This window comes from Flavobacterium tiangeerense, from assembly GCF_007830355.1.
Taxonomy (GTDB): domain Bacteria; phylum Bacteroidota; class Bacteroidia; order Flavobacteriales; family Flavobacteriaceae; genus Flavobacterium; species Flavobacterium tiangeerense.
Genome location: NZ_VLKO01000007.1, coordinates 230,685 through 273,411, shown reverse-complemented (window position 1 = coordinate 273,411; position 42,727 = coordinate 230,685). Strand labels below are relative to the sequence as shown.

The 42,727-nt window shown below is 34.4% G+C and carries 32 protein-coding genes (1 of these 32 running past the window's edge); 12 read left to right on the top strand and 20 right to left on the bottom strand.

The window, feature by feature from the left end; all coding sequences use genetic code 11:
* Positions 1-372, top strand: a 372-nt coding sequence (locus IQ05_RS09985) for a transposase (protein ID WP_208653362.1), incomplete at its 5' end; no start/stop codon positions are given.
* A gap of 91 nt (positions 373-463) precedes the next feature.
* Here the strand turns inward: IQ05_RS09985 and IQ05_RS09980 are convergent.
* The 7 genes from IQ05_RS09980 to IQ05_RS09950 all read right to left on the bottom strand — a co-directional run bounded on the left by IQ05_RS09980 (position 464) and on the right by IQ05_RS09950 (position 8,808).
* Positions 464-1,378 carry a hypothetical protein gene (locus IQ05_RS09980; RefSeq protein WP_144892526.1) on the bottom strand — a complete coding sequence of 305 codons (915 nt, stop codon included), beginning with the start codon at positions 1,376-1,378 and terminating at the stop codon, positions 464-466.
* A 259-nt stretch (positions 1,379-1,637) separates the two neighbouring features.
* Positions 1,638-2,132: a hypothetical protein gene (locus tag IQ05_RS09975; protein ID WP_144892524.1), complete on the bottom strand. Its 495-nt coding sequence runs from the start codon at positions 2,130-2,132 to the stop codon at positions 1,638-1,640.
* Positions 2,133-2,631: 499 nt separating this feature from the next.
* The gene (gene secA, locus IQ05_RS09970; RefSeq protein ID WP_144892522.1) at positions 2,632-5,973 is read right to left on the bottom strand and encodes a preprotein translocase subunit SecA; all 3,342 of its coding nucleotides are present in this window, start codon (positions 5,971-5,973) and stop codon (positions 2,632-2,634) included.
* Between the two features lie 85 nt (positions 5,974-6,058).
* A complete protein-coding gene (locus IQ05_RS09965; protein WP_007138072.1) occupies positions 6,059-6,280 on the bottom strand; it encodes a DUF2795 domain-containing protein in 222 nt (73 codons plus the stop codon).
* A 169-nt stretch (positions 6,281-6,449) separates the two neighbouring features.
* On the bottom strand, positions 6,450-7,019 hold the full coding sequence (locus tag IQ05_RS09960; RefSeq protein WP_086454012.1) for a cob(I)yrinic acid a,c-diamide adenosyltransferase: 570 nt from the start codon (positions 7,017-7,019) through the stop codon (positions 6,450-6,452).
* Between the two features lie 33 nt (positions 7,020-7,052).
* Positions 7,053-7,910 (bottom strand): ATP-grasp domain-containing protein, encoded by an 858-nt coding sequence (locus IQ05_RS09955; RefSeq protein WP_144892520.1) that lies wholly within the window; start codon positions 7,908-7,910, stop codon positions 7,053-7,055.
* A gap of 211 nt (positions 7,911-8,121) precedes the next feature.
* The gene (locus IQ05_RS09950; protein WP_144892518.1) at positions 8,122-8,808 is read right to left on the bottom strand and encodes an ABC transporter ATP-binding protein; all 687 of its coding nucleotides are present in this window, start codon (positions 8,806-8,808) and stop codon (positions 8,122-8,124) included.
* A gap of 376 nt (positions 8,809-9,184) precedes the next feature.
* Between IQ05_RS09950 and IQ05_RS09945 the strand changes: the two genes are divergently transcribed.
* Positions 9,185-9,856 carry a DUF6565 domain-containing protein gene (locus IQ05_RS09945; protein ID WP_144892515.1) on the top strand — a complete coding sequence of 224 codons (672 nt, stop codon included), beginning with the start codon at positions 9,185-9,187 and terminating at the stop codon, positions 9,854-9,856.
* A 58-nt stretch (positions 9,857-9,914) separates the two neighbouring features.
* Here the strand turns inward: IQ05_RS09945 and IQ05_RS09940 are convergent, their stop codons facing one another.
* Complete coding sequence (locus IQ05_RS09940) at positions 9,915-10,694, bottom strand: O-methyltransferase (RefSeq protein ID WP_144892513.1); 780 nt, start codon at positions 10,692-10,694, stop codon at positions 9,915-9,917.
* A gap of 273 nt (positions 10,695-10,967) precedes the next feature.
* On the opposite strand from IQ05_RS09940, the gene IQ05_RS09935 reads away from it, so the two are divergent.
* Together IQ05_RS09935 and IQ05_RS09930 are read left to right on the top strand one after the other, a co-directional pair.
* A complete protein-coding gene (locus tag IQ05_RS09935; protein ID WP_394345202.1) occupies positions 10,968-12,515 on the top strand; it encodes an SDR family NAD(P)-dependent oxidoreductase in 1,548 nt (515 codons plus the stop codon).
* 143 nt (positions 12,516-12,658) lie between these two features.
* Entirely contained in the window at positions 12,659-15,262 is a 2,604-nt protein-coding gene (locus IQ05_RS09930; RefSeq protein WP_144892511.1) for a T9SS type A sorting domain-containing protein, read from the top strand.
* Between the two features lie 132 nt (positions 15,263-15,394).
* Here IQ05_RS09930 and IQ05_RS09925 read toward each other — a convergent pair whose 3' ends face one another.
* The 4 genes from IQ05_RS09925 to IQ05_RS09910 form a co-directional block, all read right to left on the bottom strand.
* Positions 15,395-17,032: a carboxypeptidase-like regulatory domain-containing protein gene (locus IQ05_RS09925; protein WP_244289558.1), complete on the bottom strand. Its 1,638-nt coding sequence runs from the start codon at positions 17,030-17,032 to the stop codon at positions 15,395-15,397.
* Between the two features lie 334 nt (positions 17,033-17,366).
* A complete protein-coding gene (locus IQ05_RS09920; RefSeq protein WP_144892508.1) occupies positions 17,367-18,479 on the bottom strand; it encodes a pyridoxal phosphate-dependent aminotransferase in 1,113 nt (370 codons plus the stop codon).
* A 340-nt stretch (positions 18,480-18,819) separates the two neighbouring features.
* Positions 18,820-19,452 (bottom strand): hypothetical protein, encoded by a 633-nt coding sequence (locus tag IQ05_RS09915; protein WP_144892506.1) that lies wholly within the window; start codon positions 19,450-19,452, stop codon positions 18,820-18,822.
* A gap of 415 nt (positions 19,453-19,867) precedes the next feature.
* A complete protein-coding gene (locus IQ05_RS09910; protein ID WP_086455173.1) occupies positions 19,868-21,730 on the bottom strand; it encodes an ABC-F family ATP-binding cassette domain-containing protein in 1,863 nt (620 codons plus the stop codon).
* Between the two features lie 362 nt (positions 21,731-22,092).
* On the opposite strand from IQ05_RS09910, the gene IQ05_RS09905 reads away from it, so the two are divergent.
* The 4 genes from IQ05_RS09905 (at position 22,093) to IQ05_RS09890 (ending at position 27,947) form a co-directional block, all read left to right on the top strand.
* Positions 22,093-23,397 (top strand): NAD(P)/FAD-dependent oxidoreductase, encoded by a 1,305-nt coding sequence (locus IQ05_RS09905; protein ID WP_144892503.1) that lies wholly within the window; start codon positions 22,093-22,095, stop codon positions 23,395-23,397.
* A gap of 933 nt (positions 23,398-24,330) precedes the next feature.
* Entirely contained in the window at positions 24,331-25,005 is a 675-nt protein-coding gene (locus tag IQ05_RS09900; RefSeq protein WP_449404242.1) for a T9SS type B sorting domain-containing protein, read from the top strand.
* A gap of 39 nt (positions 25,006-25,044) precedes the next feature.
* Positions 25,045-25,974: a PorP/SprF family type IX secretion system membrane protein gene (locus IQ05_RS09895; protein WP_144892499.1), complete on the top strand. Its 930-nt coding sequence runs from the start codon at positions 25,045-25,047 to the stop codon at positions 25,972-25,974.
* Positions 25,975-26,045: 71 nt separating this feature from the next.
* On the top strand, positions 26,046-27,947 hold the full coding sequence (locus IQ05_RS09890) for an OmpA family protein (protein ID WP_144892497.1): 1,902 nt from the start codon (positions 26,046-26,048) through the stop codon (positions 27,945-27,947).
* 136 nt (positions 27,948-28,083) lie between these two features.
* Here IQ05_RS09890 and IQ05_RS09885 read toward each other — a convergent pair whose 3' ends face one another.
* On the bottom strand, positions 28,084-29,145 hold the full coding sequence (locus IQ05_RS09885; RefSeq protein WP_144892495.1) for a DUF3810 domain-containing protein: 1,062 nt from the start codon (positions 29,143-29,145) through the stop codon (positions 28,084-28,086).
* 104 nt (positions 29,146-29,249) lie between these two features.
* Here IQ05_RS09885 and IQ05_RS09880 point away from each other — a divergent pair, with 104 nt between their 5' ends.
* The gene (locus IQ05_RS09880) at positions 29,250-30,713 is read left to right on the top strand and encodes an aminoacyl-histidine dipeptidase (RefSeq protein ID WP_144892493.1); all 1,464 of its coding nucleotides are present in this window, start codon (positions 29,250-29,252) and stop codon (positions 30,711-30,713) included.
* A gap of 313 nt (positions 30,714-31,026) precedes the next feature.
* Here IQ05_RS09880 and IQ05_RS09870 read toward each other — a convergent pair whose 3' ends face one another.
* The 5 genes from IQ05_RS09870 to IQ05_RS09850 form a co-directional block, all read right to left on the bottom strand.
* On the bottom strand, positions 31,027-31,794 hold the full coding sequence (locus IQ05_RS09870) for a carboxypeptidase-like regulatory domain-containing protein (RefSeq protein WP_144892491.1): 768 nt from the start codon (positions 31,792-31,794) through the stop codon (positions 31,027-31,029).
* A gap of 84 nt (positions 31,795-31,878) precedes the next feature.
* A complete protein-coding gene (locus tag IQ05_RS09865) occupies positions 31,879-33,804 on the bottom strand; it encodes a DEAD/DEAH box helicase (RefSeq protein ID WP_144892489.1) in 1,926 nt (641 codons plus the stop codon).
* 191 nt (positions 33,805-33,995) lie between these two features.
* On the bottom strand, positions 33,996-34,574 hold the full coding sequence (locus IQ05_RS09860; protein ID WP_144892487.1) for a non-canonical purine NTP diphosphatase: 579 nt from the start codon (positions 34,572-34,574) through the stop codon (positions 33,996-33,998).
* A 31-nt stretch (positions 34,575-34,605) separates the two neighbouring features.
* Positions 34,606-36,111 (bottom strand): FMN-binding glutamate synthase family protein, encoded by a 1,506-nt coding sequence (locus tag IQ05_RS09855; protein WP_144892485.1) that lies wholly within the window; start codon positions 36,109-36,111, stop codon positions 34,606-34,608.
* Positions 36,112-36,207: 96 nt separating this feature from the next.
* Positions 36,208-36,972: an NYN domain-containing protein gene (locus IQ05_RS09850; RefSeq protein ID WP_086454205.1), complete on the bottom strand. Its 765-nt coding sequence runs from the start codon at positions 36,970-36,972 to the stop codon at positions 36,208-36,210.
* A 265-nt stretch (positions 36,973-37,237) separates the two neighbouring features.
* Here IQ05_RS09850 and IQ05_RS09845 point away from each other — a divergent pair, with 265 nt between their 5' ends.
* A complete protein-coding gene (locus IQ05_RS09845) occupies positions 37,238-38,500 on the top strand; it encodes an aminotransferase class I/II-fold pyridoxal phosphate-dependent enzyme (RefSeq protein ID WP_144892541.1) in 1,263 nt (420 codons plus the stop codon).
* A gap of 68 nt (positions 38,501-38,568) precedes the next feature.
* On the opposite strand, the gene IQ05_RS09840 is transcribed toward IQ05_RS09845, so the two are convergent.
* Both IQ05_RS09840 and IQ05_RS09835 read right to left on the bottom strand, forming a co-directional pair.
* Positions 38,569-39,687 (bottom strand): GTP cyclohydrolase, encoded by a 1,119-nt coding sequence (locus IQ05_RS09840; protein WP_144892483.1) that lies wholly within the window; start codon positions 39,685-39,687, stop codon positions 38,569-38,571.
* Between the two features lie 22 nt (positions 39,688-39,709).
* Positions 39,710-40,669 (bottom strand): transporter, encoded by a 960-nt coding sequence (locus IQ05_RS09835; protein WP_144892481.1) that lies wholly within the window; start codon positions 40,667-40,669, stop codon positions 39,710-39,712.
* Between the two features lie 133 nt (positions 40,670-40,802).
* Here IQ05_RS09835 and IQ05_RS09830 point away from each other — a divergent pair, with 133 nt between their 5' ends.
* Together IQ05_RS09830 and IQ05_RS09825 are read left to right on the top strand one after the other, a co-directional pair.
* Complete coding sequence (locus IQ05_RS09830) at positions 40,803-41,087, top strand: DUF4834 family protein (protein ID WP_144892479.1); 285 nt, start codon at positions 40,803-40,805, stop codon at positions 41,085-41,087.
* 53 nt (positions 41,088-41,140) lie between these two features.
* Positions 41,141-42,727, top strand: the 5' portion of a protein-coding gene (locus tag IQ05_RS09825) for a YfhO family protein (protein WP_144892477.1). Its footprint extends 834 nt past the window's final position; the window shows 1,587 of its 2,421 coding nt (coding positions 1-1,587); its start codon is at positions 41,141-41,143; the stop codon falls past the right edge of the window.

The following is a 42,727-nucleotide window of genomic DNA, read 5'->3' as shown; positions in this document are numbered from 1 at the left end:
GAACACTACGATCGAATGCACCAAAAACTGACTCAAAACGCACGCTATTCCAAGCAAATGGTGCGAGTGAGAAGTAAAACCGTAGAACCAGTAATAGGAACGTTGGTCAATTTTACCAATATGAAGCGCGTAAACACAAGAGGAATCAAGCAAGCCAACAAACACGTTTTGATGGCAGCGTTAACCTATAATCTTAAGAAATACTTGAAGTTTATCACCAAAAAAACAAAAACAAAGTCCGGAGTTGTAAGTGAAATACAAGCAAAAGTACCAACTTCTCTAAAAACAGCTTTCATTGACTTGAAAACCGACTTTTTAAGGCTTTTTATTTTTACAAACTACAACCTAAAACCAAAAATAAACCTCGCTTAAAAATCCTTAAACGAGGTTGTTTTTTATGCTTATCTTGAAATTTTACTTTTTTAAGAGAGTTGCGCAACAGCTACGTGTGTTAGCGGTAGTTCTAATTGTTCGGTAAGAATTTTTCAATTAGCGAAACATTTAAAGTCGCCACAAATGCATTTGTAAATTGTTCAATTGAAATCAAATGGTTTAAATTTAATTCAATCTTTTCGCCTTCTACGAATGGAAATTCATTTACTTTGTCAATATTTGATATTTCAGCAAGTTCTTTAGGTATAGTAGGACTTCCATGAATTAAACAATTTCTTAAAACTGAAATACTTTTAAGTGTTGTAGCTATATTTTCAACAGTGTATTCTTCTTTATCTTTTGGAACTTTTAATTTTGCCGATGAATAATAGGAAATAAATGTTTTTCCTATTCCATCATAAATTTTATTTCTCTGCCACTTATCGAGTCTTTCGTTCCATGCATTTTCCCATGCATCAGGATTAACATTTCTATCTCTATAAAGTATTCTTAAACTTCGATTATCTTTACCTACTAACATACTTTCTGGATTATAAAACCAATATGTCTTAAATAACTTTAGTATTAATTCTTCAAGTAATGCATACATATCAATTATTGCATATGAAGCTAACATGTTAACTGTGTCCAAATGATTTTGAGAAGCAGTTGGTCCATCCCATGCCATTATATTTACTTTTGTAATATCACCATTAACAAATCTTGCAGAGGTTATAGCAAAAGCTTTCCCTTTAAAATCTTCGCTTTTATATTTTTCATGACCAAGGTTTAAACCATTAATTGCTAATGCCCACCTTATATAAGTACTTTTGATAATATCACCAAATTCACGAAGGTCAATTGTACTTTGTTCAATCCATTTATATTTAGTATTTGCACCACCATCATATATTAAACCACCAAGTTCTTTAAATATTAGATTATCTATCGCAGGCGAGGTCACTTTGTAATTTTCAAAAAATTTTAATTCTCTTTTTAAGGACATTTATGTTATTTGTTGGTTATATAATTGAATTAGATTCTCCGATTCTGCGGGCGAATTACCGCTAACGTCCCTGCGCTACAAGCAGTTTGGGACTAAATCAGCGTTATCTTTCGGATTTGCCAAATCTTCCAAATACAAGACCAATTTCAAATTAAGCCTAATACCCAAATTGCTTGTAGCGTGTGTTATGCCTTCGGTTTTATTTTTCGGCTTCAATTTGCGGTTTCACTTCTACACCGCTTTAAGTCAGAAGTAAATTTTAAAAATTATCTAACATGTTATTTATAAAACTCATAAATCTCTTACCGTTTAATATTGCAGCTAATAAAGCTAATGAAATTCCAATAAACCAAGGATTTGACAATATAGTTTTAAGTCGTGATTTTATTACCGGATTATTGCTTGGAGCTGCCTTTGTTTTTATATTATTAGGACTTTCAAAAAAATTAGAATCTTGATTAAATTGTCCGATTGTTGAATTATTAAAGCTATTCATTATGATTTTATCGCTAGCAGATTCCGCATCTTCAAATGAAGAAAACACTATTCCCTTTTTTGTCAGACGATACGTTTCTTTTGTCGGAGATGTAATAAATTCAAGTTTGTATTTTAAAATTTCAATAACTGTCTTTAACTCGTTTTCGTTATTAACAATTCTGTTGAATTCTGTTTTATACAAACTGTACGAATCACTTTTCTTAAATTCGGAAATTAGGTCAATTATTAAACGTTTTCTTGATTCTGTCAATTCCATATATTATCGTTTCGTTTTCGGTTCGGTTCGGTAAACTGAGGCATAACTTGTATATAGGTCTGACAAAATCAGACATATCGCACCTAAATTGGGTGACTTTATCTGACAAGAGTCAGGTTTTATTTAATTTCAAATATAGAAATAAATAGTTATAAATCATCAAACGGACTTTTAATTTGTTGTGTACTTTTCTGATGTATTTACTTGGATGTGAAAGCCATTTCGATTTTTTGAGGATTAGTTTGCTTTTGGATGATTCTTTTTTCTTTTTGGTTAGTTTTAGGGTATAGCCCTGACAGTAGCGTAAAGCCTATGCGGGTTGAAAACCACTTTTTATGGTGCTGGCAGAGCGACCGCAGGAAGCTCCTGAAAGTGCCTAGAAAAAGGGTTTGAAACCAAATAGCTTGCAGCGTATGGCAGGAATAGCTCCCGAAAAAATAGCATAAAAAAACTCCACTACTTGCGCAGTGGAGTTTTATGAATCTTGAAATAAAAGGTTTTAGTTCACTAATACCCATTGTCCTGAGGCGATTAGGCTTTCAGCTTTTTTGAATTTCATTTCTTGTGTTTGACCGTTGGCCACGTTTTGAATGGTTACGTTGTCATTGCGATTGATTTTTGGCATGTCGCGAGTGATGGTCTCTGTAACTTGACGTTGCTGTGTTTGCATGGCTTCTTGATTTGCACTTTCGCTGCTTACAATTTCATCTTTTGAAGTGGTGTAATCCTCAACGGGAGTTACATCAATAGCTTCTTGAATGCGTTGGTTTTCTTGTGCTGGCAAATCTCCTTTGAACAAGAAAGAAATTACTTCTTTGTTTACATTATCAATCATGGCTCTAAACAAGTTGAAGGCCTCTAGTTTGTAAATTAGCAACGGATCTTTTTGTTCGTGCACGGCTAGTTGAACAGATTGTTTTAGCTCGTCCATTTTGCGCAAGTGTTTTTTCCAAGCTTCGTCTACAATGGCTAGTGTGATGTTTTTCTCAAAATCAGCAACTAGTTGTGTTCCTTGAGAATCGTAAGCCATTTTTAAGTCGGTAACTACATTCAAAGATTTAATTCCATCCGTAAATGGAACTACGATGCGCTCAAACTGGTTGTTTTGATCTTCATAAACGCTTTTGATAATCGGTAATGCTTCACGGGCGCTACGTGCTGTTTTTTCGGTATAATAATCTAATGTTGCTTTGTATACTTTTCCGGTAAGATCCATTGGGTTCATTTTAGCGAACTCACTTTCGGTTACTGGAGACGTGATCAAGAAATAACGTATTAATTCGAACTCAAAGTTCTTGAAATCATTTATTGCTTTGTTTTGCTCAATAATTAACTCGCAGGTGTCATAAAGCATGTTTGCAATATCAAGCTTTAAGCGTTCGCCAAACAAGGCGTGACGACGACGCTTGTAGACTACTTCACGCTGCGCATTCATTACATCATCATATTCTAACAAACGCTTACGTACTCCAAAGTTGTTTTCTTCTACTTTCTTTTGAGCGCGTTCTATAGATTTGGTCATCATAGAGTGCTGAATCACTTCGCCTTCTTGTAATCCCATACGGTCCATTACTTTGGCTACACGTTCAGAACCAAACAAACGCATTAAGTTGTCCTCAAGCGAAACATAAAACTGAGAACTTCCAGGATCACCTTGACGTCCTGCACGACCACGTAATTGACGGTCTACACGACGGGAGTCATGACGCTCTGTACCTACAATGGCAAGTCCGCCAGCAGCTTTAACCTCTGGTGATAATTTGATATCGGTACCACGACCAGCCATGTTTGTAGCAATGGTTACTACGCCTGGTTTTCCAGCTTCCTCCACAATTTGTGCTTCTTGTTTGTGCATTTTGGCATTCAACACATTGTGTGCTACGCCACGCATTTTCAACATTCGGCTTAGTAATTCTGAAATTTCAACCGATGTTGTTCCAATAAGAACTGGTCTTCCGGCTTTAGACAATTCGGTTACATCTTCAATAACAGCGTTGAATTTTTCACGAGTTGTTTTGTAGATGAAATCTTCTTTGTCTTTTCTTGAAATGCCTCTGTTAGTAGGGATTTCTACTACATCAAGCTTGTATATTTGCCATAACTCACCCGCTTCTGTAACTGCAGTTCCAGTCATTCCGCCTAGCTTGTTGTACATTCTGAAATAGTTTTGCAAAGTAACCGTTGCAAAAGTTTGTGTAGCAGCCTCGATTTTTACATTTTCTTTGGCTTCAATGGCTTGGTGCAATCCGTCAGAATAACGTCGACCGTCCATAATACGACCTGTTTGCTCGTCTACAATCATGATTTTGTTGTCCATGATTACATACTCTACATCTTTTTCGAATAAAGCGTAGGCTTTTAAAAGCTGTGTTAATGTATGGATACGCTCACTTTTGATTCCGAAGTCTTGAAATAATTTTTCTTTTTCTTCGGCTTCAAGGTCTTTCTCTAATTTTTTCTTTTCGATATTGGCAATTTCAGTTCCAATGTCTGGTAGGATAAAAAAGTCAGCATCTGTATCGCCAGATAGGTACTGGATTCCATTATCTGTTAATTCTACTTGATTGTTTTTTTCTTCGATAACAAAGTACAATGCCTCATCAATTTTGTGCATTTCTCTTTTGTTGTCCTGCATGTATTGATTTTCGGTTTTTTGAAGCAGTTGTTTGATACCTTCTTCACTCAAAAATTTAATCAATGCTTTATTCTTAGGCAAACTTCTGTAAGCTCTTAGCAATTGAAATCCACCATCTTTAGTGTTTCCTTCTTTGATTAGTTTTTTAGCTTCAGATAAGAAACCGTTTGCTAATTGACGTTGAAGACTTACTAGGTTTTCAATTTTTGGTTTTAATTCATTGAATTCGTGACGATCTCCTTGTGGAACTGGTCCAGAGATAATTAAAGGAGTTCTAGCATCATCAATTAATACTGAATCGACCTCATCTACAATAGCGTAATTGTGTTTTCTTTGTACAAGGTCATCAGGAGAATGAGCCATGTTATCTCTTAAATAATCAAAACCAAATTCATTATTGGTACCATACGTGATATCTGCATCGTAGGCTTTTTTACGACCTTCAGAGCTTGGTTGGTAGTTGTCAATACACTCCACAGTCATGCCGTGAAACTCAAACAAAGGTGCTTTCCAGGTACTATCTCTTTTTGCAAGATAATCATTTACCGTTACAAGGTGAACTCCGTTTCCAGTCAAGGCATTTAAGTAAAGTGGCAATGTAGCTACTAATGTTTTTCCTTCACCGGTTTGCATTTCGGCAACTTTACCTTCATGTAGTACCATTCCGCCTATTAACTGAACGTCATAGTGAATCATGTCCCAGGTGATTTCTTTACCTGCAGCACTCCAAGAATTAGCCCAAATGGCTTTGTCTCCATCTAAGGTAATGTATGTTTTTGTGGCAGATAGTTCACGGTCTTTTGGGGTTGCTGTTACCTCAATTTGGGTGTTGTCTTTGAAACGTCTTGCTGTTTCTTTTACCACTGCAAAAGCCTCAGGAAGGATTTGCATTAATGTTTTTTCTGAAATTTCGTAAGCTTCTTTTTCAAGGGCATCGATGGCCACGTAAATATCCTCTCTCTTGTCAATATCTACAATGTTTTCAACTTCCAGTTTTAGCGCTGCTATTTTAGCATCTTTGTCAGCTCGTTCTTGTTTGATTTTGTCCTCAAAAAAAAGAGTTCTGCCTCTTAGCTCATCATGAGACAAAGCTTTAAGGGGTTCCTCGAATGTTTTTATTTTAGTGAGATAGGGTTGTAGCGCTTTGACGTCTTTTTGTGACTTGTCGCCCACAAAAACCTTGATAATGCTGTTTATGAAACTCATAATATTTTTATATTTCTAATTGTGTATTTGCGTAAATTTAAACCAAAAAAAAGCCTCTTTTGAGACTTTTTAATTGGTTTGTTTTTTAATATTCATCCTCATTCCAAAGATAATCTTCGTCTGTGGGATAATCTGGCCATATTTCTTCCATTGATTCATATATTTCGCCTTCATCCTCAATAGATTGAAGGTTTTCTACTACTTCTAATGGAGCTCCAGCTCTAATAGCGTAGTCAATAAGTTCATCTTTGTTAGCAGGCCATGGTGCATCACTTAAATAGGATGCTAATTCTAATGTCCAATACATCTGTTGTCGATTTAGTTTTGTGCAAAAATAAATTTTTTACTGAAAAATACAAGTAAAAAACGATTTATTTTTAGTTAAAGTTAAGAACGTTTATTTTTAGTCTTCAGTGATCAGTCTTCAGTGATCAGTATAAAACTGCAAACTGAGACTGCACACTGCTAGCTGAATACTATTTTCTAGGAATCCATTGAACTTCATCCGCTTTTAAGTCGTAGGACAACTTTCGTGCCAACACAAAAAGGTAGTCAGAAAGTCGGTTTAAGTACTTAATTGCGATTTCAACGACGGGTTCGTCATGACTTAAATGTACGGCTAGGCGCTCTGCTCTTCGGCATACACAGCGTGCGATATGACAATATGACACAGTGGTATGACCACCGGGCAATACAAAATGTGTCATTGGCGGTAGCGCTTCTTCCATCGCGTCTATTTCATTTTCTAATAATTCAATGTCGGTTTCAATGATGCCTAAGTTTTGCAAACGCAGTTCCCCGTTTTTCTTTACCTCTTTTTCTGGAGGCGTGGCAAGAATGGCGCCTACCGTAAAAAGGCGGTCTTGAATTTCAATTAAAATATCTTTGTAATGGGCATTCATGTCTTGGTCCCGAATAAGACCAATATGAGAGTTCAACTCGTCAACGGTTCCGTAACTTTCTATGCGAGCATGGTCTTTGGCTACTCGTGTACCGCCAAAAAGGGCTGTAGTGCCTTTATCGCCAGTTTTTGTATATACTTTCATTAATGAGATCTTAGTTTTATAAAAAAAACAAATTTAAGCTATTAATTTTATTAATGCTGCAACAAATTGGTCTAATGAATTAGCACTTAAGTTAAAATACAAATCTGGTTCAATGCATTCTATTTCCATCAAATAAAGTTCGTCTTCAATGACAATTCCATCTACACGAGCGTACAACAAATCCTCTTGAAAAGTATTGACCACTTTTTGTGCTTTTTGGATGAGTTCAGCTGATGGTTCGACCAGCGTATATTTTCCTCCGTAGAGTGATTGGACTCTAAAATCACCAGAAACGGGTTTTTTATTCACAGCATGAGAGAATTTCTTATCAAAAAAAATGAATGATGTTTCACCCAATGTTTGAATTTCTGGCATGAATTCCTGAAGGAGTAATTCTTTATCTGCAGCTATAGATTCATATTGATTGTTTATCGCTTGAATTTGTGTTCTGTCAAACACTTCGGTGAGATAAGATCCTGCCGAAAAAGCGGGTTTTATGACTGCTTTATTCCAGTGATTTGGTATTAGTTTGTTTAAATCCAGCTGTTGGGTTTTGTCAATAAATAGGGTTTTAATGATGGGAATTCCCTTTTGCTCTAGCTCTTTTAAATAAAATTTATGGATGTTATTTTTTACCGTATCAATGTGGTTTAGTGTTTTAACGCCTAATTTTTTGATGTGGTCAAGCCAAAGGGTAAATGCTTGTTCTTTTTCAAAATAGTCCCAGGTATTTCTAAAAACCAAACAGTCAAATTGTGACCAATTGATGCTAGCATCATCCCAAATTGCAGCTACAGCCTGAATGTTATATTTTGCCAGTGCTGGAATTAGTTTTTGATCTTCAGGATTTAAATCAGGAAGTTTTTCGCAGGTAAGTAAAGCGATTTTCATGTATGGAAAAGTTTATACGGTGCTTTAGAAAAGAGATCGAAATTATATTTTTCTACTCTAGAATAGCTCTCGTCGGGGTAGTTTTAATTCGTTTTACTTAGTTGTATTTAAGTTTTTTTTCTAAAAAACAAAGTCATTATAATACTTCAACATTATTTGGTATAGACCTTCTTTTTAATGAATAAAACTGTAAACTGCTACAGAACACTGATTACTTTGAAATATCACTTTCTATGAGGCCGTCACGCAAACGAATGACACGGTGCGCATAAGCAGCAATTTCCTCTTCATGCGTTACTAATATTACGGTGTTTCCTTGTGCGTGAATATCGCCAAAGAGTTTCATGATTTCTACAGAGGTTTTACTATCTAAGTTTCCTGTAGGTTCATCAGCAAGGATAATAGAAGGTTTGTTTACCAATGCTCTAGCAATGGCAACACGCTGTCTTTGACCTCCAGAGAGTTGGTTGGGTTGGTGGTCCATTCTATCTGATAGGTTCACTTGATCTAATACTTCGGTGGCACGCTTGTTTCTTTCTGATTTTGAAAAACCAGCATAAATCATAGGCAAGGCCACATTGTCTAAGGCAGTCGTTCTTGGTAATAGATTAAAGGTTTGAAACACAAAACCTATTTCTTTATTTCTAATTTCTGCCAACTCATCATCGCGCATTTGGCTCACGTCTTTTCCATTAAGAATATAATTTCCAGATGTAGGAGTGTCAAGACAGCCTAATAAATTCATTAAGGTAGATTTACCTGATCCTGAAGGTCCCATTAATGCTACATATTCCCCTTTATTGATCTCTAAATTAATTCCTTTAAGGACATATACGATTTCATTTCCTAGAACAAAGTTTCGCTTAATATCGGTTATCTGTATCAGTGGGTTTGCCATTCTTTAATAAATTTTATTCTTTCGTTTCTTGAAAGATGCTGTTAAGTTATGATATAAAGGTATAAAAGTTTTATTTGAATAATAAGTAGCACTTTTTTTTATTTGTTACACGAATTGACATAGTAATTTGGTTTGATGTTCGTTTTCATAAATTATGAAGTATCAATACGGGAGTCAGTATCCTATTCATAAACATGAAATCCTGAGGTACCGCTGTAATAGCCAATCTTCTATTCCGACTGTTTGTGTAGTATTCTAATGGTTTTAGTCGGTTTTGCACAATTATAGTAATTAGTTGTATAATTTTTTGTTTTAAATTGAAAATGAAAGCTTTGCCTATACATTTGTCACGTATTAACCAATAAAAGATAAAAACATGAAAAATACAAAACTAGTATTAGGACTTGCCTTAATTGCAATAGGATTTACAGCTTGTAAAGATGAAAAAACAGAACAAGCTAAAATTAAAGTAGACAATTACGTAATGTATGTGGATTCATTAAGTAATGTAGCTGCTGAGGACACTAAGGATAACTGGATGGAAATAGAATCTGAGTTTAAATTGAAAAGCGCAGAGGCTGAGGTTGCTCTTGCGGATATGGCAGATGATGCTGAAGCAAAAGCTCGTTTAGAAGCAAGTAGAGCTAAGTACGAAACGATGAGAGCTAATCTTGAAAAAATGAGAGCAGAGGAACTTGCGGTATTGCCTGCAAATCCAAAACAACAAATGCGTAATGCACTTTTTGGAGAAGGAAAAGTAGGTGAGGACATGAGTTTTGTATGGGTTAATAAAAACAATATTTTGAGTGTTTACCAACAATTTGTGGATACTGTTGAAAACAATAAAGATGCTTACACACGTGAGGATTGGGACGAAATTAAATTGATGTATGAAGCACTTGACAGTCGTAAAAACACCGTAGAAAAAGAAGGTCTTACAAGTGATGACAACAGAAAAATTGCAGGTTTGAAATTGAAATTTGCACCAATGTATACCGTTAATCGTATGGGTGCAAAATCAGGGGAAATGAAAAGAGCTAAAGAATAAGGAATAATTAATTCAATGTTGAAAATGACAGTCAGTAATGGCTGTCATTTTTTTTGCTTTATACTCTAATAATAAAATGCTCTTTCGGTTGCTCTCTTCTAAAAAACACCAATCCCCATTGAAAAGTATCAATTGTTACCGTCACTTTTGGATGGTTTTTTATGATTTGCCAAGCCTCTTCCATTTCTGGCGACCAATGAATATCATCGAATATCCAAAGCGTATCATTTGTCACAGTTGGAAGCAAGGCTTCAAAATAATCTAAAGTTGCTTTCTTAGAGTGATTGCCGTCGAAATAAATGAGTTTAAAATCGAAATTCGAAGGTTTAAAGTCACTTAAATAATTACTAAATTCTGAAACGATTGGATTTACATTGTCAAAATGGAATGCTTGAAATTGACTTTTTGCAAGTGCCATTGTATTTGGACAACCTTCCAGCGTTGTGATTTTTGCTTTAAAATTTCCTAAAGAAAGTGCTGAAGTTGCTAATCCTAATGAAGTTCCAATTTCTAGAATAGTATCCGGTTGAAAATAAGCGGTTATACGAAATAATAATTCGGCTCGATTTGAAGAAATACCCGCCGTTTTTGCAATCTTAGTAATCTCTCTTGTATTCGATTTGAATACTTTCGAACCTGCACCAAAATCAGTTACTTCTATCGAATTACTATTTGCTAAAAGCGTGTTTCTGTATTTTCTTAAAACAGCATATTCTGGTTTTAATTTTTTGTCATAAAAACATTTGGTCAGTAAACTAAATACAAATGGAGAATGCACTGCATGCTCATTTTTGGAGTGCCAAAGGAATTGTAAATATGATTTGATTTGAAACAGCATAGTACTTTTCTGTTATATATTGATTCTCAAAGATAAAACGCAAAGGGGCACAGTTTTTTCTAAAATTTTGTGTCTTTTTGCGGTGCTTCACACATCTTTGTGAAAGAACATCGTAGGTGCGAAGATAGTAAGATAATAGTCGAAAGTCAAAATGCAAAACTATCATCTTCGCGCTAAGATTTTCGACGGTATAACCTTAAAATTTTCCGACGTTAAAAAGTCTATATTTGCGGCCTTGGATTTTACACTAAATTGAGATCCTTTTTTATGATAATGATGGAACAAATAAAACATAAAACTGCCATAAGCTCAGAAGAAATTGACCGATGTATCGCTATTTTAGCGCAATTAAATACTGATACCGACCAAATATTTGACATTCCAAAAGAACAACGAACGGCTTTAATTAAAGCTGCAGGTCAATTTTCTCGCCCAGATCGTGATGAGTTTTCCCGACGTAAAAAAGATGGAAAATTAGTAGCCAAACGTAAAAAAGAAAAGCAAGATAGAACCGCAAGGAAAGAGACCGGAATCCGTCATGCTCGAGAAGCCAGTGTGTTTATGGCGCCCAAATTATTGGCGTACAATGATCTCGTAAACAAAGAACAATTGGAACTGGAAACGCCAAGAAATTGTTACGTATGTAAAACGGAGTTTACTAAAATGCACCATTTTTATGATACCATGTGTACGGATTGTGGAGATTTTAATTATGCTAAACGTTTCCAAACCGCCGATGTAAAGGGGCAAGTTGCTGTAATTACTGGTTCTCGCTTAAAAATAGGCTATCACATTACGTTGATGCTTTTACGAGGAGGTGCAACCGTTATCGCTACCACTCGTTTTCCAGTTGATTCGGCTTTGCGTTTTTCTAAGGAAGACGATTTCATGGAGTGGGGACATCGTTTGAAAATTCACGGATTGGATTTACGACATATTCCGAGTGTGGAAATTTTCTGTAATTTCATAGAGCAAAAGTACGAGCGTTTGGATATTTTAATTAATAATGCAGCCCAAACCGTGAGACGTCCTGCAGGATTCTATGCGCATTTAATGGAAAACGAGGAGCGTTCCATCGCCTCTTTACCGCAACAAGCACAAGAATTATTACTGGATCATATCAATTGTTTGGATGAATTGAAAGTGTTGACTACTGGTTTTTCAACTAATGAAAATATGCCCGTAACTTGGCACGGACCAGAACCAGGAATTGGGTTGCGTGCTTCCGCCAAATTATCGCAGATTCCGTATTCGTTTGATAATGCTCTCGTGGCAAATGAAGTTTTTCCGGAAGGAGAACTCGATGCCGATTTACAGCAAGTAGATTTAAGAAAAACCAATAGTTGGCGCTTGCGCTTGGGACAAATAGAAACTACTGAAATGATTGAAGTGCAGTTGGTGAATTCCGTAGCGCCTTTTGTGTTATGTAACCGCCTCTCGGAAGTGATGAAGAAAGACAACACTGGAAAAAAACACATCATCAATGTTTCGGCTATGGAAGGGAAGTTCCATCGCTTTTTCAAGGAAGACAGACATCCGCATACAAACATGGCAAAAGCCGCTTTGAATATGCTGACACACACATCTTCTGGAACTTTGGCAAAAGCCGGAATTTTTATGAATGCAGTAGATACCGGTTGGGTCACCGATGAAGATCCGGCAGAATTAGCCAAAAGAAAACAGGAAGAAGAAGATTTTCAACCACCATTAGATATTGTGGATGGTGCTGCGCGGGTAATGGATCCGTTGTTTGACGGAATCAATACGGGAAAACATTGGTGTGGTAAGTTTTTGAAAGATTACAATCCGATTCCTTGGTAGATAGTGGTTTATGTATTTTTTTTTGAATGGTCTATAGAAATAGACCATTCATCGATAGTTACTCCATCCTATATCTAAATATTTATTTTCCTGTAGCATATTGAATTAATTTTACAATGTTGATTATTTAAAAGGAAATAGATATGATTAAAATTTTACATTGTCAAGGACCAAGAGCATTTTTGTTTTTTTTACTATTTTTAACCACTACATCAGGTGCACAAGACATACCCTTTAATTGTGATTTCAATGCGTATTTGATCCAAAATAATGATGTGTTTGCTATTGATTTGGCTTCGGGAAATTCTATTTCAGTTGCTCAAAATATCACAGCTGGAAATATCAATGGTGCAGGTTATAATGCTAAAGATGGATATATTTGGGGTTATTTAACTTCTCCATCTAAATCTATTGTAAGAATAGGGAAGAATTTCAATACTACTATTTATACCATTCCTGCTTTGCCTGACGGGAGTAGATATGTGGGTGATGTGAGTGCTGAAGGAATTTATTTTTTTAAATCAGGAGGTAGCACGTATTACAAAATAGATTTAGATCCAGCCTCACCATCTTATTTACAGTATTTAGGTTCTTTTGAATTGTCACAAAGTATTAATGTTCACGATTGGGCTTTTAATGCAGCAGATGGAAATTTGTACACCGTTGAACAAGCTACTAATATTCTCTACAGAGTTAATCCATTAAATGGAGTAGTTACTAATCTAGGAGTTGTGCCTGTATTGTTAGGTAATAACTATACTTATGGGGCCGTGTATTTTGATTTAGCAGGTAGTTTTTACGTATCTGCCAATCAAACAGGAACTGTTTATGTGGTTCGTGATGTGAAGGATTTGAATGGTTTAATTGGGATGAACTCAAATTTATTTGCCTTTGGTCCGTCAAGTTCTAGCAATGATGGAGCACGTTGTCCTACAGCGCCTGTTCCTCAAGAAATTTGTGATAATGGGATTGATGATGATGGCGATAATTTAATTGATTGTGATGATCCATCTTGTTCAGGATATGCTACTTGTCCTGTGTTTGAAGCTTCTATCTCAGGAGCTAATGAGGGCGGTCTAGAGAGTAACAATAGATTATCAGAACAAATTAACAAACGAAATTTTAATAGAGTAAAAACAGCGTACAAGTTTGATGTTGCCACAGCAAGAAAAGTAACAAAACCAAGTTTATATTCTAGAAAAGCATCGGGTACAGTACTTAAAGATTTTATTCCATTTGGAATCATTAACGAGCAATCAGTTGTAGAATCTACACCTACAGATTTACTTTCTATTACCAATGCATCCGAAGTATACTCAGTAGATTATATAAAAAACAATAAAACAATTGCTTCTATTTTGGCTTTGAAAACAGATAATGGCGTTTATGAGCATACTAAATTTATTTGTGATCGTTTATTAGGTGCGCAAATTATATCAGTTTCAACTATTGAAATTAACGAGCAGCCTTTTATCAAAACCATCATAAAAAATGCAGATAATAGTATTGAATATGTATTGAGTTTCTCTGCTAAGAAAGTAAATGCAGATGCGAATTATGCGCTAGAAAGTCATTGGAATCTTGATAAATATCAAAAAAATATTAGTTTCTATAATTTTCAAATTTGGACAAACTCAATAGATGATTTGTTCAAAATAGGGCAAGAGGTTGTGAGTTTAATTCAAAAGCAAAAACCAATTTCTGGATATAGTTTGTCTGAGCCACCAACAGTTTTTGTTAAAAAAGGAAGATATGTTAATGGAAACTTAGAATTGCAAATTATAAATACAAATGCTACAAGCACCGTAACTTTTGACGGAGGTTTGAGAAAAACAGAAACTAGTACTGAGCAAAAAATGAACAGTACAATTGATTTGAATAAAAAATATGTAACGGATATTGTGGTGCCAACGGGTAATTTGTTTGACATTGGATTTAGAATAGGAGATGGAGTTGCCACTCCAGATGATTTATTCTTATCTGATGGGCCTTGGGGAATTGACGCTCCAGCTAGTACAACAACTGTTACTAATTATAATGTAGGCGTAAATACACGAGAGTATGATGCTGGAAGTTTTCCTGTAGAGCGCAATATAAGCCTTATAGCTACCACAACAGATTATGTGGCTGCATACAGAGCCCTAACACCAAGGTTTAAAGCAGTAGATTTGTCAACCTACAAAAGTTTACATTTGCGTGGCAAAGGGACAGGTATTCTAGAAATAGTTTTTATTAAAAATAGTATTTCAAACTGGGAACAACAGTACAAAGCAACAATTACTCTTACAGGAGATTTACAGGATTTTGCCATACCATTTACAGCATTTGTTTCTAGTACAGGAAATCCGTTAGTGTTGAATGACATAAAAACAATTGTGTTTAAGATGACTGCTATTGATGGAAAACCAACAGTAAAAGAGATGGATTTACAAACCATTCAATTTTCTAAGAATCTCACATTAGACACAGCAGAATTTGATTTGGCATCACAAGGAACTAAAGTTTCAATATCGCCAAACCCAATAGATGATAATTCAAAACTGCGTTTTACAGCAACGGATGCAGAAAGAGTTGCAATTGAAATTTATAATATAAATGGAAAGTTAGTTTCCACCATTTACCACGATACTCAAGTAGGAAATAATGAAGTTCAGATTGCTAAATCAATGTTGACTTCAGGTATCTATTTTAGTAAAATAATCAGCTCTACTTCAACCTACGAAGTTGTAAAAATAATTGTTAAGTGATTTTGTTAAATAGTTTTTAGTTAATTGTTTTTTTTTTAGTTAGTTAGTAAAATGGCTGTATTGTTGTACAGCCATTTTATTTTTAAAATTATTTTTGTTAGAGCATAATAACAAAAAGTTGCATGATGTAAATTAATCTTTTACTCTGAATCGCTTTAATTCTGCTAATGGTTCTATAGCGTTGTATCCTTTCCATATTTTAGGATCATATGATTTTATAGCTATAAGTTTGAATTCATTTTCAACAACTTTAGTAACATCAATATCTGTTACAAGGGAATGCGATAGATTTAAAAATTCAGTTTTAGTAGTAGCGTTTCCTTCAAATTTTATGTCTAATGATAGAATATCTTTGTCTTCTTTTGTGATTTCAATAAATTTCAAAGGTCGGTTTACATAAAAATAATTGCCATTTTCTTCAGAGGCATAGTGTAGGTAATAGTTCTTTTCATCTGATTTTTTTCGGTACATTAAAATTCCTTTGTTATTATTTTGGGCTACTTTAATACCTAAAAGCCATTTTAAATTTACATTGTTTAGTTTTTCTCCTTCATCAAGTTGGTATTCAGCTCTAAGAACGGCATAGTCAGACTCATTAATATAGAGTTTACCGGTGTATTTAGCTTTGCTTTTTTTTGGTGAAAATGTTAGTACAAATGCATAATCGTTATCTTCAGTAAAAATAGTTCCTTCAAATTTGTAACGGTACAAATCTGGATTATTTATAAAATCATGCTCAGAAGATGTGCCTAAATTATTGTTCTGGATGAATTGAGTTAAATTGTATTTGGTGGTTGTTAAGAGCGTACTTTTATCTGCTGATTTAGATTTTATTTTCTTTTTGTTGAAATCTTTTCTTAAAGAAATGGTATCTCGAGAACCGATGAGTCCACTTTTAATGCGGTAATACTTTGTAGAATCTAAGTGTTTTAGCATTGTTTTGATGCCTATTTGTTTCAACTCTTCTGATGAGGTTGCACTTCCTTCATTTTTGAGAACCGTTGCTTTGAGAACGTTCATTTTATGTGATTCAAATGACTTATTGTCTTTTTTAATAGTATTGGTATACAAATTACATAGCATGTCAGTATACTCTTTTGGAGGTGATGCAATTAAAGTGTTTGTAAAAGATTGAATATCATTGTTTACTTTTTTTAGTGCTTGTTTTGAAAAACCTGTGGATTGGTTTACATCAATTACAATTTCATTAGGATATGTCGCAGTTGATTTTCTCACAAATAACATGTCTCTTGTTGGACTGTTTTTACTACCGTAATTCACAGCTAAGTTAGCTTTTACTGTAGCCATGATTGCATAAGGATTGGGTTTTTCACCATTTACTTGTACATCATTTAATTCAAAAATTGTAGGAGTGAGTGCTATGATATAATCTAGTTTTGATAATTGACTTACTTTAACTTCAAGATTTTTATATCCTAGATAGGTAATGATTAATGTATTGTCATCTTGAAGGGTAGTTTCTGGAAGATTGAAAAAACCTTCAGCATTTGAGATTAAATGTTCTTTTTTGTCAATATTGATTGTGGCGTAGGGGATAACCTCTTTAGTTGTTGCATCAATTATTTTTACTGAAATATTTTGTGACCAAGAATATTGAAAAAACAAAATCGTACTCAATAAGAGCAGGTATGGTATAAATTTAGATTTTTTTTTGATGGGTGCGTTTGTAGATTTTACGTTCATTTGAGTTGATTTACAGATTGATGATTGAAATTGATTGTCAAATGTATACGTTATTTCAATACTCAAGTAGTGTAATTGTGCTAATTTTCTGTTAATGTATTCAAACGAAAAACCCCATCCCAAGTTACGATTATGAACTTGAGGTGGGGTTTGTTGTATTTTTTTGTGAGTATGATTGAAGGCGAAAAGTTGGATATTTGCGTAGTCTGAGGAAGAACTATTTCGTCTCCGAATTGAGGATGCTCCTTGTTGTGGGTAACGAATATAATGTTGCGCTATGCGTGTATTAGATCATTTTTAAATCCGCAACATCAGGTTTTAACTGCTAGTAGATGTGTTTATTATTTTGATAGGTGGTACATAATTCTATTGGCGGAATAATTTGTTAAAATCGTATTTTTTATTGTATAGCTTTAATAAATTTTTTCATTTCGTCCATTTTACCCACTGTAATTCTTGTCCATTTACCTTGCTCTTCATATATTCTTCCTCCTTCAATATTATTATCTTCTAATTGCTTGAAATAATCCTTGTTGTATTTTGCAAGTGAAAAATAGATAAAATTTGTGTTAGAGGAAATGCACTCACAGTTTAATTTTTGGAGTTCGTTAATGGTATATTGTCTTACATTTTCATTTAACGAGTAACAATTTGAAACAAATTTATCATCTTTCAACGAAGCTATAGCAGCAAGTTTTGATAAAACACTAACGCTATTATTTGTATTGGATTGCGAATTTGCCAGATTATCAATTATCGTTTTGTTCGCAATTGCATACCCAATTCGTGCTCCAGCCAAACCATAGATTTTGGAAAATGTTTTGACTATAATAATATTTTTGTGGTCATTTATGAGATTGCTAAGGGATTGCTGTTTAGTAAAGTCCAAATAGGCCTCATCAATTAATACAATTGTATTTTGTGAAATCTTGGTTACACATTCTACTAATGCTTCTCTTTCACAAATTGTTCCTGTTGGGTTATTTGGATTACAAATATAAACAAGTTTAGTATCTTGGTTTACGGCTTCCAACATAGCTTGTAAATTAATTTTCTTATCGGTTGTAAGTGGTACTTTGTTTTTAGTTAAACCTAAAGTATCTAAAGTAACTGTCCAATAATCATAGCTTGGGTCTGCAATTACATAATTACCTTTCTTTACTGACACAAATTTTGCAACCAAATCTAAAATTTCAGTTGAACCAGCACCCAACATTATGTTTTCGTCTTTAACAATATTCTTTTTTGCAAGATCAGAAATTATTTGTACTTCTATATCCCAATTATATCGATTACTAATATTCGAATTATCAACAAATGCTTTCCTTGCTAATGGAGATGGACCATAAGGGTTTTCATTTGAGCGTAAAAAAATTAAATTAGCATCATTCTCAAAACTATCAATTAAATTTTCAGATACAAGGGGAGAAGCAAATGAATTGAAGTTTGTAAGTCCAATACCAGCTATTCCAATTCCAATTTTTTTCAGCCAAAGTCTTCTGTCCGTTTCCATATTTCTTTTTCTTTAATTAGACATTTAAAAAATATTTTGTTACAATCGCAGATTTATAAAATTGCTACCAAAGTTGTTGTATTACAGTGGATTTGTCTCTCCAGCTATAGCGATCAGTCGAAGCAAGTCATCCAAGATACAAAAACACTTTTTCATCAAGTCTAATGCCCAGATCCTTAGTAGCGAATGTAGTTTCCGGGTTTTTCTTTTGAAATAATCATTAAGCCCGAAATTTTTCGCGTTCTGTCGGCAAAATCTAGCTTTCACGGTTCTACTGTCATGTGCAAGTTTCGGTTTTTGGTAATCTAAATAGATGCAAATTTAATTGTTGACTTGCGAATTATAACTCACATTTCAAAAGCTTTTTTTGATGCATGAAACCTGCAATATAGGCATCTGTAAACCCAGTTCCCATTTTTTTTGGTAATCTTGTTTCAAACTCAGCCAAATTACTCATGATGTTTTTACAGTTTGAAAAATGCTTTTTAACAACTTCTATAGCACTTTTTTGAACTTTTATTTTTTTTCTTATCCCACTTTCGCAAAACATACCAGCCTCGACAATAGTGCTAGTATTCTTGTCTACTATCCTATACTGATACCATAAATAGTATTCTGGAGCGTACGAAGGTTGAATAGCAGGTGGATAAAAGGCTAATAACAATATTTTATCGTCAGATTCTGCAACAACTTTGTATAGCATTAAGTCTTTATTTCTTTTTTCACTTTCTTTAAATGGTATGTAAGTTATGTCGCCTGTAACTAATTTTTCTATTTCATCTAATTCAATTCCTTTTTCAAACTGTATACCCTTTATGTCTGAAAAGTAGCAACGTAGTTTTCCAAAAGTAGAATGATGGTAGACTTCATTTCTTATTAGAATTTTAGTCCCGTCTTTTTTTATGACATAGTCATCTTGAGCTGACGCACACATTGAACACAAAAGAATGCTGGCAATAAATAATTTTTTCATTTTTTTATTTTAGTTTTTATAATTTTCTAAGCGTTGCAATTAATGCGATTACACTAATTATTAAGGTAAAAATATTTAGTAAATCAATTTGAGTATTCAAAATGCATAGCATAGAAATTTCTATATGGTCAATTTTTGCGCATTATGCCTAATTTATATTTAGATCTAATGAAATCAATGTAATCTTCTATAATGTGGTATCTTAGTCTGACAAAAATCAAAAAATAAATTTCTCAAAAATATATAAAATAAACTACAAAACACCGATCGGGCTTTTAATTCAATGTAATTTTTCTTACCAGTCAAAAATTGGTTTTATGCAAAAAAAATCCTCAACAAAATCAAAATTTAGTTGAGGATCTAATCCTAAATAGTAATAATGTTCCAAGTTGCAAAATGCAACTGAGTCCTAATTTTATCCTTCCATTTTGGCGCTTAATTCAAACCAACGTTCTTCTTTAAGTTCCATCTTTTGGATGAGGTTTTGCAATTCATTTCCTTTTTTCTCAATATCAGCATCAGTAATTTTTCCATCCGAAAAAAGTTGCTCAATAGCTACTTTTTGAATCTCTAAATCTTTGATTTCTCGTTCTATTTTCTGGAATTCTTTTTGCTCATTAAAAGTTAAATTTCCAGTTGGATTGTTTTGTTTCCAGTCTTTCTTTTCGGCTTTGTTTTCCTCTTTTTGAGCAACATCAGCACTGTCTTCATAGGCTCTAAAATCAGAGTAGTTTCCTGGAAAATCTTCCACAACACCGTTCCCTCTAAAAATGAATAAATGATCCACAATTTTGTCCATAAAGTATCTATCGTGAGAAACCACTAAAAGACATCCTGGATAATCTAGTAAAAAACTCTCTAATACATTAAGTGTTACAATATCCAAATCATTGGTAGGCTCATCCAGAATCAAGAAGTTTGGATTCTGAATCAAAACGGTACACAGATACAAACGTTTCAACTCACCACCGCTCAATCGGTCTACAAAGTCATATTGTTTTTTGGCATCAAATAAGAATCGTTCTAACAACTGTGATGCCGAAATCAATTTTCCTTTCATCAACGGAATAAATTCTCCGTATTCCTTAATGACATCTATAACGCGCTGTCCCGGTTTTGGGTTGATTCCGCTTTGCGTATAGTACCCTACTTTTATGGTTTCACCTACCACTACTTTTCCGCCATCAAGAGGCAAAGTACCGGTCAACAAATTCAAGAAAGTCGACTTTCCTGTTCCGTTTTTACCAATGATACCAATTCGTTCCCCACGTTGAAAATCAAAACTAAAGTTGTCCATAATCACATGGTCCTTGAATTTTTTAGAAATTTTGTGAAGCTCAATGATCTTGCTTCCCATGCGTTCCATGTTAATTTCAAGTTCTACTTTGTTTTCACGGCGTCTGCTTTGTGCTTTTTCCTTGATTTCATAAAAATCATCCTGACGCGATTTTGATTTGGTTGTTCTCGCTTTTGGCTGACGGCGCATCCATTCTAATTCTTTTACAAAAAGATTCTGTGCCTTATCAACACTTGAATTTTCAGAGGCAATGCGTTCCTCTTTTTTCTCTAAATAATACGAGTAATTTCCTTTGTATTGGTATAATTTCCCGTTGTCTAATTCTATGATTTCATTACACACACGCTCTAAGAAAAAACGGTCGTGTGTCACCATGAAAAGGGTAATATTTTCTTTGGCAAAGTAACTTTCGAGCCATTCAATCATTTCTAAATCCAAGTGATTCGTAGGTTCATCAAGAATTAACAAATCAGGACGATTAATCAAAATGATGGCCAGTGATAGACGCTTTTTTTGTCCACCCGAAAGGTTTTTTACTTTAAGCTTGAAATTTTCTAATTTCAATTTAAACAAAATTTGCTTGTATTGTGTTTCAAAATCCCAAGCATTATGCTGATCCATACCATCAAAAGCTTTTTGGTATGCCTCTTCGTCTTCGGGGTTTTCCAATGCTTTTTCGTAGGCTTCAATAACTTTTAAAGTTTCATTATCAGAAGCAAAAATGCTTTCTTCAATTGTCAATTCGTCTTGCAAATTATTGTTTTGGGACAAAAACGCCATTTTGATCCCTTTTCTAAGCACAACTTGGCCAGAATCTGCTTCTTCAAGACCATTGATAATGCTCATAATAGTGGTTTTTCCAGAACCGTTTTTGGCAATGAAAGCTATTTTTTGGTCTTTATTTATCCCGAAAGAAATGTCTTTAAACAAGGTTCTTTCTCCAAATGATTTCGATATGTTTTCTACTGAAAGGTAATTCACAAGTGTATTTTTTTGCAAAAGTACATTTTTAAATGCCCATTTACCAATTGTTTAATGCAATCCTATGGCTTAATGAAGTAATATTCTTTAATTAGATTGGTATTGTTGTCTCCTAAGTTTAGGAAGTGGCTGTTTCAATAGGAATTGTTTTTGAGAATGCTAATTGATCTAAACTTAATTATTGCTTGGTCATACAGTTATATTCTAAAATTAAAATAGTTTGTCGTTATTAAAAACCTTGGTAAAGAAACTCTTTTTGTGGAAAGAAATTTTTGCGAACAATTGTACTTGACAATTTACTAGAGGTTGAGGTACTCTAAAATATCTTTGTATATTTGAAATCAAACAGTCAATACATTACAATGAACATACCACATTCATCCTTACCCAGAGTGGTCATCATAGGTGGCGGATTTGCGGGAATAGCCTTGGCAAAAAAATTAAAGAATAAAAAAGTGCAAGTAGTATTACTGGACAAGCACAATTATCATACGTTTCAGCCCTTACTGTATCAAGTGGCTACTGGCGGATTAGAGGCAGGATCTATTGCTTACCCCATTCGAAAAGTGATTCAGGAATATGATGATTTTTATTTTAGATTGACCAATGTTCAGGAAATTGACACTAAAAATCAAAAAGTAATTGCCGAAATTGGGGAGTTAAACTATGATTATCTGGTTATTGCTACGGGTTCCAAAACGAATTATTTTGGAAATAAAGAAATAGAACGCAACAGTATGGCCATGAAAACCATACCGCAGTCACTCAATATTAGAAGTCTCATCTTAGAGAATTTTGAACAAGCGGTGCTTACTAAAGATGTTTCGGAACAAAACAGTCTCATCAATTTTGTTTTGGTAGGAGGAGGGCCAACAGGAGTAGAGCTTGCTGGTGCTCTTGCCGAAATGAAAAAAGCCATTCTCCAAAAAGATTATCCGGATTTGGATATTGCTAAAATGGAAATAAATTTAATTCAAAGCGGTGATCGAATTTTAAATACCATGAGCGAAGCATCATCGCAAGCTGCTGAGAAATTTCTAACAAGTTTAGGTGTTAAAATTTGGAAAAACGTTCGTGTGACCAATTATGATGGACGTACCATTACAACCAATTCTGATTTGACTTTTGATACCGCTACCGTAATATGGACCGCTGGTGTTCAAGGTGCATTAGTTGCCGGTTTAGATGGAAAATCATTGGTTGAAAAAGTAGCGCGTATAAAAGTCAATGAATACAGTCAGGTTCATGGCTACCAAAATATATTTGCTATTGGCGATATTGCTTCCATGGTATCAGTTGCCTATCCAGAAGGGCATCCCATGATGGCTCAACCTGCTTTGCAGCAAGGTGAAGTATTAGGTACTAATTTAATACAATTACTTAAAAAGGAACCCTTGGAAGCATTTGAATACAATGACAAAGGTTCTATGGCTACCATTGGCAGGAATAAAGCGGTGGTCGATTTGCCTAAATATCATTTTAATGGTGTCTTTGCATGGTTTGTTTGGATGTTTGTCCATTTGTTTTCGCTCATTGGTTTCAAGAACAAAGCCGTTGTATTCCTAAATTGGGTGTACAATTACATTCGTTTTGATCGTGAGGGAAGGCTCATTATTAGACCGTATAAAAAGAAAAGCTTTACTACGTTTACTAGTGACGAGGTGTAGGCTCATTTTTGACTTCAAAATATCTATAATAATTTAAAAATTCAAAAATGGGTTTTTATATCTTGTACTTGTTTGGCTATATTGGTAAGCAAGTCTAGACCTTGTTTTGCGAGATTCTGTAGGCAAATTTTTTTTGAATTCGAATAGAAAAGCTATTCATTAGACTCAAATTTTGTGGCTTCTATTGATGATAATTTAGTAGAATATTTAGCGGACAAATTTAGAAAATTTACTAGTCTGAATACTAGTAATGGCACTAGTTGTTGGGTTGAAGGCAGTGTTTAAAATTATTTATTACCGGTATATCTTGGACTGTCTTTAAAGACGGTCTTTTTTTTGATCAATTTTAATTTCTATTTATTTGTTAAGTAATGATAAAATATAATTCTACAAATTTGGAATCTCTATTGTTTAAAACAATTTCACCTTAGTTTTTTAGATTGTTATTAGCATTTATATTTAAGAATTTGGCTTTCGTATACAGTTTTTTTCATCGAAACTTTTGCGATTTTCATCAATTTGAAATAATATTTTAGTTTAATAAAAGTTTTTATGCTTTTTTTCAAGAATATAGAATTATTTTCATTTGAATAGTTATGCTTCATGTTTATGGTGTTTTTTATAATAATTCTAGTATTTTGAGCTGTATTTTTTATTGATCAGTGTTGATTATCTATTAGAATTGCTTTTAATCTACTTTTTATCATCTGATTAGTTAAATTTTAAAATATATTTTAGTTTTACAGTTTTAAATAAAATCGGTAACAAGATTTTAACGTAAATATAAAATACAAAGAGAAGTAATTGATATCTAGTTATGTTTTTTAGGACATTCGCAGCTTTATTGATGATTGAAATTAAACTCATGATTGTTTTCTATATCAAAAAATTATTATCATTTTTTTATAATTAAAAATTACTCTCAAAATTTGAATATACATTGTTAAAACAGCCGTATTCAATGACGAAAATGGAGATGGTTTTGCACAGGCAGGAGAGACTATTACCTACAGTTTTGCGGTAAGCAATACAGGAAACACGCCATTAAACAATGTAACGGTTACCGATGTTTTACCAGGTTTGATACTATCGGGTAATAGCATACCTTTATTGACAGTAGGAGTGACAAACAATACAGCCTATCAAGGAGTATATCGCTTGAAACAAGCCGACATCAACTTAGGAAGCGTAACCAACCAAGCAACTGCAACAGGAGTTACCCCTCTAGGAGTAGTAGTAAGTGATTTATCGGATGATTCTAGCGCTTTAAGTGATAGACCAACTGTACTTGCTATTCAAGGATGCGTGATCGAAGTGTTTAATGCAGTAGCGCCAAATGGAAATGGAGACAACAAAGTGTTCCTCATTAGAGGACTTGAATGTTACAGCGACAATACGGTAGAGATATACAACCGTTGGGGAGTTTTAGTATTTGAAAGAACAGGATACAACAATGATGATAGAGCCTTTAGAGGCGTTTCAGAAGGAAGAGTAACCATCAAACAATCCGAAGAGTTACCAGAAGGAACGTATTATTACATCTTGAGATATAAGGACAGTGCAGCCACTAGTTTTGAGAAAGCAGGATACTTATATATTAACCGATAATTGATAAATAAAGCTCATAAGTTTAAAAATGGAAGCAATATGAAGACAAAATTAGTAGTAGTAATGGTACTCTTACTCTCGGGTATAGTAAATGCCCAGCAAGATGCTCAGTTTACACAGTACATGTACAATTCGATCAATATAAATCCAGCCTATGCAGGTTCGCGTCAGTCCATGAACATCTTTGCCCTACACCGCACCCAGTGGGTAGGGCTAGATGGGGCACCAGTAACGAATACTGCCTCTATTAATACTCCTATCAATGATACTAAAGTAGGTTTAGGAGTGTCGATCATAAATGATAGGATAGGGCCATCTGATGAGAGCAATCTAGCAGTTGATTTTTCATACTACATCAATACCTCAGAAGACTTCAAACTCTCCTTTGGATTGAAAGCCTCAGCAAATCTTTTGAATGTCAATTTTGATAAATTGAATCAGTATGATCCTAATGATTATAGTTTTGAGAACAACATAGACAATAAGTTTTCACCTAATATTGGAGTGGGTCTTTATTTGTATTCTGATAAAAGCTATATCGGGCTTTCTGTGCCTAATTTACTTGAGACCCAGCATTTTGATAAATATGCAGGAGTAGGAGCCAATTCCTATATTGCACGAGAGCGCGTAAACTATTACTTAACAGCAGGTCACGTATTTGATTTAGATTATAATTTAAAGTTCAAACCCGCCATGATGACTAAGTTGGTTCAAGGTGCGCCCTTACAGGTAGATTTATCGGCTAACTTCTTGTTTAATGACAAGTTTACAGTAGGAGCTGCCTACCGCTGGAGTGCTGCATTGAGTGCCATGGTAGGCTTTCAGGTATCAGATTCTTGGTTTATTGGGTATGCATACGATATGGAAACCACACGATTGGCTAATTACAATTCTGGATCACATGAAATATTTCTTCGTTACGAAATATTCAACAGTTATAATAGAATTACATCACCTAGATTCTTTTAATTTAATATAATGTTATGAAATTAAGCGCCAAACATTTCGGATGCTGTGTATTTTTTTTAGTATCAACAGTAATGGGGTATACACAAAAAAAAGGAGTGGCAACCGCAGATAAAAACTTCGAAAATTATTCTTACGTTGATGCTATAGCTACTTATGAGAAAGTAGCAGATAAAGGGTATAAGGACGAGAAAATGTTTCAAAAGCTAGGAGACTCCTATTTTTTTATTGCTGATTTGATCAAGGCAGAGAAGTGGTACACTGCACTTTTTGATATGAATCCCACTCAAGAGCCAGAGTACTATTACAGATATTCTCAATCATTAAAAGCCGTAGGGAATTATGCTAAGGCCGATAAAATGTTAGAGCAATTCATAGCAAAATCAGCCACAGACCAGCGCGGGAAACTCTTTGCGAGTCAGCGCGATTACTTAAATGACATCAAGGAAAACTCAGGAAAATATGAAATTTTTGATGCCGGTATCAACTCCCCTTATTCTGATTACGGTAGTGCTTATTACAACAATACCTTACTTTTTGCCTCAGCACGAGATACAGGTGGAGTAGCAAAGAAAGTGTTCAAGTGGAACAATGAATCTTTTACCAACTTGTACAGTTCCCAGATCAGTACAGATGGTAGTGCGGGCAAGCCAGAGGTATTCAATAAAAACATCAACAGTAGATTTCATGAGTCAACTCCCGTTTTTACCAAAGATGGCCAAACGATGTACTTCACGCGTAATAATTATCTCAACGGGAAAAAGCAAAAAGACAGCAGACGAGTTATATTATTAAAACTTTACAAGGCCACAAACGAAAACGGAAAATGGGTCAATGTACAAGAGCTACCTTTTAATAGTAACGAATATAGTGTAGCGCATCCAGCGCTGAGTGTAGATGAGAAAACCTTGTATTTTGCATCAGACATGCCCGGTACCAAGGGATTATCAGATCTTTTTAAAGTAAGCATCAATGCTAATGATACTTACGGGACACCAGAGAATCTAGGATTGCCTATTAACACAGAGTCACGAGAAACCTTTCCGTATATCTCACCAGATAACAAGATGTATTTTGCCAGTGATGGACATCCTGGACTTGGAGGTTTAGATGTGTTTGTGATGGATTTGTCGTCAACAACTCCCGGCAGTACTATAAAAAACTTAGGAACACCTATAAACAGTACCCAAGATGATTTTTCATTTGTGATAGATGCAGAGAATAAAAAAGGATTTGTGACTTCCAATAGAGAGGGAGGATTAGGATCGGATGATATTTATAGATTCAATAAATTTCCTGTTCCTGTTTGTAATCAAGTACTTCAAGGAGTCATCAAGGATCAAGATACAGGTTTAGTCTTGTCCAATGCTAAGGTAAGTTTGTTTGACGCGAATTTTAATTTGATCCAAGAAATTACCACTCCATTATCAGGAGCCTACAGCTTTGAGGTAGAATGTGGTAAGGCGTATTATTTACGTGGAGAAAAGCCAGAGTATGAAACCAAAGAGAATAAAATTGTAATAGCAAAAGTATCTGGAGTAACGCAAGGCCCATTGGCCTTAGAGCCTCGAAAAAAAGTTGTTGATGTGGGTACAGATTTAGCTAAGACCTTGGATATTCCAATGCTTTATTTTGATTTAGACAAGTCATTTATTCGTAAGGATGCGGCTTTTGAGCTTGAAAAAGTATTAGCAGTGATGCAACAATACCCAAAGATGACCATCGACATTAGATCCCATACAGATTGCAGACAAACCGCAGCATACAACCAGGCACTATCTGACAGAAGAGCTAAATCAACTAAGGCATGGTTGGTAAAAAACGGTATAGCTGCTAGTAGATTAACCGCTAAAGGATACGGTGAATCACAACTTGTAAACGATTGTGGATGTGAACCTACGAACAAATCAAACTGTACAGAGGAGCAACACCAAGCCAATAGAAGAAGTGAGTTTATTATTGTATCTATGCAATAAATCTTCTCAAAATAATAAAAATCTAAAAAGGCTATCCAAGTTATATATGGATAGCCTTTTTTGTTATATCGTATTAGATAAATGAATGATGGAATAGGAGTCAATTCAATATAATACTAGTTGTTTCTGTCATATTTTATAGGGTATGTGTTTTACTGTAATTCACCATCAAATTCACAAACTTACTATAGCTTTCCATGCCGTCTTTTTGTTGATTGATCTTCAAGAATTGGTCATAGAAAGCATGAAAACCTTTGTCAATAAAGGTGTCGTATTGCTTCCAGAATTGCTCGCTTTCTTTGTAGTTTTTTAAAACACCGGGATGTATGGTTTTTATTAATTGTTTGTAAATGCCTTCATCTCGTATTTGCCAATTTCCCAGACAATAGCGTAAAGCCATACTGTAGCCAGAATATTGGATGTACGTATCTTCATTTTCAACAGAAGCGAGGAATCCAATAAAGTTACATTCACTTTCGCTAGCATAACCCATCTGGTGAGCCATCTCGTGATTTACAGTCATAGGAAAACCATACAGCGGTACGAGATCATTTACCTGAGCCTCATTTGTAAAAGGATTTAAATAACCTCCAAATCCCATGTAGGTCAAGGGTAGACTAAATAATGATTTTTTGGTACTTAGAGTGTTGAATTTAAAAAAAGAATGCTTTTTTGCAATGGCATGATAACCGTTCAAGCTCTTTTTAAAAATTTGTTCTTGTGTGTATGGAATGGAAACTTTTAAAGCTTTATTCGTAGTAATGGTATATTGAAGGGCATTTGTTTTTGAAATAATCATTTTTGTAAAAACAAGTAAGTCAGCATCCGTGTACTCATTTTTAATATTCATTTTTTCAAAAAGTGGTTCACGGTAGTAGTTGAGTGCCCAGAGTGCATGAAATAAAAAGTAAAGAACAGATGTAAAACTTAGGATCCTTAAAAGTGTGTTTTTCCATTGGGATCTCCAAGTTTTTCGGTTGTTCCAAAACCATCTCAAAACGCAAAGAATCAAAATAAAATAAAGACAATCACCAATTGAAAAAGGAATCCTTCCTAAAATTGTACGCAAGAACTGAGATAATACAGGAAACATGCCATTACTGTACCAGCGCTCTATTTGTTCTGGATAAAAAGGAGCAATTTGGAGCAATATAATTTGGATGAAGAAAAAAATCGGGAGAAAATATTTTGTTTTCAAGATAAAAAATTTGAGTTGTAAATATAATTACAATATTAATTAGTGCCTATTGGAATTTAAACTTTGTAACTTTGTATTGTAAAATTAAAACATCAATTACTAATATGAGTCAAGAAATAAGAAATCTAGAGCCAAAAGCACTTTGGAATAAGTTTGCGGATTTAAATGCGGTGCCAAGGCCTTCTAAGAAAGAGGATCGCGTGATTGCTTTCATGAAAAATTTTAGCGAAAGCCTAGGACTTGAAACTTTTGAAGATGAAATTCGAAATGTAATCATAAGAAAACCGGCTACTCCAGGTATGGAAAACCGTAAAGCAATTGTGCTTCAGGGACATTTAGACATGGTGCATCAAAAAAATGGAGAAACTGTTTTTGATTTTGATACACAAGGAATAGACATGTATGTTGATGGTGACTGGGTTCGTGCGCAAGGTACAACTTTAGGTGCTGACAACGGTTTAGGAGTTGCAGCTATCATGGCTGTTCTAGAAAGTAAAGACATTCCTCATCCTGCTATTGAGGCCTTGTTTACTATAGATGAAGAAACCGGAATGACTGGAGCTCTTAACTTAAAAGGTGGTGTTTTACAGGGTCAAATATTACTGAATTTAGATACGGAAGAAGACGATGAAATTGATATCGGTTGTGCTGGTGGAATAGATGTTACAGCTACTGCAGAATATGATGAAGAGGAAACTCCTGAAGGTTCTGTGGGGTATACCATTACCGTGAAAGGCTTGCAAGGAGGTCATTCTGGGATGGATATTCATAAAGGTTTGGGCAATGCCAATAAAATAATGAACCGTTTATTGTTTGATGGTTTTGATAATTTTGGGTTGCAAATCTCCGAAATAAAAGGAGGAAGTTTACGCAATGCAATTCCAAGAGAAAGTGTAGCGAAAGTAATCATTGCCGAGGTGTATGATGAAGCATTTGTGTTTGACATGCAGCAAATTGTAAACGAAATAAAAACCGAACTAAAAACTACGGAGCCTAATCTAGAAGTTGTTTTTGAAAAATTAGAAACAACACCTGCTAAGGTTATGCCGTCAATTGCTCAGTTTTATTTTGTGAGAGCCATGTATACCGCTCATAACGGAGTGTACAGCATGAGCGCTGATTTTGAAAATCTAGTTGAAACTTCAAATAATATTGCAAAAGTAGTTTTAGGAGATGGGCAACTTTCGGTACAATGTTTAACACGATCTTCTGTAGAGACTTCAAAATTTGATTTGGCAAATGGGTTGCGATCAGCTTTTGAATTAATGGGTTGCGAAGTTGAATTTTCAGGTTCCTATCCTGGATGGACTCCAAATTCTAAATCGGAAATTTTAGATGTTTTAGTTCCTCTTTATGAAAAGCAAAACGGTGAAAAACCTAGAGTGGTTGCTTGTCATGCGGGACTTGAATGCGGTATTTTAGGAACAAATTATCCTGAGATGGATATGATATCTTTTGGCCCAACTATTCATGGTGCTCATTCACCTGATGAGAGAGCTAGTATTTCGTCATCACAAAAATTCTGGAAATTTTTTGTAGAAATTTTAGCAAATATTCCAGTTAAATAATCTTAGTATTCAGGAACAGTCTCAGTATTCAGTTTAAAAGAACTGCAAACTGAGACTGTAAACTGAGTATTAATCTCTTTTAGGAGCATTTTTCTTTTCTCTTTTTTCTTCTTTCTTTTCTTTAGCGGTTTTTAAAGGCTCTTTTTTCGCAGTCTTTTTCGCATCCTGACTTTTTGCCATGATAATATATTTAGTGGTTAATATACAATTTAGTAAATGTATGTATTATTTTGATTTATTACCTATTTAATTAAAAAATCCCCAATTTTTTTGAATTGAGGATTGATTTGTATTATTTAAGAAATGTTGAAATTTATTTTTTCTTCAAGATCTTATATTCTTCATAACAGCCACTAATAGCATCCATTATTTGTAGATCGTTAGCCGTTTTAATAAATGATTCAGAGTAATTACAACGTTGTAAAATTTCAGGGATTTCATCTTTGTCAATGCCTAAAAGTACAGCAATAGTTTCTCTATCATATTTTGATTCTAATAATTTTCGTACCGTGTCATCCTTTTTCATTTCTTTTAACTTCTTCAACTCTTTTGGATTTTTACCAAAAAAATTATAGAGCATATCAGCTGGATTGAATATGGAACCCAAAACTTTTCCAAAAGCATTTGGAGAGTACTGTCCTGCTTCATATCCTTGTGTTAATCCAGAAATACTATAGCGGTAATTCTCTCTTACGGGGATAATTTTTGTATCTACTTCAAGATAGCCTGTTAGGTTAAAGGGTCTAATGATAACCTCTTCAAGCGCAATGGCTTTCTCTGTAAGTTGAATTTTTGTACTTCGGTTTTTGATCCAGTCATTTGTGACGCGCACACGCAAGGATTGGAAACCTAAACTCGTTATGTGCAATGTATCATTAACTTGAACATCAATCTCAAAATGTCCGCTTTCATCAGTTGTGGCACCACGCACTTTGTTGATGTTGATGATATTTACACTTGATAAAGGTTGTTTAGTTGTATTACTAAGAATAATTCCATCTACTTTTTGAGAAGGTTCTTTGACTTGAGATTGTGCTGTAATTGAGAATACAGTAAATAAAAAAACTACAAAATATTTCATACTCTAATTTAAGACTTTAAAAGTAATAAATCAGGATTAAATATTTTGTAGTTCCAGTATAATTATAAGAATATTAACTAAACTTTAGTCTCTTCTTGGTCTTCTTGGTCTTGGTGCATCACCAAAGCTTTCAGAACGTCTAGGTGCTCTATCAGATGATCCTTCAGTTCTAGGTCGGTCAGATGAAAAACCACCTTCTCTTCTTGGAGCTGCTCCTCTGTCGCTTCTAAAACCACCTTCTCTTGGCGCTGAACTTCTATCGCTTCTAAATCCGCCAGAACCTTCTCTTCTTGGAGCAAAACTTCCTTCTCTTCTAGGAGCTGAACTTCTTCCGCCACCAAAACCTCCACCAGAACTTCTTCCGTTGTGGTCACGTCTTCCGCCACCGTCATTTTTAGAAATCTCAACATTGATTCTGCGTCCTTCTAATTGAACGTTATTCAATATTTCCATTACTTTATCAGTATGCTCAGGATCAGTATTAAAGAAAGAGAAACCTTCTTTTACGTCTACTTTGAAAACGTCATCACGACCTAAGTCTAATGTCTCTTTCAAGTAATCTTTAAGTGACATCCAATCAAAGTTGTCTCTAGAACCAATGTTTACAAAATAACGAGTTGCTCCGCCATTATTGTTTTCTCTTGGAGCACCATCTCTATCATCACTTCTTTCACGTCTTTCACCTGATTGAGTTGAAATGTCTCTGTTTTTCTTGTAGTAATTGATAAAACGGTTGAATTCTACCGATACCATTTTCTTGATTAATTCTTCTTTCGATAAATCTTCAAGAACGCTATTAATTGCAGGAAGGTATGTATCAATTTCGTGATCAACCTCTGTATCTTTAATTTTGTTGGCTAAGTGCAGTAATTGAATCTCGCAAATTTCGATTCCAGATGGAATTGATTTTTCTTCAAATTTTTGCTTGATGATTCTTTCAATAGATGAAATTTTACGCAATTCGCTTTTAGTAACAATTACAATCGAAGTTCCTAAACGACCTGCACGACCAGTACGACCAGAACGGTGGTTGTATGTTTCAATTTCGTCAGGTAATTGGTAGTTTACTACGTGAGTAATGTTATCCACATCAATACCACGAGCAGCTACATCAGTAGCAACAAGCATTTGTATTTGACGACCACGGAATGATTTCATAACTCCATCACGTTGTGCTTGTGATAAATCACCGTGTAATGCAGCAGCACTGTATCCGTCTTCAATTAATTTTTCGGCTACAGCTTGTGTATCTCTTTTGGTACGACAAAAAACTACAGAGAAAATATCTGGGTTTGAATCTGCCAAACGTTTCAAAGCTTCGTAACGGTCACGTGCATTTACCAGGTAAAATTCGTGAGAAACGGTAGCAGAACCTGAGTTTTTAGCTCCAACTGTAATTTCAATAGGATCAGTCATGAATTGTTTTCCAATACGTGCTACTTCAGCAGGCATTGTTGCAGAAAACAACCATGTGTTTTTGTCGTCTGGTGTAGTTGAAAGGATGTTTACGATATCTTCGTAGAAACCCATATTCAACATTTCGTCAGCTTCGTCAAGAATACAATAGTTAATTCCAGTAATGTTTACTAGACCTCTATTAATCATATCTTGCATTCTTCCTGGAGTTGCTACAATAATTTGTGCTCCTCTTTTAATGTCTCTCGCTTGTTCTGTGATGCTAGCTCCTCCGTAAACGGCTACTACATTAATACCTTTTTCGTATTTAGAGTAGTTTTTAAGTTCGTTGGTAATCTGCAAACACAATTCGCGTGTTGGAGATAAAATTAATGCTTGTGTGTTTCTGTTGTTAGCATCAATTTTTTGGATAACTGGAAAACCAAAAGCTGCCGTTTTCCCTGTCCCTGTCTGAGCCAACGCCACCATATCTGTATCTTTTTCCAATAATAGGGGAATCGCTTTCTCCTGTACTTCGCTCGGATTTTCAAATCCTAGATCTAAAACCGCCTTCAGTAACGATTCACTCAATCCTAATTGTTCAAATTTGTTCATATGTATTTTTAAAATAGGGTGCAAAATTACTCTAAATTATTCATATAAACTAATGCTATTTCAAGATTTAATGATTTATTATAATTTGATTATCAGAAAGTTATGATTTGTTGTTCAATTTTGGATTATTTTTGATACAAAAAATATAGCTTTGCAACTATGTTTTTCAAGTAAATTTTTATTGTTTTTGCTTAACTTTTGTTTTTTAGATGCGCTAATAGTTGTTTTGTTGCCTTACCTCTATGGCTAATTTCATTTTTTAGTTCTAATGGTAGTTGAGCAAAAGTTTCAATATATCCCTCTGGTTGGAATATGGGATCGTAACCAAAACCTTGATTGCCAATTTTTTCTAACGTAATTTCACCTTTGGCAATACCAGTAAATAAATGTTGTTCGCCGTTTAAATTTAAAGCTATTACGGTTTTAAATTGTGCTGCTCTAGTTTCTTTATCTGTTAAATTTTTTAATAAGAGATTCATATTGTCTTCAGGATTACGTTGCTCACCGGCATATCTGGCGCTGTAAACTCCGGGCGCTCCATCAAGTGCTAGTACCTCAAGACCTGTATCATCTGCAAAACAGTCGTAGCCGTATTTTTGAGTTACATAATTTGCTTTTAAAATGGCATTTCCTTCAATTGTTGATGCTGTTTCTGGAATTTCTTCATGGCATCCTATGCTTTCAAGGCTCAATATTGTTACGCTTTCTGGAAGCATGCTTTGAAGTTCTATAATTTTATTTTTGTTGTTAGAAGCGAAAACTATTTTCATGATTTTAGTTAAGAATTTTAAATGTACTTTTTTAATTAAAAACTCGAGTCAAATTATCCGGGAAATACAAATCAGATAATTTGGTAAACTCATCACCACGCATAAAAATGCTACTGTCAACATCTTGAAAACTAGATTTTCCTGACGCTGCCAAAAGTTCGTTTGCAGCATGTAACGTATTGTGATGAAAATGATAAACCCTTTCAGACTTATCGGTTACCACTAATCCTTTCATGAGCATTTTATCCTGAGTGGCTACTCCTGTTGGACAAGTATTATTGTTGCATTTCAAGGCTTGAATACATCCTAGTGAGAACATAAATCCTCTAGCTGTATTGCAAATGTCTGCTCCCATGGCAATGGCTCTTAAAATGGCATGACCAGTTATTATTTTACCGCTAGAGATAATTTTTATTTTATCTTTTATGTTGAACTGGGTCAATGTTTTGTTTACAAAAATAAGCGCTGGTTCTAATGGCATGCCTACTCCGTCAGAAAATTCTAGTGGTGCAGCACCCGTTCCGCCTTCTGCACCATCAACCGTTATAAAGTCTGGAAAACAATTTTGTGCTATCATTTTTTGACAAATAGCTTCAAATTCTTCGGTTATTCCAATGCACAGTTTAAATCCAATGGGTTTTCCATTTGATGCCGTTCTCAGTGTTTGTATGAATTGTATCAAACCACTAGCATCATGAAAAGCAGAGTGGCTCGGTGGTGATAGAATAGTAGTATGCGGTTCTACGCCTCGTATCTTAGCTATTAATGGGGTGTTTTTACTTGCAGGAAGTACTCCGCCATGACCGGGCTTAGCACCTTGTGATAGTTTGATTTCTATCATTTTTACAGATGGGAGATTTGCTTTTTCTGTAAATTTTTGAACATCAAATGCTCCATGCTTATCTCTACATCCAAAATATCCAGTTCCTATTTGCCAAACAATTGCTCCGCCTTGAAGATGGAATTCCGTTAAACCTCCTTCGCCTGTGTTATGATAAAAGTCGCCTTTCTTTGCGCCATTATTAAGTGCAATGATTGCGTTCTCGCTTAAAGAACCAAAACTCATCGCGGATATATTGAGTAAAGAAGCTGAGTATGGTTGTTTGCAATCTGGTCCTCCTACAACTACTCGGGGTAGCTCTTCATTGACTTTTACAGGAAATATGGAGTGCTTGATGCCTTCGTAATCGGGTTGGTTAAGATGTAATTGTGTTCCAAAAGCCGTTGTAGCGCTTAAGTTTTTTGCTCTTTGGTAGACTAATGACCTTTCATTTCTTGAAAAAGGCTTGCCATCTGTATTTCTTTCTATGAAATATTGTTGGATTTCGGGAGCTATGTTTTCAAATAAATATCTAAAGTATCCTAAAACAGGAAAGTTTCTTAATATGGTATGCTTGGTTTGTACGCTGTTGTAAACTCCAATAATTAGTATTAATAATAAAATGAAACTAAGGAAGTATGCTTTTTGAAAATAGATGTTTATGATCACGCTTACTAACAAAGAAAGGAAACCAAAAAGGAAAAATTTTGTTCTCATATATTAAATTTCAATTTGAAAATGGCTTTGTATTCAAAATGGATAAGTTCTTGTTAAAAATGTTTTTAATTTTGGAAACCAAAAGTAGAAGAGATGTTAGCTAAATCGCAATCGTACATAAACGTGTTTGATTCCTTTTTTATCTGAGTCGCGCTCATCTATTTCAAGAATATCTGTCAAGGATTTCAACATCGGAGTTAGTTTTGAAAAACCATAATTCCTTGGGTCAAACTCGGGTTTCTTTTTTACAATTAAATTTCCAACATCACCTAGAAACGCCCATCCGCTATCATCACCAATATCTTCAATGGTAGATTCAATTAATTCTATAGTTTGCAGGTCTACTTTATTTAAGCTTTTAGGAGATGGTTTTTTAGGATCTGTTGCTGTTCTTTTTGGTTCTTTCTTTTTGATTGCTCCGTCCAAGACTTCAATGTATACAAATCGGTCACAAGCTACAATGAATGAATTGGGTGTTTTTTGTTCGCCTATTCCTATGACCTTCATTCCAGATTCTCGCAATCGAATGGCAAGTCTTGTGAAATCAGAGTCGCTGGATACAATACAAAAACCATCTACTTTATCAGAATAGAGTAAATCCATGGCATCAATAATCATGGCTGAATCTGAGGAATTTTTGCCTACTGTATAACTGTATTGTTGTATAGGAGTAATGGCATGTTCTAATAATACACTTTTCCAACCGCTAGCATTTGGTTTTGTCCAATCGGCATAGATGCGTTTTGTAGTAGGCGTACCAAACTTAGCAATCTCTTCCATCATTCCTTTTACATTACTGTAGGGAACGTTGTCAGCATCAATAAGTACCGCTAGTTTTAATTCCTTTGTATTGTTAGACATAAATTTAAATTTATTTTAGTAAGTCAAATATACAAAGTTTATTGTGTTATGGTTGGAATGTTTAGTATTTGATTTGTTTAAAAATGCACTATAAAAAGGGATTCCTAGAATTTTAGTATCATTATGTTTGAATTTTGGCGTTTGAAATATCTTAATTTTCGTAGGATTAGATTGCTTGAAAAATAAATTTACTTTCAAGTCCTTTATAAAATTTAAATAATTATTTTTGCAACTTCTTAAAATTAAAATTATTACTTTACATATTATGGTAAAAGATTTATTCGAAAGAATTCAAAACAATAAAGGTCCTTTAGGGAAATGGGCTTCACAAGCTGAAGGGTATTTTGTTTTTCCAAAATTAGAAGGTGAGTTGGGACCAAGAATGCAGTTTGGAGGTAAAAATATTTTGAATTGGAGTTTGAATGACTATTTAGGTCTAGCCAATCATCCTGAAGTTCGTCAGGCTGATACAGATGCCGCTGCACAGTATGGAGCCGCATATCCTATGGGAGCTAGAATGATGAGTGGTCACACTAAATATCATGAGCAATTAGAGAATGAGTTAGCCGCTTTTGTTATGAAAGAATCAGCTTACTTGTTGAATTTTGGATACCAAGGAATTATGTCCACTATTGATGCTTTAGTGACACGTAACGACATTATTGTATATGACGTAGACGCACATGCATGTATTATAGATGGAGTACGTTTGCACAGTGGGAAAAGATATACTTACAAGCACAATGATCTTGAAAGTATGGAGAAAAACCTGCAACGTGCAACTAAAATGGCTACTGAAACAGGTGGTGGGATTTTGTTTATTACCGAAGGTGTTTTTGGTATGCGTGGTCAACAAGGTAAATTGAAAGAAATTGTTGCTTTAAAAGAAAAGTACAATTTCCGTTTGCTAGTTGATGATGCACACGGTTTTGGAACCTTAGGTAAAACAGGAGCTGGAGCAGGTGAGGAGCAAGGTTGTCAAGATGGTATCGATGTTTACTTCTCGACATTTGCAAAATCGATGGCTAATATTGGTGCTTTTGTAGCCGCTGATAAAGATATTATTGATTATTTAAAATACAATTTACGTTCTCAAATGTTTGCCAAAGCATTGCCAATGATTCAAACTATTGGTTCTTTAAAAAGATTGGAATTGTTGCGTAACAACCCAGGATTGAAAGATAAACTTTGGGAAAATGTAAACGCATTACAAAACGGATTAAAAGAGAGAAACTTTAATATTGGTGATACTAATACGTGTGTTACTCCAGTTTATCTTGAAGGAAGTGTTCCAGAAGCTATGGTGATGGTAAATGATTTAAGAGAAAATTATGGTATCTTTTTAAGTATTGTAATCTATCCTGTAATTCCAAAAGGAATTATTTTATTGCGTATGATACCTACAACTTCACATACTATTGATGATGTTAATGAAACATTGACAGCATTTGAAGCTATACGTGAAAAACTAGAAAATGGTACTTATAAGGAGATTGCAAGTAGAACTACAGTTGATTTAGACGCTTAAGATCTTATTCTAAAATTATAAAAACCATCTGTTACTTTTAAACAGATGGTTTTTTTATGGGTTAATGTTTACAATTCAGCTCTAAAAGTACAACGCTTTTTATGTACTTGAGGGTCAAAATGTTTCCACAGATTTTGAATAGCAACATTATCTGCAAGTTCAGGAGTTCTAAAACAGTTTAAGATCCCTTTTTCTTTAAATGTTTCATAACATTCCTTGAATAGAATGGCGGTTACGGCTTTGTTTTGGTATTCGGGTAGTACACCTATTAGATAAAAAATCACATTTTTACTTTGTTTTCTAGCCTTGAGCATGTGTAAGAACCCAAACGGAAACAATTTTCCTTTGGATTTTTGTAAAGCTTCAGCAAAATCAGGCATTACAATACTAAAAGCGACAATGTTATGGTCTTTATCTTCAACAAACTTTATAAATTCAGGATTGATAAAGCTGATGTACTTTTTCTTAAAATACTCTTTTTGTGTATCAGAAATAGCTACAAAAGAGGATAAGGAAGCGTAGGATTTATTGAATAAATCAAACATTTTATCCACGTGCGGGATTACTTCTTTTGTGGTTTTAAAGTTCAGCGGACTCAATTGATATCTTTTTTTAACCAAATCATTTGCCTTTTCAAAAAACTCAAGTTTTACATTTTCAAAAGGGAATTTACTCTCTAAATATTCTTTCTCAACTTTAAATCCTAGTTCTCTAAAATGGTTTGCATAATAAGGATGGTTGTACCAAGTGATCATTGTGCTAATTTCATTAAAACCCTCAGTCATGACCCCAACTTTGTCAAGATTTGAAAATCCCATAGGTCCCTCTACATGATCTAGATTGTTTTTTTTGCCAAGTTCGTAAACCTTTTCTAATAGAGCTTTTGTCACTTCGATGTCATCAATTACATCAAACCAACCAAAACGTACTTTTAATTTCTGTTGGTTTTTTACCTCACTCCAATTAATTATTGCTGTAATTCGGCCAACGATTTCATTGTTTTTTTTGGCTACATAAAAATAGGCTTCTGCATTTTCAAAAGCTGGATTTTTTGTTTTATCAAATGTTTCGAGCTCATCCGCAATAAGCGGCGGAACCCAGTAGGGATTATTTTTGTAAAGGGAAAAAGGAAATTTAATGAACGCTGTTAATTCTTTTTTTGATACGGCTTCGTGTATTGTAATCATGTTGTGTTTTAGAATGTTTTTATTATCCTTTTTTAATTTTTTTAGCTACTTTTTTTGCTTTAGCTTCTTTTTTATTAGGTTCTACATCAATGCGAACTTCTTTATATTTGCCATCATATCGCCATGAAAAACCGATTCCACCAAATAAAGCGGATGGAGTCTCTTTTAAACTAGTGCCTATTGAAGCGTCTACTTGCATGTTTTTGTTGAGTAAATAAGCTGCTCCACCTCTCACAATGGCATCTGCATATAATTCACTTTTTATGCCTTGATTTTCTACAAAACCAGACCATTTATTATTAAAACCACGTGTTAAGGTAACGGCATAGCTATAATTAGGAAATTCAGTACCTATATAATCAGCAATGATGTTTGAAACTAAAACCCATCTTCCGTCACCCAGATTGTTTTGCGTAATCAACATTGCTTTTGGCGAGAATTGAGCAGGGTATCTACTTTCGGTTGGGTTTCTGTTTGAAAACGCATACGGATTATTCTCTGCCGAATAATTTACACCTACAAAACCTGAAACAGCTGGGATTAATTGACGCCAGTGAAACGCCTTGTTTGCTTTCCAGCTATATAGGTTTACTTTTTTCTTATAATTTTTATTAGGGTCGTAAATTAAATATTTTGCTCCTAATACAAGTTGTTTAAAATCAGCAATAGCGGTTTTGCTGAATAAAGAAGTATAGGTCTCATTTTGATATTGAATATCAGCTATCAACTCTAAACGTTCCAGAAACAAACCCCAGCGCAATGTGGCATCAAGACCAAAACCATTTGCTTCATACCCCAATAAATTGTGTTTTTGATTGATTCCGTAAACTCCTGTTTCAACCTGAATAACTGATTTACCCACGGCAAATGCAGACATGGTTTCTCCGGGTCTATTAGAGTTTATTTCATCGGTGTACTGTGCATATTGAATACTTGGAATTGCAAAAAGAGCCGCTACAAGGAATGATTTAAATTTTCGCATAATTGTTTTTTTTGTTTTTGGTGTAACATAGCTTTTCAAAAGTACTATAATTTATCATTTAATTAAGAATGATATCTTAATTTTGTCCCCAAATATAGTTCTGAATTTATTATTTTTGGAAAAAATTACCTTTATGCAAACAGCTTCTTTTAAAAGTGTTTTAAATACAATTTTATTTATCATTGCATTTTACTACATATTCAAATTTTTAGCAAAACTTTTTTTGCCATTAATTATAAAAAAGGTAGTAGAAAAAGCAGGTCAAAACATGCAACAACAGCAATATCAGCAAAAATCTTGGAACAATTCGCAGCAACAGCAGCAACAAGATGAAATAATTTATAGCACAGAAAACGTAAAAAAACCTCGCGAAACTAAAAAAGTAGGGGATTACGTGGACTATGAAGAAATAGATTAAATCGTTTTGCTTGAACCACATCAATACATTTATTAAATCCAATACATTATAAATTGAAAATAATTAATAAGTTTTACCCACACGCTCTTGCCATTTTTGGTTTTGTTCTTGTTTCCTTGATTTACTTTTATCCAGTTTTGCAAGGCAAACAAATTTTTCAATCGGATATTGTTCAATATACAGGTATGGCCAAGGAGCAAAACGATTTTAGAGCCACAAATGATGTAGAACCGTATTGGACTAATTCAGCCTTTGGCGGTATGCCTACGTATCAATTAGGAGCCAAGTATTCGCATGATTATATAGGTGTTCTTGATGATGCGTTGCGATTTTTACCACGTCCTGCGGACTATTTATTTCTTTACTTCTTAGGTTTTTATGCATTATTATTAGTGCTGAAAATAGATCCTCTAAAGGCCTTCTTCGGAGCCTTGGCTTTTGGATTTTCCACTTATTTGATTGTTATTTTGGGTGTAGGTCATAATGCAAAAGCACATGCAATTGGGTACATGCCACTTGTTGTGGCGGGATTTATTTTGGTTTTCCAAAAGAAATACGTGTTGGGTGGTTTGATTACACTTTTTGCGACAGCATTAGAGATCAATGCAAATCACTTTCAAATGACGTACTACCTCTTGATTTTCCTTTTAATACTTTCTGCGTATTTTATATATAAACACCTAAAAGATAAAGAATATAAGGCGTTACTATATTCTTTTGGAGCTCTGGCAGTTGCTGGTGTTTTTGCGCTTGGTGCCAATGCAACTAACTTGTTGGCTACTTCTGAGTATACTAATTTCAGTATTAGAGGGAAAAGTGAGCTTACCTTTAACCCTGATGGGACTAAAAACCAGACTACTTCATCTATGTCTAAAGATTATATTACCGAATATAGTTATGGTGTAATGGAAAGCTTTAACCTTATTGCTCCTCGTCTTTTTGGAGGTTCAAATAATGAAAAAGTAGGCAAGGATAGCCACATGTTTGAGTTCATGATAGGACAAGGGGTTCCAGAGGATCAAGCAACTGATTTTGTCTCAGGAATGCCTACTTATTGGGGAGATCAACCAATTGTGGCGGCACCAGCTTACATAGGAATTGTAGTTTTCTTTTTGGCAGTGATGGCTTTGTTTTTAGATCAAAGAAAAATTAAATACGTTTTTTTAGCAGGCGTATTTGTTTCCTTATTGCTTTCTTGGGGAAAAAATTTCCCTTTATTAACTGATTTTTTTATTGAGTACATACCGTTGTATGATAAGTTTAGAGCGGTTTCCTCTATTCAGGTAGTTTTAGAAATGTGCTTCCCAGTACTTGCAATAATGGGATTACAATCGTATTTCAAATCAGATAAAAAATTGCAATGGAAATCGTTGTATGAAACAACAATTCTTTCGCTAGGTATACTTCTTATTTTGTTTTTAAGTAAAAGCATGTTTAGTTTTTCAGGTGGAAGTGATTCGTATTTTCAAGAAAGCTACGGTCCTGATTTTGTAAACGCTTTGAAGGAAGATCGAATGAGTTTGTTTAGTGCAGATTTGCTTCGCTCTGCTTTCTTTATAATATTGGTAGCTGGAGTTTTGTGGCTGGCTTTAAAGGAGAGATTTGCTCAAAATACTGCTATCATAATTGTAGGTTTATTG

Bases quoted from the DNA above. Each gene is read 5' to 3' on its own strand.
- IQ05_RS09980 (WP_144892526.1), bottom strand. From the start codon at position 1,378: ATGTCCTTAAAAAGAGAATTAAAATTTTTTGAAAATTACAAAGTGACC.
- IQ05_RS09975 (WP_144892524.1), bottom strand. From the start codon at position 2,132: ATGGAATTGACAGAATCAAGAAAACGTTTAATAATTGACCTAATTTCC.
- secA (WP_144892522.1), bottom strand. From the start codon at position 5,973: ATGAGTTTCATAAACAGCATTATCAAGGTTTTTGTGGGCGACAAGTCA.
- IQ05_RS09965 (WP_007138072.1), bottom strand. From the start codon at position 6,280: ATGTATTGGACATTAGAATTAGCATCCTATTTAAGTGATGCACCATGG.
- IQ05_RS09960 (WP_086454012.1), bottom strand. From the start codon at position 7,019: ATGAAAGTATATACAAAAACTGGCGATAAAGGCACTACAGCCCTTTTT.
- IQ05_RS09955 (WP_144892520.1), bottom strand. From the start codon at position 7,910: ATGAAAATCGCTTTACTTACCTGCGAAAAACTTCCTGATTTAAATCCT.
- IQ05_RS09950 (WP_144892518.1), bottom strand. From the start codon at position 8,808: ATGGCAAACCCACTGATACAGATAACCGATATTAAGCGAAACTTTGTT.
- IQ05_RS09945 (WP_144892515.1), top strand. From the start codon at position 9,185: ATGAAAAATACAAAACTAGTATTAGGACTTGCCTTAATTGCAATAGGA.
- IQ05_RS09940 (WP_144892513.1), bottom strand. From the start codon at position 10,694: ATGCTGTTTCAAATCAAATCATATTTACAATTCCTTTGGCACTCCAAA.
- IQ05_RS09935 (WP_394345202.1), top strand. From the start codon at position 10,968: ATGATGGAACAAATAAAACATAAAACTGCCATAAGCTCAGAAGAAATT.
- IQ05_RS09930 (WP_144892511.1), top strand. From the start codon at position 12,659: ATGATTAAAATTTTACATTGTCAAGGACCAAGAGCATTTTTGTTTTTT.
- IQ05_RS09920 (WP_144892508.1), bottom strand. From the start codon at position 18,479: ATGGAAACGGACAGAAGACTTTGGCTGAAAAAAATTGGAATTGGAATA.
- IQ05_RS09915 (WP_144892506.1), bottom strand. From the start codon at position 19,452: ATGAAAAAATTATTTATTGCCAGCATTCTTTTGTGTTCAATGTGTGCG.
- IQ05_RS09905 (WP_144892503.1), top strand. From the start codon at position 22,093: ATGAACATACCACATTCATCCTTACCCAGAGTGGTCATCATAGGTGGC.
- IQ05_RS09895 (WP_144892499.1), top strand. From the start codon at position 25,045: ATGAAGACAAAATTAGTAGTAGTAATGGTACTCTTACTCTCGGGTATA.
- IQ05_RS09890 (WP_144892497.1), top strand. From the start codon at position 26,046: ATGGGGTATACACAAAAAAAAGGAGTGGCAACCGCAGATAAAAACTTC.
- IQ05_RS09880 (WP_144892493.1), top strand. From the start codon at position 29,250: ATGAGTCAAGAAATAAGAAATCTAGAGCCAAAAGCACTTTGGAATAAG.
- IQ05_RS09870 (WP_144892491.1), bottom strand. From the start codon at position 31,794: ATGAAATATTTTGTAGTTTTTTTATTTACTGTATTCTCAATTACAGCA.
- IQ05_RS09865 (WP_144892489.1), bottom strand. From the start codon at position 33,804: ATGAACAAATTTGAACAATTAGGATTGAGTGAATCGTTACTGAAGGCG.
- IQ05_RS09860 (WP_144892487.1), bottom strand. From the start codon at position 34,574: ATGAAAATAGTTTTCGCTTCTAACAACAAAAATAAAATTATAGAACTT.
- IQ05_RS09855 (WP_144892485.1), bottom strand. From the start codon at position 36,111: ATGAGAACAAAATTTTTCCTTTTTGGTTTCCTTTCTTTGTTAGTAAGC.
- IQ05_RS09850 (WP_086454205.1), bottom strand. From the start codon at position 36,972: ATGTCTAACAATACAAAGGAATTAAAACTAGCGGTACTTATTGATGCT.
- IQ05_RS09845 (WP_144892541.1), top strand. From the start codon at position 37,238: ATGGTAAAAGATTTATTCGAAAGAATTCAAAACAATAAAGGTCCTTTA.
- IQ05_RS09840 (WP_144892483.1), bottom strand. From the start codon at position 39,687: ATGATTACAATACACGAAGCCGTATCAAAAAAAGAATTAACAGCGTTC.
- IQ05_RS09835 (WP_144892481.1), bottom strand. From the start codon at position 40,669: ATGCGAAAATTTAAATCATTCCTTGTAGCGGCTCTTTTTGCAATTCCA.
- IQ05_RS09830 (WP_144892479.1), top strand. From the start codon at position 40,803: ATGCAAACAGCTTCTTTTAAAAGTGTTTTAAATACAATTTTATTTATC.